At 72.6% G+C, this 56,885-nt stretch carries 55 protein-coding genes and 1 pseudogene; 33 read left to right on the forward strand and 23 right to left on the reverse strand.

What is annotated here, in order from left to right:
* Positions 1-222 precede the first annotated feature (222 nt).
* Complete coding sequence (locus tag VIM19_06495) at positions 223-942, reverse strand: PIG-L deacetylase family protein (protein HEY5184545.1); 720 nt, start codon at positions 940-942, stop codon at positions 223-225.
* A 70-nt stretch (positions 943-1,012) separates the two neighbouring features.
* Between VIM19_06495 and pcrA the strand changes: the two genes are divergently transcribed.
* Positions 1,013-3,280, forward strand: coding sequence for a DNA helicase PcrA (gene pcrA, locus VIM19_06500; GenBank protein ID HEY5184546.1), 2,268 nt, complete (start codon positions 1,013-1,015; stop codon positions 3,278-3,280).
* A gap of 34 nt (positions 3,281-3,314) precedes the next feature.
* Here the strand turns inward: pcrA and VIM19_06505 are convergent, their stop codons facing one another.
* Both VIM19_06505 and VIM19_06510 read right to left on the reverse strand, forming a co-directional pair.
* Positions 3,315-4,016 carry a M23 family metallopeptidase gene (locus VIM19_06505; protein HEY5184547.1) on the reverse strand — a complete coding sequence of 234 codons (702 nt, stop codon included), beginning with the start codon at positions 4,014-4,016 and terminating at the stop codon, positions 3,315-3,317.
* Positions 4,017-4,068: 52 nt separating this feature from the next.
* Positions 4,069-5,019, reverse strand: a complete 951-nt coding sequence (locus VIM19_06510; protein ID HEY5184548.1) for an alpha/beta fold hydrolase — start codon at positions 5,017-5,019, stop codon at positions 4,069-4,071.
* A gap of 156 nt (positions 5,020-5,175) precedes the next feature.
* Between VIM19_06510 and VIM19_06515 the strand changes: the two genes are divergently transcribed.
* The 4 genes from VIM19_06515 (at position 5,176) to VIM19_06530 (ending at position 9,094) form a co-directional block, all read left to right on the forward strand.
* Positions 5,176-5,586, forward strand: coding sequence for a cobalamin B12-binding domain-containing protein (locus tag VIM19_06515; protein ID HEY5184549.1), 411 nt, complete (start codon positions 5,176-5,178; stop codon positions 5,584-5,586).
* Between the two features lie 72 nt (positions 5,587-5,658).
* Positions 5,659-6,834: an ADP-forming succinate--CoA ligase subunit beta gene (gene sucC, locus VIM19_06520; protein ID HEY5184550.1), complete on the forward strand. Its 1,176-nt coding sequence runs from the start codon at positions 5,659-5,661 to the stop codon at positions 6,832-6,834.
* A gap of 25 nt (positions 6,835-6,859) precedes the next feature.
* Positions 6,860-7,756, forward strand: coding sequence for a succinate--CoA ligase subunit alpha (sucD, locus tag VIM19_06525; protein ID HEY5184551.1), 897 nt, complete (start codon positions 6,860-6,862; stop codon positions 7,754-7,756).
* Between the two features lie 78 nt (positions 7,757-7,834).
* Positions 7,835-9,094, forward strand: coding sequence for a DUF6350 family protein (locus tag VIM19_06530; protein HEY5184552.1), 1,260 nt, complete (start codon positions 7,835-7,837; stop codon positions 9,092-9,094).
* 7 nt (positions 9,095-9,101) lie between these two features.
* On the opposite strand, the gene VIM19_06535 is transcribed toward VIM19_06530, so the two are convergent.
* Positions 9,102-9,482 carry a hypothetical protein gene (locus tag VIM19_06535; protein HEY5184553.1) on the reverse strand — a complete coding sequence of 127 codons (381 nt, stop codon included), beginning with the start codon at positions 9,480-9,482 and terminating at the stop codon, positions 9,102-9,104.
* 71 nt (positions 9,483-9,553) lie between these two features.
* On the opposite strand from VIM19_06535, the gene purN reads away from it, so the two are divergent.
* From purN to VIM19_06570, 7 genes are all read left to right on the forward strand, one after another.
* Positions 9,554-10,210 carry a phosphoribosylglycinamide formyltransferase gene (gene purN, locus VIM19_06540; GenBank protein HEY5184554.1) on the forward strand — a complete coding sequence of 219 codons (657 nt, stop codon included), beginning with the start codon at positions 9,554-9,556 and terminating at the stop codon, positions 10,208-10,210.
* Entirely contained in the window at positions 10,207-11,790 is a 1,584-nt protein-coding gene (gene purH / locus VIM19_06545; protein HEY5184555.1) for a bifunctional phosphoribosylaminoimidazolecarboxamide formyltransferase/IMP cyclohydrolase, read from the forward strand. Before purN ends, purH begins: the two co-directional genes overlap by 4 nt.
* Positions 11,791-11,795: 5 nt before the next feature.
* Entirely contained in the window at positions 11,796-12,392 is a 597-nt protein-coding gene (locus tag VIM19_06550) for a pentapeptide repeat-containing protein (protein HEY5184556.1), read from the forward strand.
* Between the two features lie 13 nt (positions 12,393-12,405).
* Entirely contained in the window at positions 12,406-13,275 is an 870-nt protein-coding gene (locus VIM19_06555; protein HEY5184557.1) for a bifunctional methylenetetrahydrofolate dehydrogenase/methenyltetrahydrofolate cyclohydrolase, read from the forward strand.
* Positions 13,272-13,589, forward strand: a complete 318-nt coding sequence (locus VIM19_06560; GenBank protein HEY5184558.1) for a DUF3017 domain-containing protein — start codon at positions 13,272-13,274, stop codon at positions 13,587-13,589. Before VIM19_06555 ends, VIM19_06560 begins: the two co-directional genes overlap by 4 nt.
* A gap of 98 nt (positions 13,590-13,687) precedes the next feature.
* The gene (mdh, locus tag VIM19_06565; GenBank protein HEY5184559.1) at positions 13,688-14,647 is read left to right on the forward strand and encodes a malate dehydrogenase; all 960 of its coding nucleotides are present in this window, start codon (positions 13,688-13,690) and stop codon (positions 14,645-14,647) included.
* A gap of 15 nt (positions 14,648-14,662) precedes the next feature.
* The gene (locus VIM19_06570) at positions 14,663-15,880 is read left to right on the forward strand and encodes an NADP-dependent isocitrate dehydrogenase (GenBank protein HEY5184560.1); all 1,218 of its coding nucleotides are present in this window, start codon (positions 14,663-14,665) and stop codon (positions 15,878-15,880) included.
* Between the two features lie 43 nt (positions 15,881-15,923).
* On the opposite strand, the gene VIM19_06575 is transcribed toward VIM19_06570, so the two are convergent.
* Positions 15,924-17,171, reverse strand: a complete 1,248-nt coding sequence (locus VIM19_06575) for a hypothetical protein (GenBank protein HEY5184561.1) — start codon at positions 17,169-17,171, stop codon at positions 15,924-15,926.
* Positions 17,172-17,307: 136 nt separating this feature from the next.
* On the opposite strand from VIM19_06575, the gene VIM19_06580 reads away from it, so the two are divergent.
* From VIM19_06580 to VIM19_06595, 4 genes are read left to right on the forward strand one after another with little or no spacing between them, the layout of a single operon-like run.
* Positions 17,308-18,573: a hemolysin family protein gene (locus VIM19_06580; protein ID HEY5184562.1), complete on the forward strand. Its 1,266-nt coding sequence runs from the start codon at positions 17,308-17,310 to the stop codon at positions 18,571-18,573.
* Positions 18,574-18,620: 47 nt separating this feature from the next.
* Positions 18,621-19,646, forward strand: a complete 1,026-nt coding sequence (gene trpS, locus VIM19_06585) for a tryptophan--tRNA ligase (protein HEY5184563.1) — start codon at positions 18,621-18,623, stop codon at positions 19,644-19,646.
* Positions 19,643-20,191: a 2'-5' RNA ligase family protein gene (locus VIM19_06590; GenBank protein ID HEY5184564.1), complete on the forward strand. Its 549-nt coding sequence runs from the start codon at positions 19,643-19,645 to the stop codon at positions 20,189-20,191. The genes trpS and VIM19_06590 overlap by 4 nt, the downstream gene beginning before the upstream one ends.
* Before the next feature lie 18 nt (positions 20,192-20,209).
* A complete protein-coding gene (locus tag VIM19_06595; protein HEY5184565.1) occupies positions 20,210-21,220 on the forward strand; it encodes a YihY/virulence factor BrkB family protein in 1,011 nt (336 codons plus the stop codon).
* 186 nt (positions 21,221-21,406) lie between these two features.
* Here VIM19_06595 and VIM19_06600 read toward each other — a convergent pair.
* From VIM19_06600 to sdhC, 5 genes and pseudogenes are all read right to left on the reverse strand, one after another.
* Positions 21,407-22,237: pseudogene (locus VIM19_06600) on the reverse strand (D-alanyl-D-alanine carboxypeptidase).
* 35 nt (positions 22,238-22,272) lie between these two features.
* Positions 22,273-22,977, reverse strand: coding sequence for a succinate dehydrogenase iron-sulfur subunit (locus VIM19_06605; protein HEY5184566.1), 705 nt, complete (start codon positions 22,975-22,977; stop codon positions 22,273-22,275).
* Positions 22,978-23,066: 89 nt separating this feature from the next.
* Positions 23,067-24,809, reverse strand: coding sequence for a succinate dehydrogenase flavoprotein subunit (gene sdhA / locus VIM19_06610; GenBank protein HEY5184567.1), 1,743 nt, complete (start codon positions 24,807-24,809; stop codon positions 23,067-23,069).
* 8 nt (positions 24,810-24,817) lie between these two features.
* A complete protein-coding gene (locus tag VIM19_06615) occupies positions 24,818-25,240 on the reverse strand; it encodes a succinate dehydrogenase hydrophobic membrane anchor subunit (GenBank protein HEY5184568.1) in 423 nt (140 codons plus the stop codon).
* Positions 25,237-25,623 carry a succinate dehydrogenase, cytochrome b556 subunit gene (gene sdhC, locus VIM19_06620; protein ID HEY5184569.1) on the reverse strand — a complete coding sequence of 129 codons (387 nt, stop codon included), beginning with the start codon at positions 25,621-25,623 and terminating at the stop codon, positions 25,237-25,239. Before sdhC ends, VIM19_06615 begins: the two co-directional genes overlap by 4 nt.
* Before the next feature lie 179 nt (positions 25,624-25,802).
* On the opposite strand from sdhC, the gene VIM19_06625 reads away from it, so the two are divergent.
* The 11 genes from VIM19_06625 (at position 25,803) to VIM19_06675 (ending at position 37,132) form a co-directional block, all read left to right on the forward strand.
* Complete coding sequence (locus VIM19_06625) at positions 25,803-27,389, forward strand: methylmalonyl-CoA mutase family protein (GenBank protein ID HEY5184570.1); 1,587 nt, start codon at positions 25,803-25,805, stop codon at positions 27,387-27,389.
* Between the two features lie 58 nt (positions 27,390-27,447).
* Positions 27,448-27,648: a hypothetical protein gene (locus tag VIM19_06630; GenBank protein HEY5184571.1), complete on the forward strand. Its 201-nt coding sequence runs from the start codon at positions 27,448-27,450 to the stop codon at positions 27,646-27,648.
* Positions 27,649-27,704: 56 nt separating this feature from the next.
* The gene (locus tag VIM19_06635) at positions 27,705-28,886 is read left to right on the forward strand and encodes an amidohydrolase (GenBank protein ID HEY5184572.1); all 1,182 of its coding nucleotides are present in this window, start codon (positions 27,705-27,707) and stop codon (positions 28,884-28,886) included.
* 153 nt (positions 28,887-29,039) lie between these two features.
* A complete protein-coding gene (locus VIM19_06640) occupies positions 29,040-30,089 on the forward strand; it encodes a BMP family ABC transporter substrate-binding protein (GenBank protein ID HEY5184573.1) in 1,050 nt (349 codons plus the stop codon).
* Between the two features lie 98 nt (positions 30,090-30,187).
* A complete protein-coding gene (locus VIM19_06645) occupies positions 30,188-31,735 on the forward strand; it encodes an ABC transporter ATP-binding protein (protein ID HEY5184574.1) in 1,548 nt (515 codons plus the stop codon).
* Positions 31,732-32,838: an ABC transporter permease gene (locus VIM19_06650; protein HEY5184575.1), complete on the forward strand. Its 1,107-nt coding sequence runs from the start codon at positions 31,732-31,734 to the stop codon at positions 32,836-32,838. Before VIM19_06645 ends, VIM19_06650 begins: the two co-directional genes overlap by 4 nt.
* 44 nt (positions 32,839-32,882) lie before the next feature.
* Positions 32,883-34,097 (forward strand): ABC transporter permease, encoded by a 1,215-nt coding sequence (locus tag VIM19_06655; GenBank protein HEY5184576.1) that lies wholly within the window; start codon positions 32,883-32,885, stop codon positions 34,095-34,097.
* Positions 34,094-34,492 (forward strand): cytidine deaminase, encoded by a 399-nt coding sequence (locus VIM19_06660; protein ID HEY5184577.1) that lies wholly within the window; start codon positions 34,094-34,096, stop codon positions 34,490-34,492. Before VIM19_06655 ends, VIM19_06660 begins: the two co-directional genes overlap by 4 nt.
* Positions 34,489-35,772: a thymidine phosphorylase gene (locus tag VIM19_06665; GenBank protein HEY5184578.1), complete on the forward strand. Its 1,284-nt coding sequence runs from the start codon at positions 34,489-34,491 to the stop codon at positions 35,770-35,772. The genes VIM19_06660 and VIM19_06665 overlap by 4 nt, the downstream gene beginning before the upstream one ends.
* Positions 35,772-36,140 carry a cupin domain-containing protein gene (locus VIM19_06670; protein ID HEY5184579.1) on the forward strand — a complete coding sequence of 123 codons (369 nt, stop codon included), beginning with the start codon at positions 35,772-35,774 and terminating at the stop codon, positions 36,138-36,140. The genes VIM19_06665 and VIM19_06670 overlap by 1 nt, the downstream gene beginning before the upstream one ends.
* On the forward strand, positions 36,137-37,132 hold the full coding sequence (locus VIM19_06675) for an aldo/keto reductase (protein ID HEY5184580.1): 996 nt from the start codon (positions 36,137-36,139) through the stop codon (positions 37,130-37,132). The genes VIM19_06670 and VIM19_06675 overlap by 4 nt, the downstream gene beginning before the upstream one ends.
* Positions 37,133-37,253: 121 nt before the next feature.
* Here the strand turns inward: VIM19_06675 and VIM19_06680 are convergent, their stop codons facing one another.
* Positions 37,254-37,676, reverse strand: a complete 423-nt coding sequence (locus VIM19_06680) for a hypothetical protein (GenBank protein ID HEY5184581.1) — start codon at positions 37,674-37,676, stop codon at positions 37,254-37,256.
* A gap of 54 nt (positions 37,677-37,730) precedes the next feature.
* Between VIM19_06680 and VIM19_06685 the strand changes: the two genes are divergently transcribed.
* Positions 37,731-38,816 (forward strand): adenosine deaminase, encoded by a 1,086-nt coding sequence (locus VIM19_06685; protein HEY5184582.1) that lies wholly within the window; start codon positions 37,731-37,733, stop codon positions 38,814-38,816.
* Between the two features lie 75 nt (positions 38,817-38,891).
* On the opposite strand, the gene VIM19_06690 is transcribed toward VIM19_06685, so the two are convergent.
* The 3 genes from VIM19_06690 to deoC are packed head-to-tail and all read right to left on the reverse strand — an operon-like array spanning position 38,892 to position 42,144.
* Positions 38,892-39,752 (reverse strand): aldehyde dehydrogenase family protein, encoded by an 861-nt coding sequence (locus VIM19_06690; GenBank protein HEY5184583.1) that lies wholly within the window; start codon positions 39,750-39,752, stop codon positions 38,892-38,894.
* Entirely contained in the window at positions 39,745-41,184 is a 1,440-nt protein-coding gene (locus VIM19_06695; protein ID HEY5184584.1) for an aldehyde dehydrogenase family protein, read from the reverse strand. Before VIM19_06695 ends, VIM19_06690 begins: the two co-directional genes overlap by 8 nt.
* Positions 41,185-41,190: 6 nt before the next feature.
* Positions 41,191-42,144, reverse strand: coding sequence for a deoxyribose-phosphate aldolase (deoC, locus tag VIM19_06700; protein ID HEY5184585.1), 954 nt, complete (start codon positions 42,142-42,144; stop codon positions 41,191-41,193).
* A gap of 41 nt (positions 42,145-42,185) precedes the next feature.
* Here deoC and VIM19_06705 point away from each other — a divergent pair, with 41 nt between their 5' ends.
* Complete coding sequence (locus VIM19_06705) at positions 42,186-42,683, forward strand: GNAT family protein (protein HEY5184586.1); 498 nt, start codon at positions 42,186-42,188, stop codon at positions 42,681-42,683.
* 20 nt (positions 42,684-42,703) lie between these two features.
* Here the strand turns inward: VIM19_06705 and VIM19_06710 are convergent, their stop codons facing one another.
* The 3 genes from VIM19_06710 to VIM19_06720 are packed head-to-tail and all read right to left on the reverse strand — an operon-like array spanning position 42,704 to position 45,638.
* On the reverse strand, positions 42,704-44,326 hold the full coding sequence (locus tag VIM19_06710) for a phospho-sugar mutase (protein HEY5184587.1): 1,623 nt from the start codon (positions 44,324-44,326) through the stop codon (positions 42,704-42,706).
* A gap of 22 nt (positions 44,327-44,348) precedes the next feature.
* Positions 44,349-45,152, reverse strand: a complete 804-nt coding sequence (locus VIM19_06715; GenBank protein HEY5184588.1) for a purine-nucleoside phosphorylase — start codon at positions 45,150-45,152, stop codon at positions 44,349-44,351.
* Positions 45,153-45,185: 33 nt separating this feature from the next.
* Positions 45,186-45,638: a gamma-glutamylcyclotransferase family protein gene (locus VIM19_06720; GenBank protein ID HEY5184589.1), complete on the reverse strand. Its 453-nt coding sequence runs from the start codon at positions 45,636-45,638 to the stop codon at positions 45,186-45,188.
* On the opposite strand from VIM19_06720, the gene VIM19_06725 reads away from it, so the two are divergent.
* On the forward strand, positions 45,637-47,088 hold the full coding sequence (locus VIM19_06725) for an NAD(P)H-quinone dehydrogenase (protein HEY5184590.1): 1,452 nt from the start codon (positions 45,637-45,639) through the stop codon (positions 47,086-47,088). The two genes, VIM19_06720 and VIM19_06725, sit on opposite strands and share 2 nt — an antisense overlap.
* A gap of 21 nt (positions 47,089-47,109) precedes the next feature.
* Here the strand turns inward: VIM19_06725 and VIM19_06730 are convergent, their stop codons facing one another.
* Genes VIM19_06730 through VIM19_06755 form a run of 6 tightly spaced genes read right to left on the reverse strand, consistent with a single transcriptional unit; the run spans position 47,110 to position 54,346 of the window.
* Positions 47,110-48,870, reverse strand: a complete 1,761-nt coding sequence (locus VIM19_06730; protein ID HEY5184591.1) for a biotin carboxylase N-terminal domain-containing protein — start codon at positions 48,868-48,870, stop codon at positions 47,110-47,112.
* 50 nt (positions 48,871-48,920) lie between these two features.
* Complete coding sequence (locus tag VIM19_06735; protein HEY5184592.1) at positions 48,921-50,471, reverse strand: FGGY-family carbohydrate kinase; 1,551 nt, start codon at positions 50,469-50,471, stop codon at positions 48,921-48,923.
* A 15-nt stretch (positions 50,472-50,486) separates the two neighbouring features.
* Positions 50,487-51,923: an aminotransferase class V-fold PLP-dependent enzyme gene (locus VIM19_06740; protein HEY5184593.1), complete on the reverse strand. Its 1,437-nt coding sequence runs from the start codon at positions 51,921-51,923 to the stop codon at positions 50,487-50,489.
* A gap of 34 nt (positions 51,924-51,957) precedes the next feature.
* A complete protein-coding gene (locus VIM19_06745) occupies positions 51,958-52,572 on the reverse strand; it encodes a nucleoside triphosphate pyrophosphatase (protein ID HEY5184594.1) in 615 nt (204 codons plus the stop codon).
* Entirely contained in the window at positions 52,545-52,754 is a 210-nt protein-coding gene (locus tag VIM19_06750) for an acyl-CoA carboxylase subunit epsilon (GenBank protein HEY5184595.1), read from the reverse strand. Before VIM19_06750 ends, VIM19_06745 begins: the two co-directional genes overlap by 28 nt.
* Positions 52,751-54,346 carry an acyl-CoA carboxylase subunit beta gene (locus VIM19_06755; GenBank protein HEY5184596.1) on the reverse strand — a complete coding sequence of 532 codons (1,596 nt, stop codon included), beginning with the start codon at positions 54,344-54,346 and terminating at the stop codon, positions 52,751-52,753. Before VIM19_06755 ends, VIM19_06750 begins: the two co-directional genes overlap by 4 nt.
* Before the next feature lie 55 nt (positions 54,347-54,401).
* On the opposite strand from VIM19_06755, the gene VIM19_06760 reads away from it, so the two are divergent.
* Genes VIM19_06760 through VIM19_06770 form a run of 3 tightly spaced genes read left to right on the forward strand, consistent with a single transcriptional unit; the run spans position 54,402 to position 56,794 of the window.
* Entirely contained in the window at positions 54,402-55,238 is an 837-nt protein-coding gene (locus VIM19_06760; protein HEY5184597.1) for a biotin--[acetyl-CoA-carboxylase] ligase, read from the forward strand.
* A 16-nt stretch (positions 55,239-55,254) separates the two neighbouring features.
* On the forward strand, positions 55,255-55,770 hold the full coding sequence (locus VIM19_06765) for a PH domain-containing protein (GenBank protein HEY5184598.1): 516 nt from the start codon (positions 55,255-55,257) through the stop codon (positions 55,768-55,770).
* Between the two features lie 4 nt (positions 55,771-55,774).
* A complete protein-coding gene (locus VIM19_06770) occupies positions 55,775-56,794 on the forward strand; it encodes an adenylate/guanylate cyclase domain-containing protein (GenBank protein HEY5184599.1) in 1,020 nt (339 codons plus the stop codon).
* Positions 56,795-56,885: the final 91 nt, after the last annotated feature.

A 56,885-nucleotide genomic window follows, 5' to 3' on the forward strand; every position in this document is an offset into this window, starting at 1 on the left:
CAGGCACTGCACGTCCAGCACCACATGACCATCGAGCAGATCGCTCACCCTCACGACACCATCAACCATGACCCGCAGCCCGGCCGCACCTGACCGCGCACGCCAGCCCCAGCTCGGCGGTCAGAGGCGAAGCCTCGTTAGATGTACCTACGACCATTAGGAAGTCAACAGTCCAGTAGAAATAACTGATGGTCAACAGATCGGCCGGCGATCAGCCGGCGATCAGCCGGTGGCGACCACCTTGAACGCCTCGGCCAGCCCGCCCTCCGGCAGCCCGGCCGCGGCCCCGGTGCGCACGGCCCAACCGCGGACGAACTCCTCGAGCTCGTCCACGTGCGAGGTCTGCGACGCGTGGGCCCGCAGCGCTGAGATCTTGTCGGCGAAGTAGTCCGTCACGTCGACGTAGTGGTTGGGGGCCGGCGTGCCCATCACCCACACCTCGGGCACCACCCACTCGGCCAGCCCCTCGTCGCGCAGCAGCGACGGGTGGGCGAACGGGTTGCGCGCGTCCGGGTAGACGGCCTGCAGGGCCGCCTCGCCGGCCGCCATGTGGTCCGGGTGGGACGCGCCGATCCGGTCCCAGTTGCGCTCGGGCGACTGCACGACCATCCGCTGCGGGCGCACCTGGCGGATCACCCGGCTGATGTCCCGGCGCAGGTCGTGGGTGACGGTCAGCTCGCCGTCGACGTAGCCGAGGAACCGCACGTCGTGGACGCCGAGCCGCTCGCCGGCGGCCCGCTGCTCGGCCTGCCGGATGGCCGGGATCCGGTCACGGGGGACGTCGGTGTCGAAGCCACCGGCATCCCCGCTCGTGATGATCGCGTAGGTCACCGCGAGGCCGGCCCGGGTCCAGGAGGCCACGGTGCCGCCGGCCCCGAAGTCCACGTCGTCCGGGTGGGCGGTCACAACGAGCACGCGCTCGATCTCAGCGTCGGAGAGCATGGGCGGCAGCCTATGTGGCGGGCCGCGCGGGGGCCTGCCGTCGGTCCCGCCACCTACACTCGAGCCGGAGATGGACACCCTGTTCGAGAGCCCCCAGCCGCGTGCCGCGCCGCGGGCCGGCACCGACCCCGAGGCGCTGCTCTACGGGCTCAACCCGCAGCAGCGCGAGGCTGTGCTGCACGCGGGTAGCCCGCTGCTCATCGTCGCCGGCGCCGGCTCGGGCAAGACCCGGGTGCTCGCCCACCGGATCGCCCACCTGCTGGCGGCCCGAGGAGCCCAGCCGGGGGAGATCCTGGCCATCACCTTCACCAACAAGGCCGCGGGGGAGATGAAGGAGCGGGTGGCCGCCCTCGTCGGGCCGCGGGCCAAGGCCATGTGGGTGTCCACGTTCCACTCCGCCTGCGTGCGGATCCTGCGGGCCGAGCACGCGAAGCTGGGCTTCAGCTCCACCTTCTCGATCTACGACGCCGCTGACAGCCAGCGGCTGATGACCCTGGTCTGCCGCGAGCTCGACCTCGACCCCAAGCGGTACCCCCCGCGGTCGTTCTCCGCGCAGGTGAGCAACCTGAAGAACGAGCTGGTCGACCACGAGGCGTTCGCGCGGCGGGCGGCCAACCACCTGGAGCAGACCCTGGCCGAGGCCTATGCGCGGTACCAGCAGCGGCTGCGCGAGGCCAACGCCATGGACTTCGACGACCTGATCATGACGACGGTCAACCTGTTGCAGGCCTTCCCGGACGTCGCCGAGCACTACCACCGACGGTTCCGGCACGTGCTCGTGGACGAGTACCAGGACACCAACCACGCCCAGTACGTGCTGGTGCGCGAGCTGGTCGGGCGCGGCACCGACGGGGTCGAGCCGGCCGAGCTGTGTGTCGTGGGCGACGCCGACCAGTCGATCTATGCGTTCCGGGGCGCCACGATCCGCAACATCCTCGCTTTCGAGGAGGACTACCCGGCCGCCCACACGATCCTGCTGGAGCGCAACTACCGCTCCACCCAGACCATCCTGTCGGCCGCGAACGCGGTCATCTCCCGCAACCTCAACCGCAAGCCGAAGAACCTGTGGACCGAGTCGGCGCAGGGCTGGCCCCTCGTCGGCTACGTCGCCGACAACGAGCACGACGAGGCGGCCTTCGTGGCCCAGGAGGTCGACCGGCTGACCGACGCCGGGCACGCCACCCCCGGTGACGTGGCCGTGTTCTACCGAACCAACGCGCAGTCCCGGGTGTTCGAGGAGGTGTTCATCCGGGTCGGCCTGCCCTACAAGGTGGTCGGCGGGGTGCGCTTCTACGAGCGCCGGGAGGTCCGTGACGCGATCGCCTACCTGCGGCTGCTGGCCAACCCGGACGACACCGTGTCGCTGCGCCGGATCCTGAACACTCCCCGCCGCGGCATCGGCGACCGGGCCGAGGCCTGCGTCAATGTGCTCGCCGACCGCGAGCGGATCCCGTTCGGGCAGGCCCTGGCCAGGGCCAGCGACGCCCCGGGCATCGCGGCCCGCTCGGTGACCGCGATCGAGGGCTTCGTCCGGTTGGTCGAGTCGCTGCGCACCCTGGTCGAGGCCGGGTCCGGGCCGGCCACGGTGCTGGAGGCGGTGCTGGAGCAGACCGGGTACCTCGGTGAGCTGCAGGCCTCCAGCGACCCGCAGGACGAGACCCGCGCCGAGAACGTCCTCGAGCTGGTGGCGGTGGCCCGCGAGTTCGAGGAGGCCGACCCCGACGGCACCCTCGCCGACTTCCTCGAGCGGGTGTCGCTGGTGGCCGACTCCGACGAGATCCCGGACGGCGACCAGCACGGCGGCGTGGTCACCCTGATGACCCTACACACGGCCAAGGGCCTAGAGTTCCCGGTCGTCTTCCTCACCGGGCTGGAGGACGGCGTCTTCCCGCACCAGCGCTCCCTGGGCGACCCCCGCGAGCTGGAGGAGGAGCGGCGGCTGGCCTACGTGGGCATCACCAGGGCCCGGCAGCGGCTGTACCTGTCCCGGGCGGTGGTGCGGTCGGCCTGGGGGGCGCCGCAGTACTGGCCGGCGTCCCGGTTCCTCGAGGAGATCCCGACCGAGCTGGTCGAGTGGGAACGTGCGGAGCCGGCGCCGTCCGCGCCGCCGTCCACCCCCGCGGGAGCCCGGCTGGCCGCCCGTCCCGGGACGTCGTCCCCCGGCAACCGCGCGGTGGTCGCGCTGCAGCCGGGGGACCGGGTCAGCCACGACACGTTCGGGCTGGGCACCGTGGTCAGCACGGCCGGGGCGGCCGAGCGTGCCGAGGCCACCATCGACTTCGGCGGGTCCGGCGTGAAGCGGCTGCTGCTGCGCTACGCCCCGGTCGAGAAGCTCTAGCCCCGGACCGGCCGGACCGCGGAGTCGGGTGCGGTCAGGCCCGGACCCCGTGCGCGAGCAGCCAGCCCAGCGGGTCGACGAACCGCCCGGGGCGGGCCAGCACCTCGAAGTGCAGGTGCGCACCCGTGGTGTTCCCGGACGAGCCGACCCGGCCGATCCGCTCCCCGGTGCCCACCCGTTCGCCCACCTGCATGCTGATCGCCGACAGGTGGTTGTACGTCGTCCCGGTGCCGTCGGCCAGCACGATGACGATCCGGCGTCCGTAGGCGCCGTCCCGGCCCGCCTCGCGCACCACCCCGGCCGCGGCCGCGACCACCGGGGTTCCGGTGCTCGTGGCGAAGTCGAGCCCAGTGTGGAAGCCCAGGGACCAGCGGCCGCTGCGCTCGCCGTACCGGGCCGTGAGCTGGTAGCCGCCGGCCACCGGGCGGACCGCGGTCGGGCGGGTGGCCGCCGCCGCTGGTGTCGTGCGCACCTGCGCCCGGGAGGCCGGCTTGGCCGCCCGCGCGGCGGAAACGCTGGGGGTGGTGGCAGCTGCGGTGATCGGGTTGGCGGTCGCCGTCGCGTGGGCGATGGGAGCCGCCGCGAGGCGGACGGGCGGATGGCCGTGACCGGCCAGGGCGACGGGTGCGGCCGCGGCCAGCGTCAGACCCGTACCGAGCAGCCCGACGAGGACGGCGGACCGCCCCCGTGGACGGCGGCCGGGCCGAGGCTGGACGTGGCGACGTTGGGAGGACACGGTCGTTCACGGTGCCCGAGGTGTTCCGCCGGGGCACCGTGATCAGTGGTACTCAGCGTGACACGGACCTCAACGGTTGGTGACGCTCCGTAGCTGTTCGACGTCGCCGGGTCCGGGTCTGCGGGTGGCTCGGCAGCGAGGTGACGCCGGCCGTCAGCGTCGTCCCGTCGTGGTCCAGGTGGGCCAGCGTGGCCCCGATCTCGTGCACCACGCGCCCGTCGATGGGCAGCGACAGGTGGCCGACACCGCGGACGAAGACGTTGCGGGCCATCAGGTCCGGGTGGTCCAGCCGGGCCGACCGCTTGGGGATGACCATCTGGTCGAGGTCGGTCCAGATGGACAGCACCCGGGTCCGGCAGCCCGGGGCGGGGGCGGCCAGCTCGGCCACCACGTCACTGCCGGGGCGCAGCTGCCGGGCCACCGGGTGCGGCACCAGCCGGGCCGCGAACGTGCCGGCGTGGGGTGTGCCCAACGTCACCAAGGTGTGCACCCGGGCGTCGCCGCCCATCCGCTGCACGTAATACCGCCCCACCAGGCCGCCCATCGAGTGCCCGATCACGTGCAGCCGCTCGTAGCCAGTGTCCGCGCAGACCGCCTCGACGGTCTCGGCCAGCCGTTCGGCGACCTCCCGGACGTCCTCGCTCAGCGGGCTGTAGTTGAGCGCGGTCACCCGGCCGAAGCCGCGCCGTCGCAGCCCCCGGCGGAGCACCGTGAAGATCGACCGGTTGTCCACCACACCGTGGACCAGCAGGATCGGCGTCCCGGCCGCCTCGACGTCACCGATCATGAGCCCTCGCTGCATCGGGGGCAGCCCGTGCAGCGAGTACCGGTCGACCTCCTCGCGGGCCCGCTCCTCGGCCAGCCCGAGGGGGTACATGACCAGGTGCGCCCCGAGCCAGGCCAGCTCGACGGCGGTGCCTCGGATCCCGGCGGGGCTCAGCACGGTCCGCGCGCCGGTGCGCACGGTCCGGCCCGCGATGTCCAGCCGCTCCCGAGCGCTCACGCCGTCCCTCCCGAACCTCCTGGGCGCAGGCGCCCCGAGACCTGCGCATCGTAGCGACGGCGGCGGGGGCCCGACGGGCAGCGCCACGCGACCGTGGCCGATTCGTTAGGCTCATACATCGGCCGGAAGATCCAGGATCTGCAGCGGAGGTGAGCCGTGACCGCCCCGATCCGAGTGATCGTCGCCAAGCCCGGGCTGGACGGGCACGACCGTGGTGCCAAGGTGGTGGCCCGCGCGCTGCGCGACGCAGGCGTCGAGGTGGTCTACACCGGTCTGCACCAGACCCCCGAGCAGATCGTCGAGACGGCCATCCAGGAGGACGCCGACGCGGTCGGCCTGTCGGTGCTCTCCGGGGCGCACCTCACCCTGTTCCGGCGCGTCGTCGACCTGCTGCGCGAGCGCGGGGCCGACGACATCGTCGTGTTCGGCGGCGGGATCATCCCCGACGACGACATCGCCGAGCTGGCGGCCATGGGGGTCCGTAAGGTTTTCACTCCCGGTGCTCCCACGTACGAGATCGTCGACTGGGTGCGCACCCACGTCGGCCAGGAGCGGGTCGGCGACTAGCCCGGTTGCTCGGTCGGGACCGGCCCGGTCTACGCTGCGGATCATCCCCGCTGACGAAGGACGGAGTGCCGGGTGGACCTGTTTGAGTACCAGGCCAAGAACCTGTTCGAGCGGCACGGCGTGCCCGTCCTCCCCGGCGAGGTCGCGACCACGCCCGAGGAGGCGCGGCACGTCGCCCGCCGGCTCGGTGGCACCGTGGTGGTCAAGGCCCAGGTGAAGACCGGCGGCCGCGGCAAGGCCGGCGGCGTGAAGCTGGCCCAGGGTCAAGACGACGCCTTCGACAAGGCCCAGGCGATCCTCGGCATGGACATCAAGGGACACCTGGTGCACCGCGTCCTGGTGACCTCGGCGAGCGACATCGACGCCGAGTACTACGTGTCGTTCCTCCTCGACCGGGCCAACCGCACCTACCTGGCGATGGCCTCCGTCGAGGGCGGCATGGAGATCGAGCAGCTGGCGGTGGAGCGGCCGCACGCGCTGGCCCGGATCCCGGTCGACGCGATCCAGGGAGTGGACGCCGCGAAGGCCGCCGAGATCTCCGACACCGCGGGCTTCCCCGCGGACGTGCGGGACCAGGTCATCGCAGTCCTGCAGAAGCTGTGGGAGGTGTTCACGGTCGAGGACGCGACCCTCGTCGAGGTCAACCCGCTGGTGAAGACCCCCGACGGGCAGGTCGTGGCCCTCGACGGCAAGGTCACCCTCGACGACAACGCCGGCTACCGGCACCCGGGCTACGCCGACCTGGTGGACCGTGACGCGGCCGACCCGCTCGAGCGCAGGGCCAAGGAGAAGGACCTCAACTACGTCAAGCTCTCCGGTGCGGTCGGCATCATCGGCAACGGCGCCGGCCTGGTCATGAGCACGCTGGACGTCGTCGCCTACGCCGGCGAGGAGCTCGGCGTGAAGCCGGCCAACTTCCTCGACATCGGCGGCGGTGCCTCGGCGGAGGTCATGGCGAACGGGCTGGAGATCATCCTGTCCGACCCGGAGGTCAAGGCGGTCTTCGTCAACGTGTTCGGCGGCATCACCGCCTGCGACGCCGTCGCGGACGGCATCGTGCAGGCCTTCGCGCTGCTGGCCGGCAAGGGCGACGTGGTCGACAAGCCGCTCGTGGTCCGCCTGGACGGCAACAACGCGGACAAGGGACGCCGGATCCTCCTCGACACCGGCCTGGCCGGCGTCGAGCTGGTGGACACCATGGACGACGCGGCGCGACGGGTGGCCGAGCTGGCCGCCTCGTCCGCCTAGACACGACAGACGGGACCGAGCACGCATGGCGATCTTCCTCACCGAGAACTCCCGGGTCGTGGTCCAGGGCATGACCGGGTCCGAGGGCCGTAAGCACACCCAGCGGATGCTCTCCACCGGAGCGAACATCGTGGGCGGGGTGAACCCGCGCAAGGCCGGCGAGCAGGTGGAGTTCACCGGCCCGGACGGTCCGGTACTGCTGCCGGTCTTCGGCTCGGTGGCCGAGGCCGTCGAGAAGACCGCGGCCGACGTCTCCGTCGTCTTCGTGCCACCGGCCGGGACCAAGGCCGCGGTCTACGAGGCGGTCGACGCCGGGATGCCGCTGGTCGTCGTCATCACCGAGGGCGTCCCGGTGCACGACACCGCCGACTTCTTCCAGCACGCGCAGAACTCGGGGACGACCCGGATCATCGGGCCGAACTGCCCGGGACTGATCAGCCCCGGCAAGTCCAACGCCGGGATCATCCCGGGCACCATCACCAAGGCGGGCCGGATCGGCCTGGTCAGCAAGAGCGGCACGCTGACCTACCAGATGATGTACGAGCTGCGGGACCTCGGCTTCTCGACCTGCGTGGGCATCGGTGGCGACCCGGTCATCGGCACCACCCACATCGACTGCCTGGCCGCCTTCCAGGACGACCCGGACACCGACGCGATCGTCATGATCGGGGAGATCGGCGGGGATGCCGAGGAGCGGGCCGCGGCCTACATCGCCGAGCACGTGACCAAGCCGGTCGTCGGCTACGTGGCCGGGTTCACCGCACCCGAGGGCAAGACCATGGGGCACGCCGGCGCGATCGTGTCCGGCTCGTCCGGCACCGCACAGGCCAAGAAGGAAGCCCTCGAGGCCGTGGGTGTTCGGGTCGGCAAGACGCCGTCCGAGACCGCCCGGCTGATGCGGGAGATCGTCGCCAGCGCCTGACCCACCCGGGGGCTGTTCGTCGCGGGCCGTCGGGCGTGGCTTCCCGGCGGGGGCTGTCCGGTTTGCGACGATCGGGATGTGACCGTCCAGCTCGAGCGACCGCGCGCTGCGGGCCGGGCCGAACCGCTGCGCTCGCCGGTGGTCTCGGGGGCGACCGCAGGGCTGTGGGCCGGGGTTCTCGGGCTCGCCGTCATCGCCGTCCCGGTGCTCGTGGTCTGGGCCGCGGCACCGCACGACCAGTCCACCCCCCAGGACGCCCTGCAGATCGGTGGGCTGGCCTGGCTGATGGCCCACGGGGCGTCGCTCACCACCCCGGACGGCGATCTCTCGCTGCTGCCGCTCGGGCTGCTGGCCGTTCCGGCGCTGCTGCTCTACCGGTCCGGCCACTGGGCCGGTCGGGTCGCGGTGGACGCGGCGCGGTCCGCGGCCGCCGCGGTGGCGACCCTCGTGGCGACGTACGCCGCGACCGCGTTCGTCGTGTCCCACCTGAGCCACCACGCGGGATCCGGCGCGGACCCCGTGTCGGTGCTTCTCGGCTCGGCGCTGCTCGCGCTGGCCGCTGGCGGCCCCGGGGTTGTGCGCGGCGGCCAGGCTCGCGGGCTGGCGCTTCGGCCGCTCACTCCGGCGGCCCGCAGCGTGCTGCGCGGGGCCGGTGTCGGGCTGGCCGTGCTGCTCGGAGGCGCGGCCGCCGTGCTGGCGGTGGCGCTCGTGGCGCACGCGGCCCGGGTGGTGGAACTGGTGCGGGCGGTGGCCCACGGGCCGGCCGGCGTGCTGGCCCTGCTGGTGCTCGGGCTGCTGCTGCTGCCCAACGCGGTGCTGTGGGCCGCCGCCTACACCGTGGGGCCCGGGTTCGCCGTCGGTGTGGCCACGTCGGTCGCGCCGACCGGGGTGCACCTCGGCGACGTCCCCTCGTTCCCCCTGCTCGGTGCACTGCCCGGCAGCGGGTCCGCTCCGGCGGTGTCCCTGCTCGCCGTCCTGGTGCCGGTCCTCGCCGGCGCACTGGTCGGGCTGCACGCGGTCCGCACCCGGCCGGACGGCGAGCGGCCGGGGGGTGTGGTGGTCCCGGTCCGGGCGGCTCTGTCCGGGCTGCTGGCCGGCGTCGCCCTGGGCGGGCTCGCGCTGCTCTCCTCGGGGTCCTTGGGCAGCGGCCGGATGTCAGCGCTCGGCCCGGACGGCTGGCCGGTCGGCCTGGCCGCGGCCGTCGAGGTGGCCGGGGTGGCGGCCGTGACCGGCTGGGCCGCCGGGCGCTATGCGGGCGCCGCCGAGCGGGTGCTGCGGGAGGCGAAGGGCCGCTGGCGCGCCGTCGCGGCCCGGCTGGACCCGCGCCGGCGCGGCTGAGGCTGCCTCAGCGGCCGATCCGGTCCAGCAGCGCAGTGCGCAGCTGGGTGTCGCAGGCCTGTTGTGCGATCTGGGTGTTGGCCCCGGCTCGGCAGGACTCGTAGTCGCGCATCTGCGGCCAGAACATGACGACGACGATGCCCATGAGCACGGCCAGACCCGCGCCCAGCGCCCCCAGCGTCATGCCCACGGCGGTACGCGACGGGGCGGCGGTCCCCGACGTCCTGGCGGCCCGCAGCGTGCGCCGACCGACGACCAGGGCGCCCACCCCGAGGGCGAGCCCGAGCGGGAAGAAGAACACCGCGCCGAGCAGTGCGGCCAGCCCGCTGAGCAGCGTGGCCGTCGCCGAGCTGGACAGCGGGGACGGGGCGGGCTCCGGCTGGCTCACTGCGCTCCTCGCTGGCGGACTCCGCTCCCGGCGTCCGGGGGGCGGGCGTACAACCGATATCGTGCCTCACCGTGGCGCAACCCTCGGACCAGGCCGCGGTGGTCACGGTACGACCGGCCCGCAGTCCCGGGCGGGTCGTCGTCCTGGTCTCGGGCACCGGCACCAACCTGCAGGCCCTGCTCGACGCCTGCGCCGATCCCGCCTACGGGGCGGTGATCGTGGCGGTCGGTGCCGACCGTCCGGGCATCACCGCCCTGACCAGGGCCGAGCAGGCCCGCGTGCCGACGTTCGTCGTGGCCGTGTCCGACTTCGCGGACCGGGCCGCCTGGGACGCCGCGCTGGCCGCCGTCGTCGACGAGCACGAGCCGGACCTGGTGGTCTCGGCCGGCTTCATGAAGCTGGTCGGGCCGGCGTTCCTCGCCCGGTACGGCGACCGCTTCGTCAACACCCACCCGGCCCTGCTGCCGGCGTTCCCCGGCATGCACGGGGCGCGGGACGCGCTGGCCTACGGGGTGAAGGTCACCGGGTGCACGCTGTTCATGGTCGACGAGGGCGTCGACTCCGGGCCGGTGGTCGCGCAGGCCGCCGTCGAGGTCCTGGACGACGACGACGAGGCGGCCCTGCACGAGCGCATCAAGGAGCAGGAGCGGCGGCTCCTCGTCGACACCGTGGGCCGGATGGCTCGCGAGGGCTGGTCCATCCGCGGCAGGAAGGTCACGATCCCGTGAGCGACACCCACCCCGACAGCGACCGTCGTCCCGTCCGTCGGGCCCTGGTCAGCGTCTACGACAAGACCGGGCTGGCCGAGCTGGCCCAAGGGCTGCACGCCGCCGGCGTCGAACTCGTGTCGACCGGGACGACCGCAGCCACCATCGCCGGTCTGGGCATCCCGGTGACCCAGGTCGCCGAGCTCACCGGATTCCCCGAGTGCCTCGACGGCCGGGTGAAGACCCTGCACCCGCGGGTCCACGCCGGGGTCCTCGCCGACGTGCGCCGGGCCGAGCACCGCGAGCAGCTCGCCGACCTGGACATCCCGGCGTTCGAGCTCGTGGTCGTCAACCTCTACCCGTTCGCCGACACGGTGCACTCGGGGGCCAGCCAGGACGAGTGCGTCGAGCAGATCGACATCGGCGGCCCGACCATGGCGCGGGCCGCTGCGAAGAACCACGCCAACGTGGCCGTGGTGGTCTCGCCGGCGCGGTACGCCGAGGTCCGAGACGCCGTGGCCTCCGGAGGCTTCACGCTGGCCCAGCGCCGGGCGCTGGCCACCGATGCGTTCGTGCACACCGCCTCCTACGACATCGCGGTGGCCTCCTGGATGGGCAGCGTGGTCGCCCCCTCGGACGAGGGATCCGGGTTCCCGGCCTGGGTCGGAGCCGACTGGGACCGGGCCGCCGTGCTGCGCTACGGGGAGAACCCGCACCAGCCGGCTGCGCTGTACCGCGCCCGGCACGGTGCACCCGGCCTGGCCCAGGCCGAGCAGCTGCACGGCAAGGAGATGTCCTACAACAACTACGTGGACGCCGACGCCGCCAGGCGGGCCGCCTACGACTTCGCCGACCCGACGGTCGCGATCATCAAGCACGCCAACCCGTGCGGCATCGCGCTGGGCACCGACGTCGCCGACGCCTACGCCAAGGCCTTCGCGTGCGACCCGGTCTCCGCGTTCGGCGGGGTGGTGGCCGCCAACCGCCCGGTGACCCGCGCCATGGCCGAGGCGATGGCCGACGTGTTCACCGAAGTGGTCGTGGCGCCGGGCTTCGAGCCCGCGGCGCTCGAGCTGCTCACCGTGAAGAAGAACGTCCGGCTGCTGCGCTGCGACGGCCCGCACCCCGGGAAGACCGCGGAGTGGCGCCAGGTCAGCGGCGGCCTGCTCATGCAGGTCCGCGACACCATCGACGCCGACGGCGACGACCCCGCGACCTGGACGCTGGCGGCCGGGGCGCCGGCCGACCCGGCCACCCTCGCCGACCTGGAGTTCGCGTGGCGGTCCTGCCGCTCGGCGAAGTCCAACGCGATCGTGCTGGCCAGCGACGGGGCCACCGTCGGGGTCGGCATGGGCCAGGTCAACCGGGTCGACTCCGCGCGGCTGGCCGTGGAGCGGGCCGGCGAGGAGCGGGCGCGCGGCTCGGTGGCGGCGTCCGACGCGTTCTTCCCGTTCCCGGACGGCCTCGAGGTGCTCACGGCCGCGGGTGTTCGGGCCGTGGTCCAGCCCGGGGGCTCGGTGCGCGACGAGGAGGTCGTCTACGCGGCCACGGCGGCCGGGATCACCCTGTACCTCACCGGCGTGCGGCACTTCTTCCACTGACCACCATGGACTGGGTCGACGGCGCCGACCTCTCCGGCGCCGACCTGTACGCGGTCGAGCTGGACGGCGTCCACGTCAGCGGCCTGGACCTCTCCGACGCCGACCTGACCGAGGCGCGGCTGGTCGGCTGCGTGCTGGAGGACTGCGACCTGTCGGGGGCCCGGCTGAACGCGGCCGTGCTCGAGCGGACGGCGCTCCTGCGCTGCCGGTTCCGCCGCACCAACCTGTTCGACGTGCGGCTCGCGGGCTGCAAGCTCACCGGGTCGACCTTCGAGGGGGACTGCATCCTGCGGCCGCTCACCGTCGAGGGCGGCGACTGGTCCTACGTGTCGCTGCGCGGCCAGAACCTCGCCGGCGCGGTCCTGGACGGCGTCCGGCTGGCCGAGGCCGACCTGTCCGGCGCGGACCTTCGGGGCGCCAGCCTGCGCGGCTGCGACCTCGCGCACGCACGGGTGCACGAGGCGAAGGTGGCCGGAGCCGACCTGCGCGGCGCCGACCTCGAGGGAGTGGACCTCGCCCCGCTCGACCTCACCGGCACCCGGCTGGACCTCGAGCAGGCCGTGCTTCTGGCGCGGGCCCGTGGTGCGATCGTCGGGCCGTGACAGAATCCAGGGCGTGAGCGCGACGATCCTCGACGGCAAGGCGACCGCGGCCGCCATCAAGGCCGAGCTGGCGACCCGGGTGGCGGTGCTGCGCGAGCGCGGCAGCACCCCCGGCCTGGGCACCGTGCTGGTCGGTGACGACCCCGGTAGCCGCTCCTACGTGGCCGGCAAGCACCGCGACTGCGCGCAGGTGGGGCTGGCCAGCACCCGCCGCGACCTGCCGGCCGACGCCTCCCAGGCGCAGGTCGAGGACACCGTCGCCGAGCTGAACGCCGACCCGGCCATCACCGGCTACATCGTCCAGCTGCCGCTGCCCGCCGGCCTGGACTCCAACCGGGTTCTCGAGCTGATGGACCCGGCCAAGGACGCCGACGGCCTGCACCCGGTCAACCTCGGCCGGCTGGTGCTCGGCGTCCCGGCCGCGCTGCCGTGCACCCCGCGCGGCATCGTCGAGCTGCTGCGCCGCTACGACGTCCCGGTCGCCGGCGCCGAGGTGTGCGTCATCGGTCGCGGGGTGACCGTGGGCCGGCCGCTCGGGCTGCTGCTCACCCGGCGCAGCGAGAACGCCACGGTCACCTTGTGCCACACCGGGACCAAGCACCTGGCCAAGCACGTGCGCGAGGCCGACATCGTGGTCGCCGCCGCCGGCGTCCCCCGGCTGATCACCCCGGACATGGTCCACCCCGGCGCCGCCGTCCTGGACGTCGGCATCTCCCGTACCCCGGACGGGCTCGTGGGCGACGTCCACCCGGCGGTCGCGGAGGTCGCCGCGTTCCTCGCTCCGATGCCCGGGGGCGTGGGGCCGATGACCAGGGCGATGCTGCTCACCAACGTCGTCGAGGCCGCCGAGGCCGCCGAGGCGGCCGCCGGCGTCCGCGGGTGACCTCGGCCGACCCCTCCGAAGCCGCGGGCCCACCGGCGCCGCGGGGCCTGCTCGCGCGGGAGTGGCCGATCATCGTGGTGCTGCTCGGCGTCCTCGCCGGGCTGGTCGTCGTCGCCGTGCTGGACCGGTTCCGCCGCGGCAGCCTGGTGATCGCCGCCTTCGTCGTGCTCGGCGCCTGGCTGCGCGCCCTGCTGCCACCGGAGCGGGCCGGGGTGCTCGTCGTCCGGGGGAGGGCCGTGGACGTCGCCACCTTGCTGACCCTCGGGGTGGGCCTCACGGTGCTGGCCCTGGTGGTCCCCGCGCCCCCCCGGTAGGCGCCGGCGCGGGCATTCGGTAGCCTGCGAACGACAGAAGTGTCTTGATGCCGAGATATCGCCGCAGCGGTTGACCGAGCGGTCGGGGAGTGTGCGAGATGGCTGAGCGCAAGGGCAAGGTCACGGTCGTCGGGGCGGGGTTCTACGGGTCGACCACGGCCCAGCGGCTCGCCGAGTACGACATCTTCGACACGGTGGTCCTCACCGACATCGTGGAGGGCAAGCCCGAGGGGCTTGCGCTCGACATGAACCAGTCCCGGCCGATCGAGGGCTTCGAGACCAAGATCGTCGGCCAGACGACGACTCCGGACGGCGGCGGCTACGAGGCCATCGCGGGCTCGGACATCGTCGTGGTCACCGCGGGGCTGCCCCGCAAGCCCGGCATGAGCCGGATGGACCTCATCGAGACCAACGCCAAGATCGTGCGCGGGGTCGCCGAGAACATCGCCCAGCACGCGCCGGACGCCGTGATCATCGTGGTCTCCAACCCGCTGGACGAGATGACCGCGCTGACCCAGCTCGCCTCGGGCTTCCCCAAGCACCGGGTGATCGGCCAGGCCGGCATGCTCGACACGGCCCGGTTCACCTACTTCGTGGCAGAGACGCTCGCGGTGCCGGTCGGCTCGGTGCGGACCCTCACCCTCGGCTCGCACGGCGACACCATGGTCCCGGTGCCGTCCCGGTGCACCGTCGACGGGCGGCCGCTCACGGAGCTGCTGCCGGCCGACACGATCGACGAGCTGGTCACCCGGACCCGCAACGGCGGTGCCGAGGTCGTCGCGCTGCTCAAGACCGGCTCGGCGTACTACGCCCCGTCGGCCGCGGCCGCGCGGATGGCCAAGGCCGTGGCCGAGGACTCCGGCGCGGTCATGCCGGTCTGCGCCTGGGTCGACGGCGAGTACGGCATCGCCGGCGTGTACCTCGGCGTGGAGGCCGAGATCGGCCGGCAGGGCGTCCGCCGGGTCGTCGAGGCGGACCTCACCGACACCGAGAAGGCCGGGCTGCTGGCGGCCGCGGAAGCGGTGCGCGCCAAGCAGTCCGACGTCCAGCACCTCTGACAGGAGCGAGCACCGATGGAGAAGATCAAGGTCGAGGGCGTCGTCGTCGAGCTCGACGGCGACGAGATGACCCGCATCATCTGGCAGTTCATCAAGGATCAGCTGATCCTTCCGTACCTCGACGTCCAGCTGGACTACTACGACCTGGGCATCGAGCACCGGGACGCCACGGACGACCAGGTGACCATCGACGCGGCGCACGCCATCCAGCGGCACGGCGTCGGCGTCAAGTGCGCCACCATCACCCCCGACGAGGCGCGGGTCGAGGAGTTCGGACTGAAGAAGATGTGGAAGTCCCCGAACGGGACCGTCCGCAACATCCTCGGCGGTGTGATCTTCCGCGAGCCGATCATGATCAGCAACATCCCGCGGCTGGTGCCCGGCTGGACCAAGCCGATCGTGGTGGGCCGTCACGCGTTCGGCGACCAGTACCGCGCCACCGACACGCTGATCCCCGGCGAGGGCAAGCTGACCCTGGTCTTCACGCCGAAGGACGGCTCGGCGCCCATGGAGCTCGAGGTCTTCGACTTCCCGTCGCCGGGTATCGCCATGGCGATGTACAACCTGGACGACTCGATCCGTGACTTCGCGCGCGCCTCGATGCGGTACGGGCTGGCCCGCAACTACCCGGTGTACCTGTCCACCAAGAACACGATCCTCAAGGCGTACGACGGCCGGTTCAAGGACCTGTTCGCCGAGGTCTTCGAGACCGAGTTCAAGGACGACTTCGCCAAGGCCGGGATCACCTACGAGCACCGGCTGATCGACGACATGGTCGCGGCCGCGCTCAAGTGGGAGGGCGGCTACGTCTGGGCCACCAAGAACTACGACGGCGACGTGCAGTCCGACACCATCGCCCAGGGCTACGGCTCGCTCGGCCTGATGACCTCGGTGCTCATGACGCCGGACGGCAAGACGGTCGAGGCCGAGGCGGCCCACGGCACGGTGACCAGGCACTACCGCCAGCACCAGCAGGGCAAGCCGACGTCGACGAACCCGATCGCGTCGATCTTCGCCTGGACCCGCGGTCTGGCCCACCGCGGCAAGCTGGACGGCACGCCGGCCGTGACGGACTTCGCGGAGACGCTCGAGCGGGTCTGCGTGGAGACCGTGGAGTCCGGCAAGATGACCAAGGACCTGGCCCTGCTCATCGGGCCGGATCAGCCCTGGCTCACCACCCAGGAGTTCCTGGCCGCGCTCGACGAGAACCTCCAGGCGGCGATGGCCCACTGACCTCTGGGCAGTTGTCAGAGTGAGGACGACGGATACGTCGTCCTCACCCTGACAGGTTCCACTGGGGGCCGTCGGGGGTGTCCCGGACCTCCACCCCGGCGGCGGCCAGCCGGTCGCGCACCAGGTCGGACGTCGCGAAGTCCTGCGCCGTCCGCGCCCTCGACCGCAGTTCGAGCAACAGCTCGACGTAGGGGCCCACCACGGTGCGTGGATCGCGTGCCCCCACCGTCGCCAGCGTCCCCAGCCGCACCACCATCGACCGCAGGGTGCGCCGGGCCCGGTCGGTGTCCTCGCCCTGCAGGGTGTCCGCGCGCCAGTCGTGCAGCGACTGTTCCAGGGTCAGGACGGCGGCCACGCAGGCGTCGACGTCCTTCGCCGCGAGCGCGGACTCGAAGGCTTCCCTGGTCCGGTCGGTGTCGGCGCGCAGCGACGGCTGGTCCACGGCCACGGCAGGGGCGGCGTCGTCGGCCACGACCACCACCGGGTCGAACAGGTCGACCGGCCCGCCGCGCAGCAGGGCAGCCAGGTGGTCCAGCGGCAGCGACTCCCCGGACGGCAGCGTCCGGCTGCCGTCGCGGCGTCGGATTGTGACCACCCCGTTGCCGTCCACCCGGGCGGTCCTGGCCCGCAGGTCGAGGGTCAGTGCGGTGTGCTCGTCCACCCCGAGGATCCCGACCTCGTCGGGCAGGGCCTGCTCCAGCGCGGCCAGGCGCTGCTCACCGAGGTAGCAGAACCGGGTGTCGTGCGTGCCGCCCTCGGCGTTGTCGTAGTGCGGCACCACCACGGCCGCGATCCCGGTGAGCCGCCCGAGCAGGTCCAGTCCGGGCAGCCAGCGCGGGTCCTCGCCGACCTTGTAGATCTCGTAGACCGGGATGGCGTGGGTGCCGAGGGTGACCGCGGCCGCGCTGCCCATGACGAGGGTGCCGCCGCGCTCGACGATGTCGAGCATGGCGCCGGGCACCGGGGTGCCCTGCCAGTGCCGCAGCGCATAGCTGGGGCTGCCCGGCCCGGCGAACACCCAGCGGGCGTGCGCGAGCAGGTCCAGGGCGGACTCCCGGTCCAGCACCGGCTCGTCGGCCCGCCGCCAGCGGGCCGGGGTCACGGTGCGTCCCACGCTCTCGGCGAAGTAGGCGACGGTCCGGGCGGTCAGGTCGTCGGCGTTGCCCTGGAAGCCGAACGGGGTGTCCAGCAGCGCGGCCGGGCCGTCCCCGGTCGAGGCGAACACCGCCCGGTGGGTGGCCACCATCGCCGGCGCCGTTTCCCCGGACCCCATGACGACGACCAGACTCACCCGAGAGAGCCTACGGTCGATCGGACGGTTCGGCGCGCCGAGCGACCGGTCCGGACGGCAGGCACCGGGCCCGTACCCTGGAGGGCATGGACGGCGGTCACAGCCCCGCGCCCCGTCGGGGGCGTGGATGAGTTCGATGTGGGCCAATGCGGCCCTGGTCCTGCTGTTCGTGCTCGTCGGTGGGGTGTTCTCCGCCACCGAGATGGCGCTGGTGTCCCTGCGGGCGTCCCAGCTGCGCGGGATGGCCGACAAGGGCCGTCGCGGGGCGCGGGTCGCCGCCGTCGCCGGCAACCCGAACCGGTTCCTGGGCGCCGTCCAGATCGGGGTGACCCTGGCCGGGTTCCTGTCCGCCGCGTTCGGCGCGGCGACGCTGGCCGGCGAGCTGTCACCCGTGCTCCGCGGCTGGGGGCTGTCCTCGGGGGTGGCGGACGCGGTGGCCCTGGTGGCGATCACGCTGGTGATCTCGTACCTGTCCCTGGTCCTCGGCGAGCTGGCGCCCAAGCGGATCGCCCTGCAGCGCGCGGAGTCGCTGGCCATGCTGGTGGCGCCCACGCTGGACCGGTTCGCCACCGCGATGTCTCCGGTCATCTGGCTGCTGTCGCGCTCCACCGACCTGGTCGTCCGGCTGCTCGGCGGCGACCCGAACGCCGGGCGAAACGAGATCACCGACGAGGAGCTGCGCACGCTGGTGACCGGCCACCACGCGCTCAGCCCGGAGGAGCGGGAGCTCATCGAGGAGGTCTTCGAGGCCGGCGACCGGTCGCTGCGCGAGGTCATGGTGCCGCGCACGGAGGTCGACTTCCTGGACGCGTCGATGCCTGCGGTCAAGGCCGTGAAGGTGGTCTCCGAGCTGACCCACAGCCGGTTCCCCGTCGTGCGGGGCGACCCGGACGACGTGGTCGGCTTCGTGCACGTGCGGGACCTCTACGGCCCGCGGGGCGCCGAGCGGGGCGCCCGCGTGGGGGACCTGGCCCGCGAGGTCATGCTGCTGCCGGACGGCAAGGCGGTGCTCCCGGCCCTGTCGGAGATGCGTCGCTCCGGGCACCACCTGGCGATCGTGGTGGACGAGTACGGCGGGACGGCGGGCATCGTCACCCTCGAGGACATCGTCGAGGAGCTGATCGGCGACATCCGCGACGAGTACGACGTGGAGGAGGAGCCGTCGCGCCTCGTCGGGGGGGTGCTCGACGTCGACGGGCTGCTCAACCTGGACGACTTCGAGGACGCCGCCGGGTTCGCCCTGCCGGAGGGCCCGTACGAGACGGTGGCCGGGTACGTACTGGCCGCGCTCGGGCACATCCCGCAGCTGGGCGAGCACGTGGACGTCGAGGGGTACCGCCTGTCGGTCATCCAGACCGACGGTCGCCGGGTGGCGCGGGTCCGGGTCGCCCCCGTCGGCTGAGCCGGCCGGGTGTGGCGGGGTCGGCCGGCGCAGCGGGGTTTGTCAGAATGTCCCCCATGTCCCTGCCCCGCGCCTTTTCCGGCATGCAGCCCACGGCCGACTCGCTCCACCTCGGCAACTACCTGGGCGCGCTGCGGCAGTGGGTGGCCATGCAGGACACGCACGAGTGCGTCTTCAGCGTCGTCGACCTGCACGCGATCACCGTGGAGCACGACCCGCAGGTGCTGCGCCAGCGCACCCGGCTCACGGCCGCGCAGTACCTGGCCGGGGGCATCGACCCGGAGCGCAGCGTGGTCTTCGTGCAGAGCCACGTGCCGGCGCACGCGGAGCTGGCCTGGGTCCTCGGCTGCTTCACCGGCTTCGGCGAGGCCCGTCGGATGACCCAGTTCAAGGACAAGTCGCAGCGCGAGGGCGACGACCGCACGAGCGTCGGGCTGTTCACCTACCCGATCCTGATGGCGGCCGACATCCTGCTGTATCAGGCGGACCAGGTGCCCGTCGGGGAGGACCAGCGCCAGCACCTCGAGCTGAGCCGGGACCTCGCGCAGCGGTTCAACAACCGGTTCGGACCCACCTTCAGGGTGCCCGAGCCGTACATCATGCAGGGCACCGCCAAGATCCTTGACCTTCAGGTCCCGGACAAGCAGATGAGCAAGAGTCTCGGCGGCGGCGGCTGCCTCTACCTGCTGGACGACGTCCGCGCCAACGTGAAGAAGATCCGCAGTGCGGTGACCGACAGCGGCCGGGAGGTCGTGTTCGACCCGGAGCACAAGCGGGGCGTCTCCAACCTGCTGACCATTCAGGCCGCGCTCACCGGCACCGACCCCGAGCAGCTGGCCGCCGGGTACGAGGGCCGCGGCTACGGCGACCTCAAGGCGGACACGGCCGACGCGTTCGCCGCCTTCGCCGAGCCGTTCACCGAGCGGGTCAACGGCTACCTCGACGACCCGGCCGAGCTGGACCGGCTGCTGGCGGCCGGAGCCGAGCGGGCCGCCGAGCTGGCCGCCGGGACCAGGGCGGCCGCGTTCGACCGGGTCGGGTTCCTGCCGGCCGCGGCGGCCGCTGCGTCATGAGCGGAGTCGCCGAGGCCGCGGTGATCGGGGTGGCCGTCGAGCTGCCACCACCGTTCGGGCCCAGCCTTCGGGCCGCGCGGCAGTCCTTCGGTGACACCAACGCCCACGGGATCCCCACGCATGTCACCCTGCTGCCTCCGACCACGGTGGACGCCACCCTGCTGCCCGAGATCGAGGCGCACCTGGCCGCGGTGGCCGCGGCCGGCCAGCCGTTCCAGGTGCGGCTGCACGGCACGGCCACCTTCCGGCCGGTGTCCCCCGTGGTGTTCGTCGTCGTCGTCCAGGGCATCGGGGGCTGTGAGCAGCTGGAGCGCCAGGTGCGCACCGGCGTCCTGTCCCGCCCGGTGCACTTCCCGTACCACCCGCACGTGACGGTCGCGCACGACGTGCCCGACGCGGCGCTGGACCGCGCCCTCGCCGAGCTGGCGGACTTCGAGGCGGAGTTCTCCGTCGACCGGTTCTCGCTGTACGAGCACCGGTCCGACGGCTGGCACCGGCGCCGGGACTTCGCGCTCGCTGCTCCGCTCGCCCGACCGGTGTCCTGACCCGGCGCTGGGGGCCCCATGACCGAGCCGGTCCGAGCCGAGAAGGGGATCCTCGGCTGGGCCTTCCGCCGGGCCGCCCTGGTGCGCGACCGCAGCCCGGCGGCCGACCACCTGTGGCGGGCGCTGCAGCGGTTCGCCGACGTCCAGGGCTCTCTGCTCGCGGCGGGCATCACCTACTACGGGTTCCTCGCGCTGTTCCCGCTGGCCGCGGTCGCCTATGGCGTGCTGTCGGTGCTGGTGCTGCTCCTGCCCGCGCTGGAGTCCGGGGTCAAGGATCTCCTGCCGCCGGAGCTGGCCGGGACGATCGACCTGTCCCAGCTGGCGTCCGCGGGGGTCACGGCCGGCCTCGTCGGCCTGGGCGTGATGCTCTATGCCGGCGTGCGGCTGGTGGCCGCGCTGCGGCGGGCCCTCACCCTGGTGTTCGGCGGCAGCCCCCGCGAGGTGCCGTTCGTCCGCGGGCTGGTCCGTGACCTGCTCACGCTGGTGGCGCTGGGGCTGTGCCTGCTGGCCGCGGTGGCTGCGACGGCGCTCACCACGGTGGTGGGATCGTTCATCGACCGGCTGCTGGGGCCGGACACGATGCTGGACGTGTGGCTGGTCCGGCTGCTGGCGCTGCTCGTCTCGCTGGTGACCCTGTGGGCGATGTTCACGGCGATCTACGGGCTGCTGCCGTCGCCCCGCCCCGGCCGTCGGGTCGCTGTGCGTGGGGCGCTGCTCGGGGCGGTCGGCGGCCAGGTCATCACCCAGGTCGGGGCCGTGCTCATCGCGTCGGCGTCCCGCAACGTCGTCTACGGCACGTTCGCGATCACGGTGGGGCTGCTCGCCTGGATCGCCTACGCCTCGCGCTGGGTGCTGCTCGCCGGTTCGTGGACGGCGACGGCCGATCGGTCAGTACCGCCGGAGGGGAGAGCGGGACCGGGCGTAGCGACGGCGCAGGATCCGGCGGTGGACCGCGGCGTAGCCGACCAGCCCCAGGCCCGCGAGCAGGACGACGGCGCCGGCCCGGCTCGCCCACGAGCCGACGGATGAGCCGGAGCGCGGCGGGTTGATCCCCGCGGTGACCGCGTTGGCCGTCCGGCGCGGTGTGGCCGCCGAGCTGCTGGTGAGCGGGTCCACCAGCCGGCCCACGCCCGGGGTGCTCAGGTGGGCGAACCCCCAGTCCAGCAGCGCCTTCGCGGCCGGCTCGGTGAGCCCGGCCGGCTGGATGACGCTGACGATGAGCAGGTGCCCGTTGCGCTCGGCCGCGCCCACGAAGGTGCGCCCGGCCAGGGTGGTGTACCCGGTCTTCACCCCGACCGCGCCCGGGTAGCCGTCCTGCAGCAGCCGGTTCTGGTTGTAGATCTTGAAGGTGCCCCGCGCGGCCCCGGGGGTCTTCGGCATGACCCCCGGGAAGTCGGCGACCTTCCGCGAGACGTAGGACCGGAAGTCGGACCGCTGCAAGCCGGCCCGGGCGATCAGCACCAAGTCGTACGCCGAGGTGAGCTGGCCGTCGGCGTCCAGGCCGCTGGGGTTCACCGCGTGGGTGTCGTCGGCCTGCAGCCTGCGGGCCGTCTCGTTCATCATGGCCACCGTCGTGGGCACGCCACCCGCGACCTCGGCCAGGGCGTGCGCCCCGTCGTTGCCGGACGGCAGCAGCATCGCGTCGAACAGCTGGTCGACGGTGTAGGTGCCCCCCGGGACGATCCCAGCCTTGCTGCCCTCGGCGGCCGCGTCGTCGTACACCGCGGTGTAGACGGTGGCCGGGTCGAGCAGCGGCAGCAGGGTGACCGCGGTGAGCGTCTTCAGCGTGCTCGCGGGCCGGAACCGCCCGTGGGCGTCTTGCGCCGCGAGCACGGTTCCGGTCGTGGCGTCGACCAGCACGAACGCCTTGGCCTTGATGTTGGGCGGGGCGGCGGTGCCGGGTGCGACGACCAGCCCGGCGCTGCCGAGCAGCGGGCCGCCCAGGGGCCCGGTCGCGACGTCGGCCGCCTGCGCCGCGGCCGGCAGACCCAGCAGCGCGGCCAGGCCCAGGAGGGTGGCCGCGAGTCGGTGGGAGAGGCGCCGCATGGTGGCGCCCAGGGTACCTGGGGGCTCCCCGCTCGTCAGATCCGACGGAACAGCAGGGCCCGCTTGACCTCCTGGATCGCCTGGGTCACCTGGATCCCGCGCGGGCACGCGTCGGTGCAGTTGAACGTCGTCCGACAGCGCCAGACCCCCTCGCGGTCGTTGAGGATCTGCAGCCGCTCCTCTGCGCCCTCGTCCCGACTGTCGAAGATGAACCGGTGCGCGCTGACGATCGCGGCCGGTCCGAAGTACTGCGCGTCGTTCCAGAACACCGGGCAGGACGTCGTGCAGGCGGCGCACAGGATGCACTTGGTGGTGTCGTCGAAGATCGCGCGGTCGGCCTGGGACTGCCGACGCTCCCGGGTGGGCTCCTGGCCGTGGGTGATGAGGAACGGCTTGACGTCGCGGTACGCCGCGAAGAACGGCTCCATGTCGACGACGAGGTCCTTCTCCAGGGCCAGGCCCTTGATCGCCTCGATGGTGATCTCGTGCTCGGGGCTGAGGTCGCGGATCAGCGTCTTGCAGGCCAGCCGGTTGCGCCCGTTGATGCGCATGGCGTCGGAGCCGCAGATGCCGTGGGCACAGGACCGTCGGAAGGTGAGGGTGCCGTCGATCTCCCACTTGACCTGGTGCAGTGCGTCCAGCAGCCGGTCGGTCGGGAGGCAGTCGATCTCGTACAGCTCCCAGTGCGGCTCGGGGTCGGTCTCCGGGTTGTACCGGCGGATCTTCAGCCGCACCGGGATCCGGCCGGGGGTCGGCTGCGCCGCCGGCGGCGCCTGGGGCTGGGGCTGGGCGCCGGCGACCGGACCGCCTGACAGGGTGTCTGTGGACATCAGTACTTGCGCTCCATCGGCTGGTAGCGGGTCACGGCCACCGGCTTGTAGTCCAGCCGGATCTCGGTGTGGCCCTCGGCATCGGCACCCCGGTAGGCCATGGTGTGCCGCATGAAGTTGACGTCGTCCCGGGTCGGGTAGTCCTCGCGGAAGTGACCGCCGCGGGACTCGGTCCGGGCCAGCGCGCCGACGACCAGCACCTCGGCCAGGTCGAGCAGGAAGCCGAGCTCGACGGCCTCGAGCAGGTCGGTGTTGTACCGCTTGCCCTTGTCCTGCACGGTGACCCGCTGGTAGCGATCCTTCAGCGCGGCGATGTCGGCGGCCGCCTGCTTCAAGGTCGCCTCGGTGCGGTACACGGATGCGTGGTCGTCCATCGTCTGCTGCAGCTCGGACCGGATCCGGCCCACCTTCTCGGAGCCCTCGCTGGAGGCCAGCCGCCCGAGCAGCGCCTCGACCTCGCTGGCCGGGTTCTCCGGCAGGTCGACGAACGAGGCCCCGGTCGCGTACTCGGCCGCCGCGATGCCGGCCCGGCGGCCGAACACGTTGATGTCCAGCAGCGAGTTGGTGCCCAGCCGGTTGGCGCCGTGGACGGAGACGCAGGCGACCTCGCCGGCCGCGTACAGCCCCGGCACGACGTCGGTGTTGTCCCGGAGCACCTCGGCGTTGATGTTCGTCGGGATGCCGCCCATGGCGTAGTGAGCGGTCGGGTAGATCGGCACCGGCTCGGTGTAGGGCTCGATGCCCAGGTAGGTGCGGGAGAACTCGGTGATGTCCGGCAGCTTGGCGTCCAGCTGCTCGCGGGGCAGGTGGGTCAGGTCGAGCAGCACGTAGTCCTTGTGCGGGCCGGCGCCGCGGCCCTGCCGGACCTCGGTGTAGATGGCCCGGGAGACCATGTCGCGCGGGGCGAGGTCCTTGATGGTGGGGGCGTAGCGCTCCATGAACCGCTCGCCCTCGGAGTTGCGCAGGATGCCACCCTCGCCGCGGGCCCCCTCGGTGAGCAGGATGCCGAGTCCGGCCAAGCCGGTCGGGTGGAACTGGTAGAACTCCATGTCCTCGAGCGGCAGCCCGCGCCGCCAGACGATGCCCATCCCGTCCCCGGTCAGGGTGTGCGCGTTGGACGTCGTCTTGAACACCTTGCCGAAGCCGCCGGTGGCGAAGACCACGGACTTGGCCGAGAACACGTGCAGCTCACCGGTGGCCAGCTCGTAGGCCACCACGCCGGCCGCGCGCCCGTCGGTCATCAGCAGGTCGAGGACGTAGAACTCGTTGTGGAACTCGACGCCCTGCTTCACGCAGTTCTGGAACAGCGTCTGCAGGATCATGTGCCCGGTGCGGTCGGCCGCGTAGCAGGCCCGCCGGACGGCGGCCTCGCCGTGGTTGCGGGTGTGCCCGCCGAACCGGCGCTGGTCGATGCGGCCCTCAGGGGTCCGGGAAAACGGCAGCCCCATCTTCTCCAGGTCGAGGACCGCGTCGATGGCCTCCCTGCACATCACCTCGGCGGCGTCCTGGTCGACCAGGTAGTCACCGCCCTTGACCGTGTCGAAGGTGTGCCACTCCCAGTTGTCCTCCTCGACGTTGGCCAGCGCGGCGCACATGCCGCCCTGAGCCGCGCCGGTGTGGGACCGGGTCGGGTACAGCTTGGTCAGCACCGCGGTGCGGGCCTGCTGGCCGGACTCGAGGGCCGCCCGCATGCCGGCCCCGCCGGCTCCGACGATGACGACGTCGTACGAATGGGTCTGCATGCGCGCCCCTAGCCGATGTTCGGATCGAAGGTGAAGATCACCAGGGTGCCGAGAGCCACGATCAGCACCGTGCTGACGAGCAGCAGCATCTTCAGCCAGAAGCGGGTCTGGTCCCGCTCCGCGTAGTCGTTGATGACGGTCCGCAGCCCGTTGGCTCCGTGCAGCTCGGCGAGCCAGAGCATCAGCAGATCCCAGACCTGCCAGAACGGGGAGGCCCAGCGGCCGGCCACGAAGCCGAAGTTGATCCGCTGCACCCCGCCGTCCAGGACGTTCATGATCAGCAGGTGACCCAGGACCAGCACGACCAAGAACAGCCCCGAGATCCGCATGAACAGCCAGCTGAACAGCTCGAAGTTGGTGCGCTGCTGGCTGCGCTGCCGGCGCGGGCTGCGCGGGGCCTCCAGGGCCGGGGCCGGCTCGACGGCGCTCATGACGCGCTCCCGAACAGCGACTGCACGGTGTGCTGCAGCATGAAGTAGACGCCGGGCACCATGATCACGACCCAGGCGGCCACGATGGTCCACAGCATGACCCGGTGGTAGCGCGGCCCCTTCGACCAGAAGTCGACGAGCACCACCCGGATCCCGTTCAGCGCGTGGTACAGGACCGCGCCGACGAGGGCGACCTCGAGCAGGTTGACGATCGGCGTCTTGTACGACGCGATCACCCGGTCGTAGGAGTCGGGGGAGACCCGCACCAGCGCCGTGTCGAGCACGTGCGCGAACAGGAAGAAGAAGGTCAGGACGCCGGTGATTCGGTGGGCCACCCAGGACCACATGCCCTCCCGGCCCCGGTAGATCGTCCCTGCCGGCATGGTGGCCAAGGCAGTACCTCCGTCGCGGAGCCCACAGGCGCTTCGCCAACGTGCGGAGCAGCCCGGTCCGGACGATGGGCCCGGACTTCGACATCGTATCGACGTGCTCTCGGCCGGCGTACGCCGACTGTGTCACACCCGTCACAGCGGTGCGGACGTCGTCAGTACGCTGACGGAGCATGAGCGACGAGCGCCGCACCGAGTCCGGTCTCCCGATCCCGGCCGTGTACGGCCCGGGCGCCCTGGCCGGGTGGGACCCGGCCGGGCAGCTCGGCGATCCAGGGGCGTTCCCGTACACCCGCGGCGTCTACCCGACCATGTACACCGGCAAGCCGTGGACCATGCGGCAGTACGCCGGCTTCGGCACGGCGGGGGAGTCGAACGCCCGGTACCGCCAGCTGCTGGCGGCGGGGCAGACCGGGCTGTCGGTGGCCTTCGACCTGCCGACCCAGATGGGGTACGACAGCGACAACGCGATCGCCCACGGCGAGGTCGGCAAGGTCGGCGTCGCCATCGACTCGGTCGAGGACATGCGGGTGCTGTTTGGTGGCATCCCGCTGGACCAGGTCTCGACGTCCATGACCATCAACGCTCCGGCCGCCGTGCTGCTGCTGCTCTACCAGCTGGTCGGTGAGGAGCAGGGGGTGGCGCCGGCGCAGCTGACCGGGACCATCCAAAACGACGTCCTCAAGGAGTACATCGCGCGGGGCACCTACATCTACCCGCCGAAGGCGTCCCTGCGGCTGATCACCGACATCTTCGCCTACTGCCGCGAGGAGATCCCGCGGTGGAACACCATCTCCATCTCCGGGTACCACATGGCCGAGGCCGGGGCGACGCCGGCGCAGGAGATCGCCTTCACCCTCGCCGACGGGATCGAGTACGTCCGTGCCGCGGTCGCGTCCGGCCAGGACGTCGACGAGTTCGCCCCCCGGCTGGCGTTCTTCTTCGTGGCGCGCACCACGTTGCTGGAGGAGGTAGCCAAGTTCCGGGCCGCCCGCCGGATCTGGGCGCACGTGATGCGTGATCAGTTCGGTGCGAAGAACCCGAAGTCGATGATGCTGCGGTTCCACACCCAGACCGCGGGGGTGCAGCTGACCGCGCAGCAGCCGGAGGTCAACCTGGTCCGGGTCGCGGTCCAGGGGCTGGCCGCGGTCCTCGGCGGGACCCAGTCGCTGCACACCAACTCCTTCGACGAGGCCATCGCGCTGCCGTCGGAGAAGGCGGCCCGGCTGGCGCTTCGCACCCAGCAGGTGCTGGCCTACGAGACCGATGTGACCGCCACCGTCGACCCGTTCGCCGGCTCCTACGTCATCGAGTCGATGACCGACGAGCTCGAGGCAGCGGCCCGCGACCTGATGGGCCGAGTGGAGGACCTCGGTGGGGCGGTTGCGGCGATCGAGCAGGGCTTCCAGAAGCGCGAGATCGAGCGGTCCGCCTACGACGTGGCCACCTCCATCGACTCGGGGGAGCGGGTCGTCGTGGGGGTGAACCGGTTCACCCTCGACGAGGAGGAGCACTACGAGCCGCTGCGGGTCAACCCGGCGATCGAGGCGGAGCAGGGCGAGCGGCTGGCCCGCCTGCGGGCCGACCGCGACAACGGGTCGGTGACCGCGGCCCTGGACGCCGTCCGGGCCGCGGCGCAGGGCAGCGACAACGTGCTGCGCCCGATGCGGACCGCGCTCGCCGCGCGCGCCACGGTGGGCGAGGTGTCCGACGCGCTGCGCAACGTGTGGGGAACGTACCGGCCCAACGACGCGTTCTGACCGGAGTGCAGCCACGCCGCGTCTTGACCGGATTCAGCCGATTTGTCACGGTTGACCCATGACGCTGCTCGTGATCGCTGCCGTGGTCGTGCTCCTCGTGGGCGCGGTGGTCGTCCTGCTGCGCCGCGCGCAGCGACCGGACGAGGCCGCCCGTTTCCAGCACGCCAGCGAGCTGACCGGGACGTGGGCGCGGTCCGAGTCGGCGCAGGTCCAGGGGCCGCGGCAGCCGGAGCCGGGGCCGGGGCCCGGCGAGGACTAGCCAGGACGAGCCGGTACTAGCCTGCCGGGGTGGACCCGGCACCCGCACCGACCGACCTGGACGCCGTCCTCGCGCAGATCCCCGCCCTGGTCGCCGGGTACGCCGACGAGCTGGTCGCGTTGCGCCGTGACCTGCACGCGCACCCTGAGCTGGGCCGGGCCGAGGTGCGCACCACCCGGCTGGTCCGCGAGCGGCTCGAAGCGGCCGGGCTGGCTCCCCGGTTGCTGCCCGGCGGCAGCGGGCTGGTGTGCGACGTGGGTTCGGGCGAGCCGGCCACCGCGCTGCGCGCCGACCTGGACGCGCTGCCCATCGATGACGAGAAGGACGTCCCCTACCGGTCCACCGTGCCCGGGCGGTGCCACGCCTGCGGCCACGACGTGCACACGGTCGTCGTGCTCGGCGCCGGACTGGTGCTCGCCGACCTCGACCGCGCCGGGCAGCTGCCGGGCCGGGTCCGGCTGGTCTTCCAGCCGGCGGAGGAGACTAACCCCGGGGGTGCGCTCGACGTCCTTGCGGTGAACGCGCTGGACGGGGTGTCCGGCATCTACGCCGTCCACTGCGACCCCCGGGCCGACGTCGGGACCGTGGGCCTTCGGGTGGGTCCGATCACCGGCTCGTCTGACCACGTGCGGGTGCGGCTGGCCGGCCCCGGCGGGCACACGGCCCGCCCCCACCTGACCGCTGACCTGGTGTACGCGCTGGCCCGGGTGGTGACCGACGTCCCCGCTGTGCTGTCCCGCCGGGTCGACCCGCGCGCGGGGCTGTCGCTCGTCTGGGGGCGGATCCAGGCAGGCGGGGCGCACAACGTGATCCCGCAGGCCGGCGAGGTCGAGGGCACGGTCCGCTCGTTGGACGCGGCCGCCTGGGCGAGCGCTCCGGACGTCGTCGAGGAGGCGGTGCGGACGGTCGCCTCCCCCTATGGAGTCCGGGTGCAGGTCGAGTACATCCGGGGGGTGCCGCCTGTGGTGAACGACGCGGCGGCGGTGGGGGTGCTGGAGTCCGCGGCGCAGCGGCTGGTCGGGGAGCACAGCGTCGTCCAGGTGGAGCAGAGCCTCGGCGGGGAGGACTTCGCCTGGTACCTCGACAAGGTGCCCGGTGCGCTGGCCCGGCTGGGGGTTCGCCGGCCGGGGGACGAGGTGTCCAGGGACCTGCACCAGGGCGGCTTCGACGTGGACGAGCGGGCGATTGCGATCGGTGTGCGGCTGCTGTCCGGATCGGCCCTGCTCTCGGTCTGGTAACAGTCTGGATAAGGACCTTCGTCCGGCCGGATCGGCCCCCCTCGAGGAATACGCTCGCAAGGACGCCGCGACCTCCGCGGTCATCAACAGCGCGCCCGCGAGGCGCGGTCGTGAGCACCCGCTGCCGGGGTGCATCGGACGAAGGAGTACCTCTTGCGCAGGGTCATGAAGGTGGCCGCCCTGGCGGTTGCCGGCGCGTTGGCGCTGGCTGCCTGTGGCAGCAGCAGCAGCAGTGGCGGCGGTGCGGGTACCAGTGGCAGCCCCGCGGCAACGTCCAACATCAAGGTCGGTCTTGCGTACGACGTCGGCGGCCGTGGCGACAAGTCGTTCAACGACGCTGCCGCAGTGGGGCTGGACAAGGCGAAGACCGACTTCGGCATCCAGACCAAGGAGCTGTCCGCGGTCGTCGGCGAGACCGACGCCCAGAAGGAGGAGCGGCTGCGGCTGCTTGCCGCCGGCGGGTACAACCCGGTCATCGCCGTCGGGTTCGCCTACGCGACCGCCACCAAGAAGGTCGCGGCCGAGTACCCCAAAGTCAACTTCGCCATCATCGACGACTCCAGCTTCTCGGCGAAAAACGTGGCGAACCTCGTGTTCGCGGAGAACGAGGGCTCCTACCTCGTCGGCGTGATCGCGGCCCAGGCGTCGAAGACCGGCAACATTGGGTACATCGGTGGGGTGCTCACCCCTCTGCTGCAGAAGTTCGAGGCGGGCTACACCGCCGGTGCGAAGTCGATCAACCCGAGCATCAAGGTCCAGGTCAAGTACCTGACGCAGCCCCCGGACTTCTCCGGCTTCAACGCGCCGGACAAGGGCCAGACCGCGGCGCAGGGCATGTACGACGCAGGGGCCGACGTGGTCTTCGCGGCCGCTGGCGGCTCCGGCAGCGGTGTGTTCAAGGCGGCCAAGGCCTCCGGCAAGCTGGCCATCGGTGTGGACTCCGACCAGTACCTCACCGCGTCGGCTGACGTGAAGGATGTCATCCTCACCTCGATGATCAAGCGGGTCGACACCGCGGTCTATAACTTCATCAAGTCGGCCGTCGACGGCTCGCCGCTCACCGGCGTGCAGACCTTCGACCTGAAGAAGGACGGCGTCGGCTACTCGAAGTCGAACTCGGCCGTCCAGCCGTATGAGGCGAAGGCGGACGCGGCCGCGGAGCAGATCAAGTCCGGCGCGATCACCGTCCCGACGACGCCGTAACCAATCTGCGACGGGTTCCTCCCGGGCCCGGTCCGGACGCGATAGCGTCCGAACCGGGCCCGATCCGTCGGGCCCGTACCACCGCAGAAGCGAGGAGGCTGGCCATCAGTCCCGACACGCAGTCCGCCGCGGCTCCTGCCGTCGAGCTCCGCGGGATCACCAAGCGGTTCCCCGGTGTGGTGGCCAACCATGACATCGACCTGGTCGTGCGGCGCGGCACGGTGCACGCCATCGTCGGCGAGAACGGCGCGGGCAAGTCGACCCTGATGAACACCCTCTACGGGATGCACAAGCCGGACGAGGGCGAGGTGCTCATCGACGGCGAGCCGGTCGTCATGCACTCGCCATCCGACGCCATCGCGCGCGGCGTGGGCATGGTGCACCAGCACTTCATGCTGGCGAACAACCTCACCGTGCTGGAGAACGTCATCCTGGGCCAGGAGCCCACGAGCGGCTGGCGGATCGACTTCGACGCGGCGCGGGCGCAGATCGACGAGATCGGCCAGCGGTACGGCCTCGACGTGGATCCGGACGAGCTGCTCGAGGACCTCGGGGTCGGAGACCGGCAGCGGGTGGAGATCCTCAAGGTGCTCTACCGGGGGGCGAAGACGCTGATCCTGGACGAGCCCACGTCGGTGCTCGTCCCGCAGGAGGTCGACGACCTCTTCGACGCGCTGCGCGAGCTGAAGCAGCAGGGACTGACCGTCATCTTCATCTCGCACAAGCTGGACGAGGTGCTGTCGGTCGCCGACACGATCACGGTGATCAGGGCCGGGACGACGGTCGCGACCGTCGACCCCGCCGAGGTCACGGCCCGCCAGCTGGCCGAGCTGATGGTCGGCTCCGAGCTGCCCTCTCCGGAGACCCGTGAGTCCACCGTGACCGACGTGCCAGTGCTCACGGTCGAGCACCTGTCGCTGGCCGGCCCGGGGGAGCGGCTGCTGCTCGACGACATCTCGTTCACCATCCACCAGGGTGAGGTGCTGGGGATCGCGGGCGTCGAGGGCAACGGTCAGGTGGAGCTGGTCGAGACGATCATGGGGATGCGGACCGCCTCGGACGGGCGGGTGCTGTTCGACGACACCGACGTGACCCACTGGTCGACCCGGCGGAGGCGTGAGGAGGGGATGGGCTACATCCCCGAGGACCGCACGCGCCACGGCCTGCTGCTGGAGGCCCCGCTGTGGGAGAACCGGATGCTGGGCCACCAGACCACGCCGCCCAACGCCAAGGGGGCCCTTATCGACCGTCGCGGCGCCAGGGCGGACACCGAGCGGATCGTGCGCGAGTACGACGTGCGCACGCCGGGCATCGAGGTGCTGGCCTCGTCGCTGTCGGGTGGAAACCAGCAGAAGCTCATCGTGGGCCGGGAGATGAGCGGTGACCCGAAGGTGCTGGTCGCGGCACATCCCACGCGGGGCGTCGACGTCGGCGCCCAGGCGGCCATCTGGGACCTGCTCAAGGATGCGCGTGCCAAGGGGCTGGGCGTGCTGCTCATCTCGGCCGACCTGGACGAGCTGATCGGCCTGTCGGACAGCCTGCGGGTGCTGCTGCGTGGCCGGTTGGTCGCCAGTGCCGACCCGGCGACGGTCACCCCCGAGCAGCTCGGCTCGGCGATGACCGGTGTGGGGGGTGAGGCCGCGTGAGGCGCTTCCTGCTCGCCGTCGCGGCGCCGGTACTGGCGATCGTGTTCTCGCTCGCCCTCGTGTCGGTCATCCTGGTGATCTCGGGCCACCCACCGTTCGGCGTGTTCCGGGACATGGTCAACTACGGGTTCCAGCCCCGCAGCCAGGTGCTCACGCTCAACCTGGCCACGACCTACTACCTGTCGGCGCTCGCCGTGGCCATCGGCTTTCGGATGAACCTGTTCAACATCGGTGTCGACGGGCAGTACCGGCTGGCCGCGATGATCGCCGCCGCGTTCGCCGGCTCGGTCGTCCTGCCGGCGCCCTTCGGGCAGATCGTGACCATCGCCATCGCGATGGTGGTGGGCGCGATGTGGGCCGGCATCGCCGGGCTGCTGAAGGTGACCCGGGGGGTCAGCGAGGTCATCTCGACGATCATGCTCAACTTCATCGCCACGGGCGTCGTGGCCTACCTGCTGACCCCTGGCCGGCTCGCGGTCTCGGTGCAGGGGTCGAACAACATCGGGACCAAGCCGATCCCCGCCTCCGGCCAGGTCCCGGGGATCTCGCTCCTGCCTGGGACCACCCAGCAGGTCTACGGCCTTATCCTGCTCGCGGTCGTCATGGGCGTCGGCTACTGGTTCCTGCTCGGCCGCACCCGGTTCGGCTTCGACCTGCGCGCCACCGGACGCTCCGAGCCTGCTGCGGTGGCCAGCGGCGTCAACGTCAAGCGCATGGTGCTGGTCAGCATGCTCCTTTCCGGTGCGGTCGCCGGCCTGGTCGGAATCCCGCAGCTGCTCGGCGCGTCCTACACCTACTCGCTGGACTTCCCGGCCGGCCTGGGCTTCACCGGGATCGCCATCGCTCTGCTGGGGCGCAACAACCCCATCGGGATCGCCTTCGGCGCGCTGCTGTGGGCGTTCCTGGACACCTCCCGCCAGATCCTCGACCTCGGGGGCGTCTCCAAGGAGATCGTCACGATCATGCAGGGGGTCATCGTGCTCGCCGTGGTGATCGCCTACGAGCTGGTCCGCCGCTACGGTCTGGCCCAGCAGCAGCGTGAGGTCGGACGGCGGCTCGCTGCCGAGGAGTCCGCGGCTGCGGCAGCGGGGGTGGCGGCATGAGCGTCACCGAGCTCACCAACAAGACCCGAGGAGCTGCCGGCGCAATGCCGTGGCTGGCCAACCGCTGGATCCGGCTCACCGTGTTCGGGGTCGGCCTGCTGCTGGTCATGTCGCTCGTCCGCCTGGTCACCGGCGCGGGGGACCTGATCTCCAGTGGCACCGTCGGCGCGGCGGTCGGGCTGGCAGTGCCGATCGGCATGGCCGGCCTTGGCGGCCTGTGGTCGGAGCGGTCCGGCGTGGTCAACATCGGTCTCGAGGGCATGATGATCCTCGGGACCTGGGGCGCCGGGTGGGCCGGCTCCCAGTGGAGCGCGTGGGCGGGAGTGCTCGCTGCGGTCGCCTTCGGTGCCCTCGGCGGGCTGGTGCACGCGGTCGCGACCATCACCTTCGGGGTCGACCAGATCGTGTCCGGCGTCGCCATCAACATCCTCGGGCTGGGTGTGACGCAGTACCTCTCGGCGATCGCGTTCACCGGGAAGGCGGGCGGTGGCCCCACCCAGTCGCCGGGGATCAAGTCGATGGGCACGGTGACCATCCCGGGCTTCTCCTCCGCGATGGGCAGTATCGAGAACCACCACTGGTTCCTCGTGTCCGACCTCGCGGGTGTCCTCAAGGGCGTCACCTACCAGGTCTCCTACCTGACGATCATCGCCGTCCTGCTGCTCCCGCTGACGTATTGGGTGCTGTGGCGGACCGCCTTCGGGCTGCGGCTGCGGTCCTGCGGCGAGGCGCCGCACGCAGCGGAGTCGCTCGGCGTGAACGTGTACAAGTACAAGTACATCGCGGTCGTCACCTCGGGCGCGCTGGCCGGGTTCGGCGGGGGGTTCCTGGCGATCGTCGCGGCCGGGATCTACCGGGAGGGGCAGACGGGTGGCCGCGGCTACATCGGCCTGGCCGCCATGATCTTCGGCAACTGGCGGCCCGGTGGGTTGGCCGCGGGTGCCCTGCTGTTCGGCTACACCGACGCCATGCAGCTGCGCAGCGCGGACGCCGTCCACGCCTTGCTGCTGCTGGCCGTCGTCCTGCTGGCCTTGCTCGCGGTGACGTACGCGGCGCGCCGCAAGGTGATCTCGGCGAGCGTGATGGCGGCGCTGGCCGCGGTGATCCTGGCCTGGTTCCTGGCCACCTCCGACCTGCCGCAGCAGGTCACCTACATGACGCCGTACATCACCACGCTGCTGGTGCTGTCGCTGGCCTCGCAGCGGCTGCGGATGCCGGCCGCCGACGGGCTGGTGTACCGACGCGGTGAAGGCGGGTGACCGCCGTCGACTGGGTGGCGCTGCGCGCGGCGGCCATCGACGTCATGGGCCGGGCCTACGCGCCGTACTCGCAGTTCAAGGTGGGTGCGGCCGGGCTGGTCGACGACGGCCGCGTGGTGGTCGGCTGCAATGTCGAGAACGCGTCGTACGGCGTGGGGCTGTGCGCCGAGTGCGGCCTGGTCTCGGCGCTGCACGCCACCGGCGGCGGCCGGCTGCTGGCCGTCGTCTGCGTCAACCAGCACGGGGCCCTGCTCATGCCGTGCGGGCGATGCCGGCAGCTGCTGTGGGAGAACGGCGGGCCGACCATGCAGCTGGCGACCGCGCGCGGGGTGCTCCCGATGAGCGAGGTGCTCCCGGACGCGTTTGGCCCGGACACCCTGGAGGAGCACCGGTGAGCGAGCCGTTCGCCGCGGTCGACGTCATCGTGGCCAAGCGGGACGGCGGCGAGCTCACCGACGAGCAGATCGACTGGGTCGTGGACGCGTACACCCGCGGCGCGGTGGCCGACGAGCAGATGTCGGCGCTGGCCATGGCCATCCTGCTCAACGGTATGGGACGCCGGGAGATCGCGCGGTGGACCGACGCGATGATCCGCAGCGGGGAGCGGATGGACTGGTCCGGGCTGGACCGGCCGACCGCGGACAAGCACTCCACCGGCGGGGTGGGCGACAAGATCACCCTGCCGCTGGCGCCGCTCGTGGCCGCCTGCGGGGTGGCCGTGCCGCAGCTGTCCGGCCGAGGGCTGGGACACACCGGCGGCACGCTGGACAAGCTGGAGTCGATCCCGGGCTGGCGGGCCGCGCTGTCCAACGACGAGATGCTCGCCCAGCTGCGCGACGTCGGGGCGGTCATCTGCGCGGCCGGCAGCGGGCTGGCCCCGGCGGACAAGAAGCTCTACGCGCTGCGCGACGTCACCGGCACCGTCGAGGCGATCCCGCTGATCGCCAGCTCGATCATGAGCAAGAAGATCGCCGAGGGCACCGGGGCGCTCGTGCTCGACGTCAAGGTGGGCTCCGGGGCGTTCATGAAGGACGTCGACCGGGCCCGGGAGCTGGCCGAGACGATGGTCGGGCTCGGCCGCGACGCTGGCATCCGCACGGTGGCCCTGCTCACGGCTATGGACACCCCGCTCGGCCGCACGGCGGGCAACGCCCTCGAGGTCGCCGAGTCGGTCGAGGTGCTCGAAGGCGGTGGCCCGGCCGACGTCGTCGAGCTGACCCTGGCACTGGCCAGGGAGATGCTGCGCGGGGCCGGGGTCACCGACGTGGACCCGGCCGACCGGCTGGCCGACGGGTCGGCCATGGACGCGTGGCGGGCCATGGTCCGGGCCCAGGGCGGTGACCCGCTGGCCCCGCTCCCGCGCGCCGCCGAGACCCTCGTCGTCCCCGCGCCCGCCACCGGGACGCTGACCCGGCTGGACGCGCTGGCCGTCGGCCTGTGCGCCTGGCGGCTCGGGGCCGGGCGGGCCCGCAAGGAGGACCCGGTGTCGGCCGGCGCGGGCGTGGTCCTGTACGCCAAACCGGGGGCGCCGGTGCGGGCCGGAGAGCCGCTGCTCACTCTGCACGCGGACGACCCGGACCGGTTCGCCCGCGCCGTCGAGGCGCTGGTCGGCGGGATCGAGGTGGACGGGCCGACCCGTCCGCTGCCCCTGCTCATCGAGACGATCGGAGCCTGATGCCCGAGCTGGTCACTGCCCCCACGCGGATCCCGGTCCCCGGCGGCAAGGTCATCGACGAGTTCGTCGGCCGGGTCACCACGGGCACCGCTGACGTGTCGGTGGCCCGGATGGTGGCCCCCGGTGGCTGGGAGGAGCCGGCCCAGACCCCCGAGTTCGACGAGGTGACGCTTGTGCTGCGTGGTGTCGTCCGGGTGGAGCACGACGGCGGGGTGCTCGACGTCGGCGCGGGCCAGGTCGTGCTGACCAGGGCCGGGGAGCGGGTGCGCTACACCACCCCGGAGCCGGACGGCGCCGAGTACGTAGCGGTGTGCGTGCCGGCGTTCGGCCCGGACCTGGCGCACCGCGACCCGGAGGGCGTGGCATGACGGCAGTGCCGGTGCGCACCCTGGGCCGCGGCCCGGCCGCCCTCGCCGTCTCCGCCGAGGGACTCGGCTGCATGGGCATGTCGGACTTCTACGGCCCCGGCGACGACGGCGAGTCGCTGGCCACGATCCAGCGCGCGCTGGACCTCGGGGTGACCTTCCTGGACACGTCCGACATGTACGGGCCGTTCACCAACGAGCGGCTGGTGGGCCGGGCGGTCGCCGGCCGGCGCGACGACGTCGTGGTCGCGACGAAGTTCGGCATCGTCCGGGACGAGTCGGGGGCCCGGCTGGGGATCAGCGGCCGCCCCGAGTACGTGCGGTCGGCCTGCGACGCTTCGCTGCAGCGGCTCGGGGTGGAGCGGATCGACCTGTACTACCAGCACCGGGTGGACCTGTCCGTGCCGATCGAGGAGACGGTCGGGGCGATGGCCGAGCTGGTCGCCGCGGGGAAGGTGGCGCACCTGGGGCTGTCCGAGGCGGCGGCCACGACGATTCGGCGGGCGCACGCGGTGCACCCGATCACCGCCGTCCAGACCGAGTACTCGCTGTGGGCGCGCGACGTCGAGGCGGAGGTCCTGCCGACCCTGCGTGAGCTGGGCATCGGGCTGGTCGCCTACAGCCCGCTGGGCCGCGGCTTCCTGACCGGGCGGTTCGGCTCGGTCGACGACGTCCCGGCCGGGGACTTCCGGGCGAGCGACCCGCGGTTCTCGAAGGACAACTTCGCGCACAACGCGGCGCTGGTGGCCGGGGTCCGGGCGCTGGCCGCGGAGAAGGGGGTCACCCCGGGCCAGCTGGCGCTGGCCTGGGTGCTCGCGCAGGGCCCGGACGTGGTGCCGATCCCGGGCACGAAGCGGCGCGCCTACCTGCAGGAGAACGCCGCGGCCGTGGCCGTCGAGCTCACGGCCGGGGACCTGGAGTGGCTGGCGGCCGCCGTCCCGCCCGGTTCGGTGGCCGGCTTCCGCTACGCCGACATGTCCAGCGTCAACCGCTGACCCGGCCTACCCCCCAGACCCGGATGAAGGGTCCCTTCTGTGCGCAAGGCTGCACCGACCCAGCCTTCATGCCTGCCCATGAAGGGTAGAGATCTGGCACCTTGCGCACAGAAGGGACCCGTCATGCAGGGGTGACGGGGGTGCGCTTGAAGGGGTCGTGGGCCGGCGGGGTCATCAGCTCGGCGCGCGGGCAGCTGTCCAGGGTGAGGCCCACCCAGGACAGTGCGTCGTCGCACAGCGAGTCCACGGTCCAGCCGAGCTCCAGCCCGTGCGGGCTCACCGTGACCTTGTAGATCGTGATCTGGTGCCGGTTCGGGGAGTCGTACATCACCGCGATCGACCCGATCAGCTGGGCCGACCCGCGGGCACCCCCAGGTCCGTTCCACGCCTGGTCGTAGCGCTGCCACAGCGACGAGGTGGCGTTCCAGATGCCGCCCTTGCCGACGTCGAGGCGGGCCAGCTCGTGAAGAACCCGCGCGGCCGTCCGCTGGTCGAGCACAGCGGCCGGCCGGATGACCCGGGTCTCCTCCGACGTGAAGCGCATGAGGACCTCATCGGTAGGGACGGCCGGGGGGTTGAGGCCGATAGCCTCACCTGCGTGCCGCTTTCTGAGGATCTGGTCCGCCGCGCCCCCAAGGTCCTGCTCCATGATCACCTCGACGGCGGGCTGCGCCCCTCGACCGTCGTCCAGCTGGCCGCCGAGCAGGGCTACGGCCGGCTGCCCACCGACGACCCCGACGGGCTGGCCCGCTGGTTCGTCGCGGCCTGCGACTCCGGCTCGCTGGAGCGCTACCTGCAGACCTTCGAGCACACGGTCGGGGTGCTGCAGACCCGCACCGCACTGACCAGGGTGGCGCGGGAGTGCGCCGAGGACCTGGCGGCCGACGGCGTCGTCTACGCCGAGGTCCGGTTCGCCCCCGAGCTGCACCTGGCCGGTGGGCTGTCCCTGGACGACGTCGTGCAGGCGGCGCTGGACGGCTTCCAGGAGGGCGAGCGCCGGGCGGCGGCCGCCGGCACCCCGATCGTGGTGCGCACCCTGCTCACGGCGATGCGGCACGCAGCCCGCTCCCGGGAGATCGCCGAGCTCGTCGTGCGGTTCCGCGACGGCGGCGTGGTGGGCTTCGACATCGCCGGCGCGGAGGCCGGCTTCCCGCCGACCCGGCACCTGGACGCCTTCGAGTACCTGCGCCGGGAGAACGCGCACTTCACGATCCACGCCGGCGAGGCGTTCGGGCTGCCGTCGATCTGGGAGGCGCTGCAGTGGTGCGGGGCGGACCGGCTCGGCCACGGCGTGCGCATCGCGGACGACATCACGGTGCACGACGATGGCCGGGTCACCCTGGGCCGGCTGGCCCAGTACGTGCGAGACAAGCGGATCCCGCTGGAGATGTGCCCGACGTCGAACCTGCAGACCGGTGCCGCCGCCTCGCTCGCCGAGCACCCGATCGGGCTGCTCACCCGGCTGCGGTTCCGGGTCACCGTGAACACCGACAACCGGCTCATGAGCGGGACGTCGATGACGCACGAGCTGCACGCCCTCAGCGAGACGTTCGGCTACGGCGTCCCGGACCTGCAGTGGTTCACGATCAACGCGATGAAGTCGGCCTTCCTGCCGTTCGACGAGCGGCTGGCCCTGATCGACTCGGTGATCAAGCCGGGGTACGCGGCGCTGCAGCGGCTCTGAGCGCCTGGGCGGTCCGCTGCCGGTCGCCATCGGCGCCAGCCGCAGCACGACCCGCGCGACCGGCCCCTCCGCGGCCTACAACCCGACCGGGTGCCAGACCGTCTTGGTCTCCAGGAAGGCCAGCATCGGCCCGGTGCCCGGGTCGGCGGCCCAGTCGGCGTCCGGGTCGGCCGGGCGCCGGACCCGCTTGAGGTTCTCGGCGGCAGCCGCCTCGAGGTCGACGGCGTCCAGACCGGCGCCGGTCAGGTCGATGCCGTTGACGTCCATGTGCGAGGCCAGCCACGGCGCGACCTCGGCGACCCGTCCGGTCAGGATGTTCACCACGCCACCGGGGACGTCGGAGGTCGCGAGCACCTCCCCGAAGGTGACGGCCGGCAACGGCATGGTCTGCGATGCGAGGACGACGGCGGTGTTTCCGGTCACCACGGCCGGGGCGACCACGCTGACCAGGCCGAGCAGCGCGGACCGCTGGGGGGCGACCACGGCGACCACTCCGGTCGGCTCGGGCACCGAGAAGTTGAAGAACGGCCCGGCCACCGGGTTGGCCGAACCGGCCACCTGCGCCACCTTGTCCGACCAGCCGGCGTACCAGACCAGCCGGTCGATCGCCGCCTCGACGGCGGACCGGGCAGGGGCCGCCGTGAGGCCCTCCGCCGCCGCGACCTCGGCCGCGAACTGGTCGCGGCGGCCCTCCATCACCTCGGCCACCCGGTAGAGCACCTGGCCGCGGTTGTAGGCGGTCGCGCCGGACCACCCGGGGAAGGCCTTGCGGGCCGCCACCACAGCGTCCCTGGCGTCCTTGCGGGAGGCCAGGGCGGCGTTGGCCAGGAACCGACCCTTGGCGTCGGTCACCTCGTAGGAGCGCCCGCTCTCCGACCGGGGGAACGCCCCGCCGACGTAGAGCTTGTAGGTCTTGCGGACATCGAGCCTAGACATCGAGGTAGGCCTCCAGACCGTGCCGGCCGCCCTCGCGGCCGTGGCCGGACTCCTTGTACCCGCCGAACGGCGACGTCGGGTCGAAGTGGTTGAACGTGTTGGCCCACACCACGCCGGCCCGCAGGTGCTGGGCCATGTACAAGATCCGGGAGCCCTTGTCCGTCCACACCCCGGCGGACAGCCCGTACGGCGTGTTGTTGGCCTTGGCCAGCGCCTCCTTCGGCGTCCGAAAGGTCAGCACCGAGAGCACCGGCCCGAAGATCTCCTCCCGCGCGATCCGGTGCACCTGCGAGACGCCGGTGAAGACCGTGGGCGGGAACCAGTAGCCACGGTCCGGCAGTGCGCACGGCGCCGACCAGCGCTGCGCTCCCTCGGCCTCGCCGACCTTGCTCATGGTCACGATCCGCTCCAGCTGGACGGCGGAGTTGATCGCCCCGATGTCGGAGTTCTTGTCCATCGGGTCGCCCAGCCGCAGCGTGCCCAACCGGCGCTTGAGCGAGCGCAGCACCTCGTCGGCCACCGACTCCTGCACGAGCAGCCGGGTGCCTGCGCAGCAGACGTGGCCCTGGTTGAAGAAGACCCCTCGCACGATGCCCTCGACTGCCTGGTCGACCGGCGCGTCGTCGAACACGATGTTCGCGGCCTTGCCGCCGAGCTCGAGGGTGACCTTCTTGCGCGACCCGGCCACCGCGCGCGCGATCAGGCGGCCCACCTCGGTCGACCCGGTGAACGCGACCTTGTCGACGTCCGGGTGCTCGACCAGCGACTGTCCGGTGCGGCCGGCACCGGTGACGATGTTCACCACCCCCGCTGGCAGGTCGGCCTGCTGGCAGATCTCGGCGAACCGCAGCGCCGTGAGTGGCGTAGTCTCGGCCGGCTTGAGCACCACGGTGTTCCCGGCGGCCAGCGCGGGGGCAACCTTCCAGGCCAGCATGAGCAGCGGGAAGTTCCACGGGATGACCTGGGCGGCCACCCCGAGCGGGCGCGGGTGCGGCCCGAACCCGGCGTGGTCGAGCTTGTCCGCCCAGCCCGCGTAATAGAAGAAGTGCGCCGCGACGAGCGGCACGTCGACGTCGCGGGACTCGCGGATCGGCTTGCCGTTGTCCAGCGTCTCCAGGACGGCGAGCTCGCGGGCCCGCTCCTGGATGATCCGGGCGATCCGGAACAGGTACTTGCCGCGCTCCCGGCCGGACATCCGCGACCAGGTGCGGGTGTACGCGCGGCGCGCGGCCTTCACGGCGCGGTCCACGTCGGCGGCGCCGGCCTCGCCGACCTCGGCGAGGACCTCCTCGGTGGCCGGGTTGACGGTCGTGAAGGCGGACCCGTCGGCCGGGTCGACGAACGCGCCGTCGATGAACAGCCCGTAGGACGGCTGCAGGGTGACGACGGCCCGGGACTCCGGGGCCGGGGCGTACTCGAAGACGGTTCCCATGCGGCGTCAGTCCAAGGTGAAGTAGTCGGGACCGCTGTAGCGGCCGGTGGCCAGCTTGGTGCGCTGCATCAGCAGGTCGTTGAGCACGCTGGAGGCCCCCAGCCGGAACCAGTCGGGGTCCAGCCAGTCCTCGCCGACGATCTCGTTGACCAGCACCAGGTAGCGGATGGCGTCCTTGCTGGTGCGGATGCCGCCGGCCGCCTTCACGCCGACCTGCCGGCCGGTGGCCTCGCGGAAGTCCCGCACCGCCTGCAGCATGACCAGGGTGACCGGAGCCGTGGCGGCCGGCTCGATCTTGCCGGTGGACGTCTTGATGAAGTGGCCGCCGGCCAGCATGGCCAGCCAGGAGGCCCGCCGGACGTTGTCGTAGGTCTGCAGCTCCCCGGTCTCCAGGATGACCTTCAGGTGGGCGGCCCCGCAGGCCGCCTTGACGGCGACGATCTCGTCGAACACGTCCAGGTACCGCCCGGTGAGGAAGGCGCCCCGGTCGATCACCATGTCGATCTCGTCGGCGCCCGCGGCCACGGCGTCCCCGGTGTCGAGCAGCTTCACGTCGAGCGACGCGCGGCCGGACGGGAAGGCGGTGGCGACAGCGGCCACCTTGACCCCGCTGCCGCGCAGCGCCTCCTTGGCCACCCCGACCATGTCGGTGTAGACGCAGATCGCCGCCACCGGGGGAGTGGTCGGGTCCATCGGGTCCGGCCGCATCGCCTTGGCGCACAGGCCGCGCACCTTGCCTGGGGTGTCCATGCCCTCGAGCGTGGTCAGGTCGATCATCGAGATCGCCAGGTCGAGGGCGGTCGCCTTGGCGGTGGTCTTGATGGACCGGGTGGCGAGATCGGCCGCGCGGGCGTCCGCGCCGACCTGGTCCACCCCGGGGAGTCCGTGCAGGAACCGTCGCAGCGCGGCGTCCGACGTCGTGATCTCGCCGATCCGCCCGGTCAGGTCGATCGCGGCCATGGTCACCCTCGCGATCGTAGTTGCCAGGCACAATGTGCGTCATGGGAAGCGCAGCCGGACGGGAGCCCTACCTCCGGCTCCGGCCGCAGCAGCCGGGCGAGGAACGGCCGGACACCTCGTCGGAGTGGGACGACTGGAATGGTGAGTTCGACCCGCAGGCGGCCAGCGACGTCGGCCGGCTGCTCGTCGAGGCGGACGGCACCGTCGTGGGGGACGTGACCTGGCACGCGGTCTGGTACGGGCCGACTCCAGGCTGCCTGGCCTGGAACATCGGTATCGCCCTGGTGCCTGCCGCCCGAGGGCGGGGGATCGGCTCCCGCGCCCAGCGGATGCTGGCCGAGTACCTGTTCGCGACGACCTCCGTCGTCCGGGTCGAGGCCAGCACGGACGTTGACAACCTGGCCGAGCAGCGGGCGCTGGAGGCGGCCGGGTTTCGCCGGGAGGGTGTGCAGCGCGGCGCCCAGGTGCGCCGGGACGGTCGGCACGACCTGGTCTGCTACGCCGTCCTGCGCACCGACCTCCCCGACTTGTCAGGGTGAGGACGACGTATCGCTGGCCCTCACCCTGACAGGTTCGACTGGAGGTCGGCCTTGATGGCGGCGATCCGGGTGGCGGCCGCGTCGCGGGCGGCCGCCAGCGACGCGCTGATCGGGACGACGACCTCGAGGTAGGCCTTGAGCTTGGGCTCGGTGCCGGACGGCCGCACGACCACCCGCGCGCCGCCCTCGAGCTGCAGCCGCAGGCCGTCCGTCGGCGGCAGCCCGTCGACGCCCTGCGCGAGGTCGTCCATGGCTACCACGGCCCGCCCCCCGAGGGCCGACGGGGGTGCCGAGCGCAGCCGGTCCATGGCCGCGGTGATGACCGACAGGTCCTCGACCCGGACCGACAGCTGGTCGGTGGCGTGGACGCCGTAGCGCCGCTCCACGTCGTCCAGCACGTCCAGCAGGGTGCGGCCCTTCGCCCTCTGCTCGGCGGCCAGCTCGGCGACGAGCAGCGCGGCCGAGATGCCGTCCTTGTCCCGGACGCCGGCCGGGTCGACGCAGTACCCGAGCGCCTCCTCGTACCCGAACGCCAGCCCCTCGACGCGGGAGATCCACTTGAACCCGGTGAGGGTCTGCGCGAACCGGACCCCGCGGTCGGCCGCGATCGTGCCGAGCAGGGTCGAGGAGACGATCGAGCAGGCGAACGCCCCGGTGGCACCGCGGTCCAGCAGGTGGACGGCGAGCAGCGCGCCGACCTCGTCGCCGCGCAGCATCCGGTAGCCGCCGTCCGGCAGCGGGACGGCCACCGCGCAACGGTCGGCGTCCGGGTCGTTGGCGATCACCAGGTCCGCGCCCTTGGCTGCGGCCGCGGCCAGCGCGAGGTCCATCGCCCCCGGCTCCTCCGGGTTGGGGAAGGGGACGGTTGGGAAGTCCGGGTCCGGGTCGGCCTGCTCGGCGACCACGTGCACGTCGGTGAAACCGGCGCGGTGGAACGCCTCGACGGCCAGCGCCCGGCCCACCCCGTGCAGCGGCGTGTAGACGACCGACAGCTCCCGGGACCCGGCGGGCCGGACCAGCCCGGTCACCCGGGCAAGGTAGGCGTCGGCGACCTCGTCGCCGAGGGTGGTCCACTCCTCCCCGAGCGGCAGCTCGGACACCCGCCCCACCGCGTCGATCGCCGCGGAGATCTCGGCGTCCGCGGGCGGCACGATCTGCGAGCCGTCCCCCAGGTAGACCTTGTAGCCGTTGTCCTGCGCCGGGTTGTGCGACGCGGTGACCATGACGCCGGCCGCGCAGCCGAGGTGACGGATCGCGAAGGCCAGCACCGGGGTCGGCAGCGGGTGCGGCAGCACCATGGCCGGGACCCCCGCCCCCTCCATCACGGCAGCCGTGTCGTGCGCGAACTCGTCGGACTTGTACCGGGCGTCATAGCCGACGACCACGGCGCCGTCCCCGTGCGCGCGGACGTATGCGGCCAGCCCGGCCGCGGTCCGCCGGACCACGGCGCGGTTCATCCGGTTCGGGCCGGCCCCCAGCGGCCCGCGCAGCCCGGCCGTGCCGAACTCCAGCCGGCCGTCGAACCGGTCGGCCAGCTCCTCGACCTCGTCGGCCACGAGCAGCGCCTCGAGCTCGGCCCTGGTGTCCTCGTCGGGGTCGTCGGCCAGCCAGGCGCGCGCCGTGTCGAACAGGTCGCCGCTCATCGCTGCTCCTTCCAGGGGGTGGTCACAGCTGACGTACGAGCTGCGCGAGCAGCTCGCCCATGCGGGTCGCGGCGGCCTGGCCCGCCGCCAGCACCTCCGCGTGGTCCAGCGGCTGGCCGGACAGCCCGGCGGCCAGGTTGGTGACCAGCGAGATCCCGAGGACCTCCACCCCTGCCTCCCTGGCCGCGATGGCCTCCAGCGCGGTCGACATCCCGACGAGCGACCCGCCGACGGCCGCCACCATCCGGATCTCGGCCGGGGTCTCGTAGTGCGGGCCGGGGAACTGCGCGTAGACGCCCTCGGGCAGCGTCGGGTCGATGGAGCGGCACAGGGCACGCAGCCGGGCCGAGTAAAGGTCGGTGAGATCGACGAACCGCGCCCCCTCGAGGGGGGAGCGACCGGTCAGGTTGAGGTGGTCGCTGATCAGGACCGGGGTGCCGGGCGTCCAGCTCGGGTCCAGCCCGCCGCACCCGTTGGTGAGCACGACCGTGCGGCAGCCGGCCGCCGCAGCGGTCCGCACGCCGTGCACGACGGCGGCGGGGCCGCGGCCCTCGTACAGGTGGGTGCGGCCCAGGAACACCAGCAGCCGCCGGTCGTCGGCGGTCACCGAGCGGACCCGTCCGGCGTGCCCCTCGACGGCGGGCGGGGCGAACCCGGGCAGGTCGGTCACGGGCAGGTCGACGACGGTGCGGCCGAGCAGGTCGGCCGCGGGCACCCAGCCGGAGCCGAGCACGACGGCGACGTCATGCGTGGGCGATCCGGTCCGCGCGGCCAGCACCTCGGCGGCTGCGGCCGCCTCGGCGTACGGGTCCGCTGGATCGCTCACCTGCCGGACGCTACCGCGCGCCGGACGACGTCGTCAGGGACCTACGGACTGGCACGGCCGGGCCCGCAGGTCGGCCACGTAGTCGGCGGGAGCGGCGGCGGCCTCGGCGGCGTCGGCCATGATGCCCAGGTAACGCGCCGACGGTAGGCCGCCCTCGTAGTCGTCCAGCACGTACAGCCAGGCCAGCGCCTCGCCGTCCAGGGTCTGCACCCGGACCCGGATCTTGCGGTACAGACCCAGCTCGGCGCCCTCCCAGAAGTCCAGCTCGCGCTCGTCGGCCGCAGTGACGTCGTAGAGCATGACGAACACCTGGCTGCCCGGTTCCTCGACCACGGTGGCCAGCGCGCCCTCCCAGCCGCTGTCCTCCCCGCCGAAGGTGAGCCGCCAGCCGACCAGCCAGCCGGTGCCGGCCGGCGGCGAGTGCGGCGCCCGGTCCCCCATCTGGGCCGGATCGAGGTTGCTGCCGTAGGCGGCGTACAGGGCCATGGCCCAGCAGCCTAGGGCTCCACCTGGCGGCGCCTTCGGCGCCGTGCGGGAGAATGCCGAGATGACCCGAGTGGCGATCATCGGCGGCGGACCCGGCGGGTACGAGGCGGCCCTGGTGGCCGCGCAGCTCGGCGCCGAGGTGACGGTGGTCGACAGGGACGGCGCCGGCGGCTCCTGCGTGCTCACCGACTGCGTGCCCAGCAAGACCCTCGCGGCGACGGCCGAGGTCATGATCGAGGCGCGCGACAGCGCCGAGCTGGGGGTCCGGTTCGGCCCGGCCCCCGCGACCGGCGCCGGCCTTTCGGTCGACCTGGCCGCGGTCAACGCGCGGGTCAAGCGGTTGGCCCAGGCCCAGTCGGACGACGTGCTGGCCAGCGTCCGGCAGGAGGGCGTGCGCTGGGTCGAGGGCACCGGGCGGCTGGCCTCGTCGTCACAGGTGGTCGCCGACCTCGTGGGCGGCGGCACCGAGACCGTCGAGGCGGACGTCGTGCTGGTGGCGACCGGGGCGCACCCGCGGGTGCTCCCGGACGCCGTGCCGGACGGGGAGCGGATCCTCAGCTGGGAGCAGGTCTACGACCTCGACGAGCTGCCGCGGCGGCTGGTGGTGGTGGGCTCAGGGGTGACCGGCGCCGAGTTCGCCTCCGCGTACCAGGCGCTCGGCTCGCAGGTCGTGCTGGTGTCCTCCCGGGAGCGGGTGCTGCCCGGGGAGGACCCGGACGCCGCCCGGGTGCTCGAGGACGTGTTCCGCCGGCGCGGCATGGAGGTGCTCTCCCGGTCGCGGGCCACCTCGGTGCGGCGGACAGGCGACGGCGTCGTCGTCGCCCTGGCCGACGGGCGGACCGTCGGGGGGTCGCACTGCCTGCTCGCCGTGGGCTCGGTGCCCAACACCGAGGGGCTCGGCCTCGAGGAGGCCGGCGTCCGGCTGGGCAGTGGTGGGTTCGTCGAGGTGGACCGGGTGTCTCGCACCTCGGCCCGCGGGGTCTACGCGGCCGGCGACTGCACCGGGGTGCTCATGCTCGCGTCGGTGGCCGCGATGCAGGGCCGGATCGCGATGTGGCACGCGCTCGGCGACGCCGTCACCCCGCTGGACCGCAGCACGATCTCCTCGAACGTCTTCACCGAGCCGGAGATCGCGACCGTCGGGGTCACCCAGGCCGACGTCGACGCCGGCCGGATCAACGCCGTGGTCGCGCACCTGCCGCTGGCGACCAACGCGCGGGCCAAGATGCAGGGTATCCACGAGGGGTTCGTGAAGGTCTTCGCGCGGTCGAGCACCCGCATCGTCGTCGGCGGCGTGGTGGTGGCACCGCGGGCCAGCGAGCTGGTGCACCCGCTCACGCTGGCCGTCGAGCAGCGGCTCACGGTGGACGAGGTGGCGCAGACCTTCACGGTCTACCCGTCGTTGTCCGGCTCGGTGGCCGAGGCGGCCCGCCAGCTGCACCGGTCCTGACCGCTGTCGGAGGGCCTCCGGTCAGTCCTTGATCTCGCAGAGCACGGTGCCGCTGGCGACGGTGACGCCCACCTCGGCGTTGAGCGAGACGATGGTGCCGGCCCGGTGCGCGTTCAGCGGCTGCTCCATCTTCATGGCCTCGAGGACCACGACCAGGTCGCCGGCCGCGACCTGCTGGCCCTCCTCCACCGCGATCTTGACGATGGTGCCCTGCATGGGGCTGGTGAGGGAGTCACCGGAGGCCGCCGCCCCAGCCTTGCCGCCGGTGCGGCGCTTCGGGGCGCGCCCGGCCGGAGCGGCCGCGGAGCGGGTGCCCATGCCCAGCCCGGCGGGGAGCACCACCTCGAGCCGGCGACCCCCCACCTCGACGGTGACGCGCTCCCGGGCGACGGGCTCCTCGGGCTCGGCCGCCTCGCCCGCGTAGGGCGCCACGGTGTTGACCCACCCGGTCTCGATCCAGCGGGTGTGCACCCGGAACGGGGTGTCGTCGTCGGTGGCGAACGCCGGGTCCTCGACCACGGCCCGGTGGAACGGGAGCACCGTGGGCATGCCCTCGACCTCGAACTCGGCCAGCGCCCGGCGGGCCCGCTCCAGGGCCTGCCGGCGGTCCGCCCCCGTGACGATCAGCTTGGCCAGCAGCGAGTCGAACGACTGCGGGACGGTGGCCCCCTCCTCGTACCCGGTGTCGACCCGGACGCCGGGCCCGCTCGGCAGCCGCAGCCGGGAGATGGTGCCCGGGGCGGGCAGGAAGTTGCGGCCGGCGTCCTCGCCGTTGATCCGGAACTCGATCGAGTGGCCGCGCAGCACGGGGTCGTCGAAGCCGAGCGCCTCGCCGTCGGCGATGCGGAACATCTCCCGCACCAGGTCGATGCCGGAGACCTCCTCGGTCACCGGGTGCTCGACCTGCAGCCGGGTGTTCACCTCGAGGAAGGACACCGTGCCGTCCTGGCCCACGAGGAACTCGCAGGTTCCGGCGCCGACATACCCGGCCTCCCGCAGGATCGCCTTGGACGCCGAGTAGATCCGGTCGTGCTGCTCGGGCGTGAGGTAGGGCGCCGGGGCCTCCTCCACCAGCTTCTGGTTGCGCCGCTGCAGCGAGCAGTCGCGGGTCGAGACCACCACGACGTTCCCGTGCCGGTCGGCCAGGCACTGGGTCTCGACGTGGCGGGGCTGGTCGAGGAACCGCTCGACGAAGCACTCGCCGCGGCCGAAGGCGGTGACCGCCTCGCGGACCGCGGACTCGTACAGCTCGGGGATCTCCTCGAGGGTGCGCGCGACCTTAAGCCCGCGCCCCCCGCCGCCGAAGGCCGCCTTGATCGCCACCGGGAGACCGTGCTCCTGGGCGAACGCCACCACCTCGTCGGCCCCCGTGACCGGGTCCGCGGTGCCGGGCACCAGGGGCGCCCCCACCTGATGGGCGATGTGCCGGGCCCGCACCTTGTCGCCGAGCGCCTCGATGGCCGCCGCCGGCGGTCCGATCCAGATCAGGCCGGCGTCGGCCACCGCCTGGGCGAAGTGCGCGTTCTCGGCGAGGAACCCGTACCCGGGGTGCACCGCGTCGGCCCCGGTGCGGGCCGCGACGTCGAGCAGCTTGGGCATGTCCAGGTAGGTCTCACCGGGGGTCTCGCCGCCGAGCGCGAACGCCTCGTCGGCCACCCGTACGTGCAGCGCGTCGCGGTCCTGGTCGGAGTACACGGCGACGCTGGCGATCCCCGCGTCACGGCAGGCCCGCGCGATGCGGACCGCGATCTCGCCGCGGTTGGCGATCAGCACCTTGCGCACGGGGAGTCCTCCTCCGGCCGACGATGACTCGCAGTCTAGGGGGCCGCCCCTCACCGGTTGAGCCGGTGGTACATCCCCTTCAACCGCCCGTAGAGCTTGGTGAACTCCTGGTACATCGGCTCGTAGACCGCGTGCGCAGCCGGGTCGGGGTCGAACCCCTGGACGCCCGGCACCCGCTCCGGCACCTCCTCGAACCGGACCCGGCCCAGTGCCACCAGGGCGTGCATGGCGGCCCCCCGCAGCTGAGCACCCGCGGGGTCGGCCACCCGCTCCACCCGGCGGCCGAGCACGTCGGCATGGATCTGGCACCACAGGTCCGACTGGGCGCCGCCGCCGAGCACCCGGAGCGGGTCCAGCCGGTGCTTGGTGAACCGGTCGGCCACCTCCGCCAGCCAGCGCAGGTTGAACGCGACCCCTTCCAGCACCGCCCGGACGAAGTCAGCCTGGTCGGTGTCCATGGACACGTTGAGGAATGCCGCGCGCAGCCGGCGGTCGTCGACCGGCGAGCGCTCGCCCTTCAGCCACGGCGTGAAGATCACCCCACCGGCGCCGACCGGCGACCGGGCGGCGAGGGCGACCAGGTCGTCGTAGCTGGGGTTCCAGTCCGGCCCGAACCCGGCCGGGTTCCCGATCACGCCGTCCCTGATCCACTGCAGGCACACGCCGGCAGTCTCGTGGTTGTTGATCAGCACGTACTGCCCGGGGCGGATCCCCGGAACGGACGCGATCTGGTGCAGGACGTCGGTTTTCTTGTCGGGGACCGCGCAGGACACCCACGACGTCGTCCCGATGGTGAAGTGCGCGGCGTAGTCCTCGACCGCGCCGGACGCCAGGTAGGCGCTGTGCAGGTCGGGGACGCCGGTGACCACGGGAACCGAGGCCGGGAGCCCGAGCTGGGCGGCCGCCTCGGGTGAGATCCCGCCCAGCACCGACCCGGAGGGCAGCAGCTCGGGCAGCCGGTCGAGGTCCCGGCCGGCCCGGCGGACCAGCTCGGGCACGTACCGCAGCGGGGCGCCCTTCCTGTTGTCGGTGAGCCAGGACGCGACCATGGACGCGGGGGTCGCCGCGGCCCGGCCGGTGAACCGCAGCCCGAGGTAGTCCACCGGCTCGAGCAGCGTCGCGGTCCGGGCGTACCGCTCGGGCTGGCTGTGCTTGAGGAACAGCGCGTGCCCACTGGGGTCCGCACCGCCGGGGGACGGGGCGCCACCGGTGTAGCGCAGCCAGGACAGCACGGCCTGGGGCCGGTAGCCCGCGGCCGGGCCGCCGAACGCCTGCTTGGCCAGCGGCCCGCCCCGGTCGTCGGCCCAGACCAGGCAGGGTCCGACCGCGTTCCCGTCGTGGTCCACCGGGACCGTCGAGGCGTACTGGCCGGCGATCCCGACGGCCACCAGGTCGGCCGGGTCGGCCACCGCGGTGCCGCCGCCGGTCAGCTCGTGCGCGGCCGCCACGATGCCGTCCCACCACTGCTCGGGGTCCTGCTCCACCGCGCCGTCCGGGCCGAGCACGGTGTCCAGGTCGCGGTGGGTGCGGCCCAGGATCTCGCCGGTCTCGGCGACGGCGCCGACCTTCAGCCCGCTGGTCCCCAGGTCGACCGCGAGCACCCAAGGAGTCGGCACTCAGCCCGCCGTCGGCTCGGGCCCGCTGGGCGCCGGGACGGCGTACATCGCGTCCAGCGCCCCGGACAGCAGGAAGTTCACCCCGGCGTTGCCCGCGGGCGACCCGGCCATGCCGTACAGGGCGCCGCTGCTCGCGGCCTCGCCGGCGTGGGCCTTCGCGTAGGCCACCCCGTCGGCGAGGTCTCGGGCGAACTCCTCGGCGATCCCGGGCCGGGTGTTCGGCCGGGTCACGCAAAAGTGCAGCCCCGCCGGCAGTTGGTCCGGGTTGAGCCGCCAGCCCCTGCTGATCAGGTAGTCGTTGACCAGGAAGACGTCCACCGACTCGTCGGCCGACCCGAACGCCACCAGGAAGGTCGGGTCGTCGCCGTAGACGCGCAGCTCGGGCTGGGCCTCGACCGCGGCTCGGATCCGCTGCGCGGTGTCGTAGATCGCGGCGGCGGACTCCAGGTACCCCTGCTCGCCGGTGGTCAGCAGCGCGGCCCAGGTCGCCGCGATGATCCCGCCGGACCGGCTGCCGGACATGCCTGGGGAGATGTACATGCCGCCCGGCCAGTCCGGGAAGGTGAAATACTGGTACCGGCGCAGAGTGTCGTTGCGGTACAGCAGCACCGAGGTGCCCTTGAGCGCGTACCCGAACTTGTGGGTGTCCGCCGACATCGAGGTGACCCCGGGGACCCGGAAGTCGAACGGCGGCAGCGGGTGGCCCAGCCGCTCGATCCAGGGCAGCACGAAACCGCCGAGGCAGCCGTCCATGTGCAGGCCGAGGTCGTGCTCGACGGCCAGCGCGCCGAGCTCCTCGATCGGGTCGATCAGGCCGTACGGGTAGGAGCCGGCCGAGCCGACGAGGGCCACCGTGTTCTCGGTGATGTGGTCGCGCACCCAGTCGACGTCCACCAGGAAGTTCGGCAGCAGCGGGGCGCGCAGCAGCGTGATGCCGAAGTAGTGGCAGGCCTTGTCCAGGGCCACGTGCGCGGAGTTCGGGATGATCACCTCGGGGGCGGTGATGCCCTTCTCGGCCCGGCCGCGCTCCCGGTAGACCAGCATCGGGTTCATCAGGCTCTCGGTGCCGCCGGAGGTCAGCACGCCGACCGTTCCCGTGTCGCCATGAAGCATCGCCGCGGTCATGGCGACGATCTCGCCCTCGAACTTCGTCGAGCTGGGGTACATGTCCCGCTGCAGCACGTTGGCGTGCGCGAACGACTCGAACACCTCGGTGAGGAAGTGGTACTGGTCGTGGTCGCCGAGGTAGAGCGAGCCGGAGACCTTGCCGCTGTCCCCCTGGGCGTCCTCCTCGGCGGCCAGCGTGCGCACCACGTCGAGCACCTGCTCGCGGGGCATCGGCTGCGCGGGAATGCTCCGGTGGGCGCGGTAGCGGTCGCGGTACGGGTAGAACGACGCCAGCAGCTCCTGGATCTGCTCGGCGGTCAGCTCGGCCATGGTGATCTCCTCCTCTTGGGGGACGGCGGCCAGCCTAGGGCTGCCACAGGTCGGTCACCCGGACATCGACGTCGGCGAACAGCCGGCGCAGCAGCGGCAGCGACAGGCCGACCACCGTGCCGGGGTCACCGTCCACGCCGTCGACGAACCAGCCGCCCAGACCGTCGATGGTGAACGCGCCCGCGACGGCGAGCGGCTCGCCGGTGGCCACGTAGGCAGCCAGCTCCGCGTCGTCGGGACTGCCGAAGCGCACCGTCGTGCCCGCGACGTCGCCGACCTCCAGGCCGGTCGTCGTGTCCACGACGCAGTGGCCGGTCACCAGCACCCCGGTCCGTCCGCTCATGGACCGCCACCTGGCCATCGCGTCGTCCGGGTCGGTCGGCTTGCCCAAGGTCCGCCCGTCGATGTCGAGCACCGAGTCGCAGCCGATCACCAGGGCACCGGGTCCGACCGTGGCCGCGACGGCGCGGGCCTTGCGGCGGGCCAGCTCGAGCGCGACGTGGGCGGGCACCCCCGTGACGTCGTCCTCGGGCACGCCGCTGACCAGCACGTCGGGATCGAGACCGGCGGCGCGCAGGGTGCGCAGCCGGGCCGGGGAGGCCGAGGCCAGGACGACTCTGGTCACTGCGGGAGGCTCGCGGTCCGCCACGCCCCCGGACCGTGCTGGACCGGTGCGTGCACGCTGCGCGCCCGGTCCCGCCAGGGGGACGCCGCTGGGGCGTCCCCCGTCCCCGCGCCGGCCGCGCTGGCGGCCAGCACGGCGAGCAGGGCGGCCAGCTCGGTGTCGTCCGGCTCGCCGCGGACCACCCGCAGGAGCGGCGCGTCGCTCACAGCGGGATGTTCCCGTGCTTGCGCGGCGGCCGGCTGACCCGCTTGTTCCGCAGGGCGCGCAGCGCCCGGACGATGTGGACCCGGGTGGCCGCCGGCTCGATGACGGCGTCGACGTAGCCGCGCTCGGCCGCGATGTACGGGTTGAGTAAGTGGTCCTCGTAGTCGGCGATCAGCCGGGCCCGCTCGGCCTCGACGTCGCTCGCCGCGCCCAGCTCCTTGCGGTAGAGGATGTTGACGGCGCCCTGGGCGCCCATGACCGCGATCTGGGCGGTCGGCCAGGCCAGGTTGACGTCCGCGCCGAGGTGTTTGGACCCCATGACGTCGTACGCGCCGCCGTAGGCCTTGCGGGTGATCACGGTGACCAGCGGCACGGTCGCCTCGGCATACGCGTAGATGAGCTTGGCGCCCCTGCGGATGATGCCGTTCCACTCCTGGTCGGTGCCGGGCAGGAAGCCGGGGACGTCGACGAAGGTGAGCACCGGGATGTTGAAGGCGTCGCAGGTGCGGACGAACCGGGCCGCCTTCTCCGACGCGTCGATGTCGAGCGTCCCGGCGAACTGCATGGGCTGGTTGGCCACGATGCCCACCGAGGCGCCCTCGACCCGGCCGAAGCCGCAGACGATGTTGGGCGCCCACAGCGCCTGCACCTCGAGGAAGTCGCCGTCGTCGAGGACCGCACCGATCACGGTGTGCATGTCGTAGGGCTGGTTCGCCGAGTCCGGGATGACCGTGTTCAGGGCCAGATCGTCGGCGGTGATCTCCACCTCGGCGGGTGCGTCGAAGACCGGCGGGTCCTCCAGGTTGTTGCTCGGCAGGTAGGACAGCAGTGTCCGGGCGATGTCCAGGCAGTCCTGCTCGTCGGCGGCCATGAAGTGGGCCACCCCGGACTTGGAGTTGTGCGTACGAGCGCCGCCGAGCTCCTCGAACTCGACGTCCTCGCCCGTGACGGTCCGGATCACGTCCGGGCCGGTGATGAACATGTGCGAGGTCTGGTCGACCATGAGGGTGAAGTCGGTGATGGCCGGGCTGTACACCGCGCCGCCGGCGCACGGGCCCATCACCAGCGACAGCTGCGGCAGGACCCCGGATGCCGAGACGTTGCGGCGGAAGATCTCTGCGTACAGGGCGAGCGAGACGACGCCCTCCTGGATCCGGGCGCCGCCGGAGTCGTTGATCCCCACGACCGGACAGCCGATCTTCAAGGCCAGGTCCATGACCTTGACGATCTTCTCCCCGAAGACCTCGCCGAGGCTGCCGCCGAAGACGGTGAAGTCCTGGGAGAACACGCACACCTGGCGGCCGTCGACGGTGCCGCGCCCGGTGACCACGCCGTCGGCGTAGGGCCGGCGACCGTCCATCCCGAAGGCCGTCGAGCGGTGCCGGGCCAGCGCGTCGGTCTCCACGAACGAGCCGGGGTCGAGGAAGGCCACGATCCGTTCGCGGGCGGTCATCTTGCCCTTGGCGTGCTGCGCCTCGATGGCCTTCGCGCTGCCCGGCGTCTGCGCCTGCGCGAGCCGCTGGGCCAGGTCGGCCAGCTTGCCGGCGGTGGTGTGCAGGTCCGGGACCATCGGCTCGGGAACGGTCGCTGCCATCGTGGATCTCCCGTCACAGGCCCTGTCGCTGGGGGTGATCCGTACCTTAGTGCGCATGCCAGCAGCCCGGTTCGACGACCTCAGCCGCCCACCGCTGGACGCCGTCGCGCTGGCCAGGGCGCTGCAGTCCCCGGCCGGCCCGTGGCGGGAGGTCCGGGTGGTCGACGTCACCGGCTCGACGAACGTCGACCTGGCGGCCGCAGCGCGGGCCGGGGATCCGGGCGGGCTGGTCCTCGTGGCCGAGCACCAGGACCACGGCCGGGGCCGGCTGGACCGGACCTGGGTGTCGCCGCCGCGGGCCGGCCTCACCTTCTCGGTGCTGTGGCGGCCCACCGTGGACCCGGCCCGGTGGGGCTGGCTGTCCCCGCTGGTGGGGCTGGCCGTGGCCGAGGCCGTGTCCGAGACGGCTCTGGTGGACGTCCGGCTGAAGTGGCCCAACGACCTGCTGGCGGGGCAGCGGAAGCTGGCCGGGGTGCTGGCCGAACGGGTCGGCGAGGCCGTCGTGGTCGGCGTGGGGCTCAACGTCTCCACCCGGGTCGACGAGCTGGTCGGGCCGGGCGCCACCTCGCTCCTCTTCGAGGACGCCGCCTGCACCGACCGGGACCCGCTGCTGCGGTCGGCGCTGCGCCGGGTCGCCGAGCGGTACCGGGACTGGACGACCGGGGGCGGCGATCCGACGACGCTGCGCCAGGCCCTGGTCGAGCGCAGCGCCACGGTCGGTCAGGAGGTCCAGGTGCTGCTTCCGGGAGGGCGCACACTCCGCGGCACGGCCACCGACATCGACGCCGAGGGACGACTGGTCCTCTTCACCGAGGACGGCGTGGAGGCGGTGGCGGCCGGGGACGTGGTGCACCTGGGTCAGCCCCCGATGGGCCCGGGCGCCGGCCCCTGACGTGCAAGGATGCGCCATGGGCTACCCCACCAAGCTGCTCGCCCAGGGTGAGTCGATCGCGTTCGAGATGCGCCCGCACTGGCGCTCCATGATCTTTCCCTCGATCGTGCTCGTGGGCACCGTCGCCGTCGGGGGCTACCTGTACGGGCTGGTCCCGAGCGACGGCGTGGCCTCGTACCTGCACTGGGTGATCCTCGCGGTCGCCCTGCTCATCCTCATCCTGTGGTTCGTGCGGCCGATGCTCGCGTGGCTGACCACGCAGTTCGTGTTCACCAACCGGCGGATCATCACCAGGACCGGGGTCGTCGCCCGGCACGGCATGGACATGCCGCTGTCGAAGGTCAACGACGTGAGCTTCGACTACAGCATCTTCGAGCGGCTGATCGGCACCGGCACCTTGGTCGTCTCCTCGGCGTCGGAGACCGGCGACCTGATCATCGACAACATCCCGCGGGTCGAGGAGGTCCAGCGCGAGATCTACCGGCTGAGCGAGGAGGACCAGCGCCGGCGCGGTGGGCCGAACCACGACTGACCGGGTGAGCGGGTCGTCGAGCCCGGACGACCTGGACGCGCTGCTGCTCGGGGGCCCGCGCCGCTACACCCGGGACGAGGCGGTCGAACGCGCCGGGGTGGAGCTCGAGCGGGCCCGCGCCTACTGGCGGGCGCTGGGCTTCACCGAGGCCGGTGACGCCGTGGCGTTCACCCATGCCGACGTCGAGGCGCTGCGCGAGGTGGTCGCCATCGTCGAGGACGGGCTGCTCACCGAGGAGCTCGCGCTGGGGCTGGCTAGGGCGCTCGGCCACACCCTGGGCCGGCTGGCCGGCTGGGAGCTCGACGTCGTCCTCGACCAGCTGGCCGGCCCCCCCGGCGCCCTGAGCGAGACCGGTCGTCCCCCGGTGTCCCTCACCGAGGCGTACGGCGTGGCCGAGCAGCTGCTCCCGGTGCTCGAGGACCTGCTCACCTATGTGTGGCGGCGACAGCTCACGGCCACGGTCGACCGGATGCTGCGGGCCGGCGAGCCGCAGGCGTCGGTGCGGGTGCGCACGGTCGGCTTCGCCGACATCGTGGGGTTCACCCGGCTGGCGCGGCGGCTGGAGGAGCGCGAGCTCGGTGAGGTGGTGGAGCGGTTCGAGCAGCTCGGTGCGGACGTCGTCACCGCGGCCGGCGCGCGCCTGGTCAAGACGCTGGGCGACGAGGTGCTGTTCGTCTCGGACCTGCCGGCGGCGGCCGCGCGGGCCGCGCTCGACCTGATCGAGCACTTCGCCGAGGACGAGAGCATGCCGGACCTGCGGATCGGGCTGGCCACCGGGCCGGTGCTCACCCGCATGGGCGACCTGTTCGGGACGACGGTCAACCGGGCCAGCCGGCTCACTGCGCTGGCCCGGCCCGGCACCGTCCTGTGCGACCGGGAGACCGCCGACGAGCTGGGCGAGGAGCCGGCCCTGGCCGCCGTCGCGCTGCGCCGTCGTCCGGTCCGGGGCTTGGGGCTGGTCGAGCCGCACGCGCTGAACCGGGGCCCGTGGCGCACCGATCCGACCCCCTCCGATGGCGGGTGAGGATGCCCTCCCTTTGGGGGATCCCACTGTGGCCGCCCGCGGGCTAACCTGCAGTCACCGGTGGGTTACGCAGGGGAGTCGTATCCCGTCG

Source organism: Actinomycetes bacterium (genome assembly GCA_036510875.1).
Lineage (GTDB): Bacteria > Actinomycetota > Actinomycetes > Prado026 > Prado026 > DATCDE01.

Bases quoted from the DNA above. Each gene is read 5' to 3' on its own strand.
- VIM19_06720 (HEY5184589.1), bottom strand. From the start codon at position 45,638: ATGGCCCTGTACGCCGCCTACGGCAGCAACCTCGATCCGGCCCAGATG.
- sdhC (HEY5184569.1), bottom strand. From the start codon at position 25,623: ATGCCGGCAGGGACGATCTACCGGGGCCGGGAGGGCATGTGGTCCTGG.
- mdh (HEY5184559.1), top strand. From the start codon at position 13,688: ATGGCTGAGCGCAAGGGCAAGGTCACGGTCGTCGGGGCGGGGTTCTAC.
- VIM19_06615 (HEY5184568.1), bottom strand. From the start codon at position 25,240: ATGAGCGCCGTCGAGCCGGCCCCGGCCCTGGAGGCCCCGCGCAGCCCG.
- VIM19_06550 (HEY5184556.1), top strand. From the start codon at position 11,796: ATGGACTGGGTCGACGGCGCCGACCTCTCCGGCGCCGACCTGTACGCG.
- VIM19_06710 (HEY5184587.1), bottom strand. From the start codon at position 44,326: ATGAGCGGCGACCTGTTCGACACGGCGCGCGCCTGGCTGGCCGACGAC.
- VIM19_06760 (HEY5184597.1), top strand. From the start codon at position 54,402: ATGCCAGCAGCCCGGTTCGACGACCTCAGCCGCCCACCGCTGGACGCC.
- VIM19_06690 (HEY5184583.1), bottom strand. From the start codon at position 39,752: ATGTCTAGGCTCGATGTCCGCAAGACCTACAAGCTCTACGTCGGCGGG.
- VIM19_06675 (HEY5184580.1), top strand. From the start codon at position 36,137: ATGACGGCAGTGCCGGTGCGCACCCTGGGCCGCGGCCCGGCCGCCCTC.
- deoC (HEY5184585.1), bottom strand. From the start codon at position 42,144: ATGGCCGCGATCGACCTGACCGGGCGGATCGGCGAGATCACGACGTCG.
- VIM19_06670 (HEY5184579.1), top strand. From the start codon at position 35,772: ATGCCCGAGCTGGTCACTGCCCCCACGCGGATCCCGGTCCCCGGCGGC.
- VIM19_06725 (HEY5184590.1), top strand. From the start codon at position 45,637: ATGGCCCAGCAGCCTAGGGCTCCACCTGGCGGCGCCTTCGGCGCCGTG.
- VIM19_06630 (HEY5184571.1), top strand. From the start codon at position 27,448: ATGACGCTGCTCGTGATCGCTGCCGTGGTCGTGCTCCTCGTGGGCGCG.
- VIM19_06580 (HEY5184562.1), top strand. From the start codon at position 17,308: ATGTGGGCCAATGCGGCCCTGGTCCTGCTGTTCGTGCTCGTCGGTGGG.
- sdhA (HEY5184567.1), bottom strand. From the start codon at position 24,809: ATGCAGACCCATTCGTACGACGTCGTCATCGTCGGAGCCGGCGGGGCC.
- VIM19_06595 (HEY5184565.1), top strand. From the start codon at position 20,210: ATGACCGAGCCGGTCCGAGCCGAGAAGGGGATCCTCGGCTGGGCCTTC.
- VIM19_06655 (HEY5184576.1), top strand. From the start codon at position 32,883: ATGCCGTGGCTGGCCAACCGCTGGATCCGGCTCACCGTGTTCGGGGTC.
- VIM19_06765 (HEY5184598.1), top strand. From the start codon at position 55,255: ATGGGCTACCCCACCAAGCTGCTCGCCCAGGGTGAGTCGATCGCGTTC.
- VIM19_06495 (HEY5184545.1), bottom strand. From the start codon at position 942: ATGCTCTCCGACGCTGAGATCGAGCGCGTGCTCGTTGTGACCGCCCAC.
- sucD (HEY5184551.1), top strand. From the start codon at position 6,860: ATGGCGATCTTCCTCACCGAGAACTCCCGGGTCGTGGTCCAGGGCATG.
- trpS (HEY5184563.1), top strand. From the start codon at position 18,621: ATGTCCCCCATGTCCCTGCCCCGCGCCTTTTCCGGCATGCAGCCCACG.
- VIM19_06740 (HEY5184593.1), bottom strand. From the start codon at position 51,923: ATGGCCGAGCTGACCGCCGAGCAGATCCAGGAGCTGCTGGCGTCGTTC.
- pcrA (HEY5184546.1), top strand. From the start codon at position 1,013: ATGGACACCCTGTTCGAGAGCCCCCAGCCGCGTGCCGCGCCGCGGGCC.
- VIM19_06695 (HEY5184584.1), bottom strand. From the start codon at position 41,184: ATGGGAACCGTCTTCGAGTACGCCCCGGCCCCGGAGTCCCGGGCCGTC.
- VIM19_06590 (HEY5184564.1), top strand. From the start codon at position 19,643: ATGAGCGGAGTCGCCGAGGCCGCGGTGATCGGGGTGGCCGTCGAGCTG.
- VIM19_06755 (HEY5184596.1), bottom strand. From the start codon at position 54,346: ATGGCAGCGACCGTTCCCGAGCCGATGGTCCCGGACCTGCACACCACC.
- VIM19_06680 (HEY5184581.1), bottom strand. From the start codon at position 37,676: ATGCGCTTCACGTCGGAGGAGACCCGGGTCATCCGGCCGGCCGCTGTG.
- VIM19_06625 (HEY5184570.1), top strand. From the start codon at position 25,803: ATGAGCGACGAGCGCCGCACCGAGTCCGGTCTCCCGATCCCGGCCGTG.
- VIM19_06570 (HEY5184560.1), top strand. From the start codon at position 14,663: ATGGAGAAGATCAAGGTCGAGGGCGTCGTCGTCGAGCTCGACGGCGAC.
- VIM19_06705 (HEY5184586.1), top strand. From the start codon at position 42,186: ATGGGAAGCGCAGCCGGACGGGAGCCCTACCTCCGGCTCCGGCCGCAG.